The sequence below is a fragment of the Microvirga soli genome (assembly GCF_016734765.1).
GTDB lineage: Bacteria > Pseudomonadota > Alphaproteobacteria > Rhizobiales > Beijerinckiaceae > Microvirga > Microvirga soli.
Genome location: NZ_JAERQE010000026.1, coordinates 1 through 57,671 on the forward strand (window position 1 = coordinate 1; position 57,671 = coordinate 57,671).

At 61.1% G+C, this 57,671-nt stretch carries 46 protein-coding genes and 3 pseudogenes (1 of these 49 running past the window's edge); 20 read left to right on the forward strand and 29 right to left on the reverse strand.

Translation table 11 applies throughout. The features are described 5' to 3' along the window. Positions 1-233 precede the first annotated feature (233 nt). On the forward strand, positions 234-1,001 hold the full coding sequence (locus tag JKL45_RS19210) for an IS5 family transposase (RefSeq protein ID WP_201863199.1): 768 nt from the start codon (positions 234-236) through the stop codon (positions 999-1,001). A 147-nt stretch (positions 1,002-1,148) separates the two neighbouring features. Here the strand turns inward: JKL45_RS19210 and JKL45_RS19215 are convergent, their stop codons facing one another. Both JKL45_RS19215 and JKL45_RS19220 read right to left on the reverse strand, forming a co-directional pair. Continuing rightward, positions 1,149-3,938, reverse strand: a complete 2,790-nt coding sequence (locus JKL45_RS19215; RefSeq protein WP_190848664.1) for a trypsin-like peptidase domain-containing protein — start codon at positions 3,936-3,938, stop codon at positions 1,149-1,151. A 473-nt stretch (positions 3,939-4,411) separates the two neighbouring features. After that, positions 4,412-5,185 carry a hypothetical protein gene (locus JKL45_RS19220; protein ID WP_190848665.1) on the reverse strand — a complete coding sequence of 258 codons (774 nt, stop codon included), beginning with the start codon at positions 5,183-5,185 and terminating at the stop codon, positions 4,412-4,414. A gap of 810 nt (positions 5,186-5,995) precedes the next feature. Between JKL45_RS19220 and JKL45_RS19225 the strand changes: the two genes are divergently transcribed. After that, a complete protein-coding gene (locus tag JKL45_RS19225; RefSeq protein ID WP_190847590.1) occupies positions 5,996-7,030 on the forward strand; it encodes an IS110 family RNA-guided transposase in 1,035 nt (344 codons plus the stop codon). A gap of 383 nt (positions 7,031-7,413) precedes the next feature. Here the strand turns inward: JKL45_RS19225 and JKL45_RS19230 are convergent, their stop codons facing one another. The 4 genes from JKL45_RS19230 to JKL45_RS19245 all read right to left on the reverse strand — a co-directional run bounded on the left by JKL45_RS19230 (position 7,414) and on the right by JKL45_RS19245 (position 13,193). After that, positions 7,414-7,698, reverse strand: coding sequence for a hypothetical protein (locus JKL45_RS19230; RefSeq protein ID WP_190847589.1), 285 nt, complete (start codon positions 7,696-7,698; stop codon positions 7,414-7,416). A 103-nt stretch (positions 7,699-7,801) separates the two neighbouring features. Further along, complete coding sequence (locus JKL45_RS19235) at positions 7,802-9,193, reverse strand: S8 family peptidase (protein WP_190847588.1); 1,392 nt, start codon at positions 9,191-9,193, stop codon at positions 7,802-7,804. Positions 9,194-9,217: 24 nt separating this feature from the next. Next, complete coding sequence (locus JKL45_RS19240) at positions 9,218-12,445, reverse strand: glucosaminidase domain-containing protein (RefSeq protein ID WP_201863200.1); 3,228 nt, start codon at positions 12,443-12,445, stop codon at positions 9,218-9,220. Between the two features lie 58 nt (positions 12,446-12,503). After that, the gene (locus JKL45_RS19245) at positions 12,504-13,193 is read right to left on the reverse strand and encodes a hypothetical protein (RefSeq protein ID WP_201863201.1); all 690 of its coding nucleotides are present in this window, start codon (positions 13,191-13,193) and stop codon (positions 12,504-12,506) included. A 343-nt stretch (positions 13,194-13,536) separates the two neighbouring features. On the opposite strand from JKL45_RS19245, the pseudogene JKL45_RS19250 reads away from it, so the two are divergent. From JKL45_RS19250 to JKL45_RS19260, 3 genes and pseudogenes are all read left to right on the forward strand, one after another. After that, positions 13,537-13,629 (forward strand): annotated as a pseudogene (locus tag JKL45_RS19250) (IS6 family transposase); the annotation flags it as partial. 90 nt (positions 13,630-13,719) lie between these two features. Beyond that, positions 13,720-14,418, forward strand: a complete 699-nt coding sequence (locus tag JKL45_RS19255; protein WP_201863202.1) for an IS6 family transposase — start codon at positions 13,720-13,722, stop codon at positions 14,416-14,418. A gap of 57 nt (positions 14,419-14,475) precedes the next feature. Further along, a pseudogene (locus tag JKL45_RS19260) lies at positions 14,476-14,904 on the forward strand (IS3 family transposase); the annotation flags it as partial. On the opposite strand, the gene JKL45_RS19265 reads toward JKL45_RS19260, so the two are convergent. Both JKL45_RS19265 and JKL45_RS19270 read right to left on the reverse strand, forming a co-directional pair. Further along, positions 14,870-15,664, reverse strand: a complete 795-nt coding sequence (locus tag JKL45_RS19265) for a tyrosine-type recombinase/integrase (RefSeq protein WP_246498690.1) — start codon at positions 15,662-15,664, stop codon at positions 14,870-14,872. The pseudogene JKL45_RS19260 and the gene JKL45_RS19265 overlap by 35 nt on opposite strands. A gap of 272 nt (positions 15,665-15,936) precedes the next feature. Beyond that, positions 15,937-16,866 carry a LysR family transcriptional regulator gene (locus JKL45_RS19270; RefSeq protein ID WP_201863203.1) on the reverse strand — a complete coding sequence of 310 codons (930 nt, stop codon included), beginning with the start codon at positions 16,864-16,866 and terminating at the stop codon, positions 15,937-15,939. 130 nt (positions 16,867-16,996) lie between these two features. Here JKL45_RS19270 and JKL45_RS19275 point away from each other — a divergent pair, with 130 nt between their 5' ends. Continuing rightward, positions 16,997-18,280: an NAD(P)/FAD-dependent oxidoreductase gene (locus JKL45_RS19275; protein ID WP_201863204.1), complete on the forward strand. Its 1,284-nt coding sequence runs from the start codon at positions 16,997-16,999 to the stop codon at positions 18,278-18,280. 6 nt (positions 18,281-18,286) lie between these two features. On the opposite strand, the gene JKL45_RS19280 is transcribed toward JKL45_RS19275, so the two are convergent. Both JKL45_RS19280 and JKL45_RS19285 read right to left on the reverse strand, forming a co-directional pair. After that, entirely contained in the window at positions 18,287-19,009 is a 723-nt protein-coding gene (locus JKL45_RS19280) for a GntR family transcriptional regulator (protein WP_201863205.1), read from the reverse strand. 146 nt (positions 19,010-19,155) lie between these two features. Further along, positions 19,156-20,157: an SIS domain-containing protein gene (locus JKL45_RS19285; RefSeq protein ID WP_201863206.1), complete on the reverse strand. Its 1,002-nt coding sequence runs from the start codon at positions 20,155-20,157 to the stop codon at positions 19,156-19,158. A gap of 221 nt (positions 20,158-20,378) precedes the next feature. Here JKL45_RS19285 and JKL45_RS19290 point away from each other — a divergent pair, with 221 nt between their 5' ends. After that, positions 20,379-21,221, forward strand: coding sequence for a PfkB family carbohydrate kinase (locus JKL45_RS19290; protein WP_201863207.1), 843 nt, complete (start codon positions 20,379-20,381; stop codon positions 21,219-21,221). Between the two features lie 62 nt (positions 21,222-21,283). On the opposite strand, the gene JKL45_RS19295 is transcribed toward JKL45_RS19290, so the two are convergent. Next, positions 21,284-22,432, reverse strand: coding sequence for a LacI family DNA-binding transcriptional regulator (locus JKL45_RS19295; protein ID WP_201863208.1), 1,149 nt, complete (start codon positions 22,430-22,432; stop codon positions 21,284-21,286). A 273-nt stretch (positions 22,433-22,705) separates the two neighbouring features. Here JKL45_RS19295 and JKL45_RS19300 point away from each other — a divergent pair, with 273 nt between their 5' ends. The 4 genes from JKL45_RS19300 to JKL45_RS19315 all read left to right on the forward strand — a co-directional run bounded on the left by JKL45_RS19300 (position 22,706) and on the right by JKL45_RS19315 (position 26,639). Next, positions 22,706-23,701, forward strand: a complete 996-nt coding sequence (locus JKL45_RS19300) for a C4-dicarboxylate TRAP transporter substrate-binding protein (RefSeq protein ID WP_201863209.1) — start codon at positions 22,706-22,708, stop codon at positions 23,699-23,701. An 81-nt stretch (positions 23,702-23,782) separates the two neighbouring features. Continuing rightward, positions 23,783-24,262 carry a TRAP transporter small permease gene (locus JKL45_RS19305; protein WP_201863210.1) on the forward strand — a complete coding sequence of 160 codons (480 nt, stop codon included), beginning with the start codon at positions 23,783-23,785 and terminating at the stop codon, positions 24,260-24,262. Continuing rightward, positions 24,259-25,536 carry a TRAP transporter large permease gene (locus JKL45_RS19310; protein ID WP_201863211.1) on the forward strand — a complete coding sequence of 426 codons (1,278 nt, stop codon included), beginning with the start codon at positions 24,259-24,261 and terminating at the stop codon, positions 25,534-25,536. The genes JKL45_RS19305 and JKL45_RS19310 overlap by 4 nt, the downstream gene beginning before the upstream one ends. A 155-nt stretch (positions 25,537-25,691) precedes the next feature. Beyond that, complete coding sequence (locus tag JKL45_RS19315) at positions 25,692-26,639, forward strand: ornithine cyclodeaminase (RefSeq protein WP_201863212.1); 948 nt, start codon at positions 25,692-25,694, stop codon at positions 26,637-26,639. A 76-nt stretch (positions 26,640-26,715) separates the two neighbouring features. Here the strand turns inward: JKL45_RS19315 and JKL45_RS19320 are convergent, their stop codons facing one another. The 15 genes from JKL45_RS19320 to JKL45_RS19390 form a co-directional block, all read right to left on the reverse strand. Continuing rightward, a complete protein-coding gene (locus JKL45_RS19320) occupies positions 26,716-27,081 on the reverse strand; it encodes a hypothetical protein (RefSeq protein WP_201863213.1) in 366 nt (121 codons plus the stop codon). A 477-nt stretch (positions 27,082-27,558) separates the two neighbouring features. Beyond that, complete coding sequence (hutG, locus tag JKL45_RS19325; protein WP_201863214.1) at positions 27,559-28,527, reverse strand: formimidoylglutamase; 969 nt, start codon at positions 28,525-28,527, stop codon at positions 27,559-27,561. 6 nt (positions 28,528-28,533) lie between these two features. After that, positions 28,534-29,301 (reverse strand): amino acid ABC transporter ATP-binding protein, encoded by a 768-nt coding sequence (locus JKL45_RS19330; RefSeq protein ID WP_210345840.1) that lies wholly within the window; start codon positions 29,299-29,301, stop codon positions 28,534-28,536. Beyond that, positions 29,298-29,966 carry an amino acid ABC transporter permease gene (locus JKL45_RS19335; RefSeq protein ID WP_114948035.1) on the reverse strand — a complete coding sequence of 223 codons (669 nt, stop codon included), beginning with the start codon at positions 29,964-29,966 and terminating at the stop codon, positions 29,298-29,300. The genes JKL45_RS19330 and JKL45_RS19335 overlap by 4 nt, the downstream gene beginning before the upstream one ends. Positions 29,967-29,995: 29 nt before the next feature. Next, entirely contained in the window at positions 29,996-30,739 is a 744-nt protein-coding gene (locus JKL45_RS19340) for a glutamine ABC transporter substrate-binding protein (protein WP_201863215.1), read from the reverse strand. Between the two features lie 24 nt (positions 30,740-30,763). Next, complete coding sequence (locus tag JKL45_RS19345) at positions 30,764-31,492, reverse strand: IclR family transcriptional regulator (RefSeq protein ID WP_201863216.1); 729 nt, start codon at positions 31,490-31,492, stop codon at positions 30,764-30,766. A 425-nt stretch (positions 31,493-31,917) separates the two neighbouring features. Further along, positions 31,918-32,907, reverse strand: a complete 990-nt coding sequence (locus JKL45_RS19350; RefSeq protein WP_201863217.1) for an ABC transporter ATP-binding protein — start codon at positions 32,905-32,907, stop codon at positions 31,918-31,920. A gap of 54 nt (positions 32,908-32,961) precedes the next feature. Beyond that, a complete protein-coding gene (locus JKL45_RS19355; RefSeq protein WP_201863218.1) occupies positions 32,962-33,969 on the reverse strand; it encodes an ABC transporter ATP-binding protein in 1,008 nt (335 codons plus the stop codon). A 9-nt stretch (positions 33,970-33,978) separates the two neighbouring features. Further along, on the reverse strand, positions 33,979-34,854 hold the full coding sequence (locus JKL45_RS19360) for an ABC transporter permease (protein WP_201863219.1): 876 nt from the start codon (positions 34,852-34,854) through the stop codon (positions 33,979-33,981). A gap of 3 nt (positions 34,855-34,857) precedes the next feature. Continuing rightward, complete coding sequence (locus tag JKL45_RS19365; RefSeq protein ID WP_201863220.1) at positions 34,858-35,796, reverse strand: ABC transporter permease; 939 nt, start codon at positions 35,794-35,796, stop codon at positions 34,858-34,860. Between the two features lie 25 nt (positions 35,797-35,821). Then, complete coding sequence (locus tag JKL45_RS19370) at positions 35,822-37,417, reverse strand: ABC transporter substrate-binding protein (RefSeq protein WP_201863221.1); 1,596 nt, start codon at positions 37,415-37,417, stop codon at positions 35,822-35,824. 99 nt (positions 37,418-37,516) lie between these two features. After that, a complete protein-coding gene (locus JKL45_RS19375) occupies positions 37,517-38,992 on the reverse strand; it encodes a M81 family metallopeptidase (RefSeq protein WP_201863222.1) in 1,476 nt (491 codons plus the stop codon). Then, complete coding sequence (locus JKL45_RS19380; protein ID WP_312896991.1) at positions 38,989-40,140, reverse strand: NAD(P)/FAD-dependent oxidoreductase; 1,152 nt, start codon at positions 40,138-40,140, stop codon at positions 38,989-38,991. Before JKL45_RS19380 ends, JKL45_RS19375 begins: the two co-directional genes overlap by 4 nt. Positions 40,141-40,234: 94 nt before the next feature. Next, a complete protein-coding gene (locus tag JKL45_RS19385) occupies positions 40,235-41,758 on the reverse strand; it encodes a gamma-glutamyltransferase family protein (protein WP_201863224.1) in 1,524 nt (507 codons plus the stop codon). An 88-nt stretch (positions 41,759-41,846) separates the two neighbouring features. Beyond that, positions 41,847-42,596: a helix-turn-helix domain-containing protein gene (locus tag JKL45_RS19390; protein ID WP_201863225.1), complete on the reverse strand. Its 750-nt coding sequence runs from the start codon at positions 42,594-42,596 to the stop codon at positions 41,847-41,849. 202 nt (positions 42,597-42,798) lie between these two features. Here JKL45_RS19390 and JKL45_RS19395 point away from each other — a divergent pair, with 202 nt between their 5' ends. The 8 genes from JKL45_RS19395 to JKL45_RS19430 all read left to right on the forward strand — a co-directional run bounded on the left by JKL45_RS19395 (position 42,799) and on the right by JKL45_RS19430 (position 52,481). Further along, positions 42,799-44,463 carry a serine hydrolase domain-containing protein gene (locus JKL45_RS19395; RefSeq protein ID WP_201863226.1) on the forward strand — a complete coding sequence of 555 codons (1,665 nt, stop codon included), beginning with the start codon at positions 42,799-42,801 and terminating at the stop codon, positions 44,461-44,463. A gap of 45 nt (positions 44,464-44,508) precedes the next feature. Next, a complete protein-coding gene (locus JKL45_RS19400; protein WP_201863227.1) occupies positions 44,509-46,107 on the forward strand; it encodes an ABC transporter substrate-binding protein in 1,599 nt (532 codons plus the stop codon). Between the two features lie 114 nt (positions 46,108-46,221). Then, positions 46,222-47,211 carry an ABC transporter permease gene (locus JKL45_RS19405; protein ID WP_201863228.1) on the forward strand — a complete coding sequence of 330 codons (990 nt, stop codon included), beginning with the start codon at positions 46,222-46,224 and terminating at the stop codon, positions 47,209-47,211. Then, positions 47,204-48,175: an ABC transporter permease gene (locus JKL45_RS19410; RefSeq protein WP_201863229.1), complete on the forward strand. Its 972-nt coding sequence runs from the start codon at positions 47,204-47,206 to the stop codon at positions 48,173-48,175. The genes JKL45_RS19405 and JKL45_RS19410 overlap by 8 nt, the downstream gene beginning before the upstream one ends. Before the next feature lie 8 nt (positions 48,176-48,183). Further along, positions 48,184-49,182, forward strand: a complete 999-nt coding sequence (locus tag JKL45_RS19415; protein WP_201863230.1) for an ABC transporter ATP-binding protein — start codon at positions 48,184-48,186, stop codon at positions 49,180-49,182. Then, a complete protein-coding gene (locus JKL45_RS19420; protein ID WP_201863231.1) occupies positions 49,179-49,985 on the forward strand; it encodes an ATP-binding cassette domain-containing protein in 807 nt (268 codons plus the stop codon). Before JKL45_RS19415 ends, JKL45_RS19420 begins: the two co-directional genes overlap by 4 nt. Before the next feature lie 76 nt (positions 49,986-50,061). Beyond that, positions 50,062-51,573 (forward strand): amidohydrolase family protein, encoded by a 1,512-nt coding sequence (locus tag JKL45_RS19425; protein WP_201863232.1) that lies wholly within the window; start codon positions 50,062-50,064, stop codon positions 51,571-51,573. Beyond that, entirely contained in the window at positions 51,570-52,481 is a 912-nt protein-coding gene (locus JKL45_RS19430) for a CobW family GTP-binding protein (RefSeq protein ID WP_201863233.1), read from the forward strand. Before JKL45_RS19425 ends, JKL45_RS19430 begins: the two co-directional genes overlap by 4 nt. 85 nt (positions 52,482-52,566) lie before the next feature. On the opposite strand, the gene JKL45_RS19435 is transcribed toward JKL45_RS19430, so the two are convergent. Then, a complete protein-coding gene (locus tag JKL45_RS19435; protein WP_201863234.1) occupies positions 52,567-53,535 on the reverse strand; it encodes an IS5 family transposase in 969 nt (322 codons plus the stop codon). Positions 53,536-53,620: 85 nt separating this feature from the next. On the opposite strand from JKL45_RS19435, the pseudogene JKL45_RS19440 reads away from it, so the two are divergent. Next, positions 53,621-54,175 (forward strand): annotated as a pseudogene (locus JKL45_RS19440) (IS630 family transposase); the annotation flags it as partial. Between the two features lie 12 nt (positions 54,176-54,187). Here the strand turns inward: JKL45_RS19440 and JKL45_RS19445 are convergent. Both JKL45_RS19445 and JKL45_RS19450 read right to left on the reverse strand, forming a co-directional pair. Next, complete coding sequence (locus JKL45_RS19445; protein ID WP_201863235.1) at positions 54,188-54,730, reverse strand: hypothetical protein; 543 nt, start codon at positions 54,728-54,730, stop codon at positions 54,188-54,190. A 54-nt stretch (positions 54,731-54,784) separates the two neighbouring features. Further along, positions 54,785-57,671 carry the 3' portion of an error-prone DNA polymerase gene (locus JKL45_RS19450; RefSeq protein WP_201863236.1) on the reverse strand. Its footprint extends 374 nt past the window's final position, so the window shows 2,887 of its 3,261 coding nt (coding positions 375-3,261); its start codon lies off the right edge, out of view; its stop codon occupies positions 54,785-54,787.

Here is a 57,671-nt window from a genome sequence, read left to right on the forward strand (position 1 = left end):
GCCGGTCCTCCCAATGACCACCTCATCCCAACACCCGGCGCGTCAGCAAATTTCCACCACCAGCGCGGACTCTACCCAGATCTCTCCTGCGGGGGATAGGTAACTGGGGTTCATCGTCGGGTTCGCGCACAGCATTCGATGCAGTAAATTCGTTTGTGTCCATACTACGGCCTGTTATGACTTGAACCCTTTGCACCTGGAGGCGTTTTGCTCGTCCTGTTTGAGGAGGAGCCATGCTGACGGACACGCAATGGGCCATGCTGGAGCCTTTGGTGGAACAGTGCCGTCCTAAGGGTAAGACCCCGCCGCAGGATCTGCGTCGGACACTGGATGCCATTCTCTGGCGCCATGAGAATGGTGCCAAGTGGCGCGCTGTGCCGGCTGAACTGGGTCCCTGGTGGCGGGCAGCTCAAACCTTCATCCGCTGTGCACGCCTGGGTGTCTGGGGGCGTCTGCTCCATCTGGTGCAGGAGCGCGGCATCCAGCTCGGAATGACCTTTCTAGACGGCATCAGCGTGCGCGCATCAGAAGGCCGCCGGGGCTCGCCGAAAGGGGGCTCTCAAGCTCAACGAGACACTCGTGAAGCACTTGGTCGCTCTCGTGGCGGCTATGGGACCAAGGCTTGCGTGATCGCCGACGCTCTCGGACGCGCCATCACGTTCCGGATCGCGCCCGGCCAAGCGCACGAGCTGCCTGACGCCATTCCGCTGCTCGACAGCCTGCTAGGTGTGCCCGCCTGGGTGGTGGCTGATCGCGGTTATTCCAGTCGCAGCTTCCGCGAGCACATCTGGAGCATCGGTGCGAGGCCGGCGATCCCGGCCAAGGCCAATGAGGCACCGGTCGCCTGTCCAGACTGGATCTACAACAACCGCAATGTCGTCGAGCGGCTCTGGGCTAGACTCAAAGAGTGGCGAGCGGTTGCAACGCGCTACGAGAAGACCGCCTCATCCTTCATGGGCGTGCTCTGCCTCGCCGCAGCAATCGACTGGCTCAAGTACTAACAGGCCGTAGAAAGAGCATCAGCCGCATACTGACTCTCGGAAAATCTGACTAGGAAGCTCATCACAATGATCCCTGATGCTCCTCGATGGCAATATTTGCCTTGAGTTCCGGATCTATTCGCACGACATGCAACTTCCCCCTTGATGCTAATGAATCCGCTCTGAATATAGACACCTCAACGCTCCATTCAGGTCTTCGAAGTACTCGGCTTGTACAGCTTCGGACTCAAGTGTCAGAAGAGCGAACCCGTGCGTATAGAAATCTCCCGATACAGACAGCATCGTTTCTGGAAAAATTTCTGGTAGGCTAGTAGTTGCGCCAAGTGGTTTGTAAGGCTCATCGTTAGCAAACACTGGTATCGCACTATGGCCGACGCAACGACCAAACGGCAGACCAAGATACGGCCGGTAGATGCATAGATTATGCTCATGGCCCCAGAACCACGCCGGGATAGACCTACCGGTTGTCAATAAGCGCTCATACATCGCTTTAAGACGAGGATTGTAGGCACATAGCGTGCCGTCAGACTGACGTCCGCCAATTTGGGAAAACGCGGAAAACAGCTGATGATGTGACAGCAGTATCGTTTTGCCTGGGAACTCTTGGATCCGGTTGCGATGCCACTCTTCTTCAACTTCTTCAACGAAAGTGACAGCGTCTGTGACGGAGAACGGGCTATAGTCATTGCGCCCGGTATCTAGCCCGAGTAGTTGCCAACTCTCATCCGATGCTCGTAGGCAGAAGAAACTCGCTTCTTGTCGTTTCGCGCCTTTGTTCAAGCTCTTAAGCAGGCCATAGTACCCGCCACCGCCGCAGTACATGTCGTGGTTGCCACATAGCGTATAGATTGGCAGGTGGCTGTTTGCGCGATCGAACACCTCATTGACTACATCCTGAAAATTCGCCTGACACTCCTTCTCCGTGCCTGAGTAGTAGATGTCGCCTAAATGCACCACGATGTCAGGATGCTGATCTCTTGCTTGTTCAAGGACGCACCTCGCTGGTTGTGCGCCCGTCCCCCAATCGCCAATGAGAGCAATCCGCGACCCCGCCTCTATCTCTATGACATTGCGCTTCACTTTATCTGGTTTTACGTAGAGCGGCTCACGTCTCGATCCGTTCGGTCCGAAATACTTCACATACTCAGTGATGGTTTGAGCCCACCTTGGATCGCAGGTGCCTCCGGTGATCTGTGCCTCTAGCTGTGCAGCGCCGGCTGTATCTCCAAGAACCTTCGCTTGCATCAGCTGCCAGGCCAATGATGCACATGCTTGCGCCTGGTTCAGGAGGGGCATCTCCTCGTAGGACATCGGCTCTAGACCTAGACCGGCGTTAGGTGCATTGCTGGTTCTGATCTGAGCAATCTTTTCGGCCGCCAAAATCAGGTCCGCTGCGTCAGCTGGATTGTACGGGAGCGGCAAGCTCTCAAGCCCACTAGCCTCCATCGATGACGACGGCTCAGGCGTTCTGCTCGCGAGATCGGCGACAGCGGACTGAAACAATGATGCGAAGTGATCGCGGAACGTCATGGGACCAGCACGCAGGGCCTGCGCATTTCGAACAGGCCTGGTTCGACCCTGTGGTTCATGGGAAGATTGTTCTGCCGCTGTGTCCGTTTGGGTCGAGGGTGCACTCTGAGGCGTCTCACCACTCGAAAGACCTCGTGCTTCGCCAACTCGAATGGAAATCTCAATCGGAAGGGTCCAGGTTGAGCTATCGCCAAGTCCTAGTGTTATTTTCGCAGGCTCCGCAGCCTGAACAGATACTATGGGTCCAGCCAATGGATTTGCGGTTGGCGGGCTCTTCGCTTCCGACTTCTTCGTTGCCTCCCCCTCGACATCAGCTTCGCTCCACCACTTGACCCAAGCCCCAGGGTCGGACCTTGGCTTTGACTGGAAATTGACTCCTGCATCGACGACTCGGCTATCGCGCGCGAGCTCGAAGGTGGGAACAGCAAAGTTCGCATCTAGGTAAACCCCAGCAAAATGAAGGCCTAGAATCTCGCCCGTCACCGAGTCAACGACAGCTGAGCCAGAATTCCCTCCGAGGGTCGAGCTGTCATGGGTTACCGCAGAGACCATATTTCGGAAGCTCTCGACTGAGCGCCTTTCTCTTATTTTGCCTGGCTGCAACCGTTTGATGTAGTATATGCCGTTGAACACGGTGTTCTGGATAGCAGCATCGTTTCGCGGATCAAAGGCAGGATACCCAATCACGGCGACGTCGCGATCGTAAAGCTCTACAGGGTCTTTGAGTGACAGTGTCAGAGGTGAAGGAATCTTAGAGGAACTTAAGCTCTCTACCTGAAGAAGCGCCATGTCCCAGTAAGGGTGAACCATCGCGACTTCTTTCACTGCGAGAAAGTGCGCTACGGTGCTGTCCCTCTCGCGAACGAAATCAATTCCAGCTTCATAGCCGGAGAGAAATACTAGATCTCGTATTCCAATCCCTGAGGCAAAGATTTGCGCCACATGCCGGTTGGTCATCAATAGCCCGTCACCGACCACAAAACCCGTTCCGCCGTAGGGTAGGGTTGGATGGTGTGGGAGCTCGATACGTCCAATCGATGGAATGGCGCGCCGAAGTTTTTCTTTGATAGGAGCTTTGTTGAAATGAAGCCACAGATGATGGGTAACGTGATAGTCGCCTCTGATAATATCGATGGCGGGGCGCTTATCAGGAATGATGATCGCTTCCAGGGCAAATCGTTCGTCTGGAGCCATCTCCTCAGAGCGTGAGAGTTTTGTCGCTGCGCGCTCTGCGAGATCAATCTGCTCCTGCGGAAGTGACCGGGCTGGAACAAGCTCTTCCAGTGCGAGGTCTTCTAGGGCTGGTGCGTCTTGTGTGAGTGACTCCAGACCTCCAGATTCACGCCCGTCAGGCGTCAAGATTTTACCAAGGAAACCTTTTGCTTCTTCCGTGTGAAAGTCCGGCATAGTGTAAGTTTCCTCGTGGACCAATGAATGTAGTTCTTGGTTCTACACACTTCCATTATACGCGAGCACATCATTTCCAACTGGCTGCCCAAATGAGGGTAGTGAATTCTATTATGAGGGCGATCGTCTCACGGTACAGTTGGGCTAACGGCCCTATCCCTATGGTGACGCCCGACGCACCCTATGCCTAATTTGGTTTCCAGTATTTTTGAGTATACGTCTGTTTACTCTTCACCTCGAGGAGCACGATAGGATAGAACGCCCTTTGGGGAATCGGTGTCGCTGATGGATGAATCGAAAGCTGCGGGCCTTGAAGGTTCGGATGCTGAGAAAATTATTCGCTGAACCATATCAATCCCTCGCGCTCGCCTCGCGTCTGCTCCAGCACATTCTGATCGGCCGAGATGTACTTATTAGGCTGCGCTACGTCGCTCATGGTACCGCTCCTCTGCCAACTGTATAGACTCCCGGTGCTATTCTAGATCGGGGAGGCTCCGCACATAGTGCGACGCAAAACTCGTGAGCTTCTCCTCAACTGGCTGTCGTACAGCTGTTAGCACGGGTGAGTTGATCGTGAGTTTCCCTGAGGAGTGTTGAATTCGGACCTCGTTGGATCTGAACTTGAAGAACAAAATTTGGGTCAAATTCGCATCGGCCTTGAGAGCGAACGCCATTAAACTGACAAGGAACTGTCCCTGCTCGTCCTGCTCGGCGAGTGTTACCTGGAAACGTGCGGAGCGGGCATGTTGGCTTTCTCGATTGAAGATGGTGATCCAGGGGCTGTTTCGCTCCATCGAGGACAAAGCATTGAGCGTGGTCACTACCACTTCGAGAGCCGCAGTGCCTGGGCCGAGAAGGGTTGTCGCTACAGCCAGAATTGCCTCATGAGCATTGAAGTTTTCACTTGTCTCAACATGCTCAACAAACTGCTTTGTCTGTGCAGCCCAACCAATATTGCTCAGGGTGTCGAAATAGGCCTCATACCATGCAAGGACATTATCTTTGTCGGGCACGTTCCTGTTTGCAACGAGTTGAGCCAACAATGCCGAGTTGACGATGTCGCGACGTCGTTCTTCTGTCACCCCTTGGACAAATGAAACAATATCAGATCCGACGATGGCAGCTTGCGCTTTTGCGGCGTCGAAGTTGAATTCCGCGCGTGCTTCAAGACTTTCGAGCGCGGGAGTGCTTGGCAGCTCGACACGGCTGACAAAGCTGAGAGCGTCTGCAACGGCAATGCTAGTCATTTTAGGAACCCTGTTACACGGCCATTCAAGCGGACGAGTGCGGGCTAGCGAGAGCGAGGAGCGTCAAAAACAAACTTCTGAGCAGAGGTTAGCGTAACGCGGAATGCATCTTCTTATTATCGCAGAAATACGTCACGTTACCTATTGAGAGTCAATTGGATATCCGAATTACTACCTAAGACCCTTACTGTCCGGCTTTGTTGTAGTAGTGCCTGGCGAGATCAAAGGAATGGTGGTGTTCTCTTGGTCTTGTCACGTTAATCAGCCTCGGGCGCATTAAGGCAAATTTGGCCGCATGACGGTTTCACGAGGCAATAGTCGCCGCGACGTTCCACTCGGATATGGCGTTGGGGCGGTGAAGGTAGGTCGCACTGACAGAGCGGCAGGAGCGGGGTGGAACGAAAAGGTTGCGCACAGCAGACAACACGTCGACCAACCTCTGCAAGCCTCTTGACGATCAAAAGCCCTGCATGACCCATTCTCGCTGGCGAGACGGCCGAGGTGCATTCTCCGTCCGATTAGTGAGCCCTTTGTGCGAGCTGTGGTCGACTTCTGGCATGATCTGACGCTGGGCGGCAGCCAGGAGCCGATCTTGTTGGTGATCATTCGCCGGGTCGGACAGTCCTGCTTCCGCAAGTGCCGTTTCAGCAAGCGTTTGGCGGCCTTGTTGTCGCGTCGGCTCTGGACGATTTCATTGAGCACATTGGGATCGGAACCAGAACTGCTTCCAAACACGATGGGGTGGATGGCTCCCGCTCCCGACGGTGCCAAGATGAGCCCGTTTAAGGTGGACGAGAGGGAGCGGAGACCATGGGAGAGATCACAACAGTTGGCCTGGACCTCGCCAAATCGGTGTTTCAGGTCCATGCCGTTGACGCCGAGGGGCGGGTTGTTGTTCGCCGGCAGGTCCGGCGCCCCCAACTTGTGAAGTTCTTTGCAGGCCTGTCGCCCTGCCTGATCGGCATGGAAGCCTGCGCGACCGCCCACTACTGGGCCCGCGAGCTCACTGCCCTCGGCCATGAGGTCCGGCTCATGCCACCGGCCTATGTGAAACCCTATGTAAAGCGCCAGAAGAACGATGCCGCCGATGCGGAAGCCATCTGCGAGGCGGTCACCCGGCCAACCGTACGCTTCGTGCCGGTAAAATCACCCGAGCAGCAGTCTGCGGCTATGCTGCACCGCTCCCGGGCTCTCCTGGTAAAACAACGCACCATGCTCCTGCACGCGAGCCGAGCCCACTTGGCCGAACTCGGGATTGCGACCGGGGCTGGGGTCTCTCAGGTGACAAAAATGGTTGGAGCTCTGGTTCGGAGCGAACCTCTCGAGCTGCCTGATCTTGCCCGCGTGGTGCTGGAGACCTTGGCCCGGCTCGTGTTTGACCTTCAGGAGCGGCTGCGGACGATTGATAAGCAGTTGGCACACTGGCACTACACCAATGATCTCTCCAACCAGCTTGAGACAATTCCGGGCATCGGGCTCGTCACTGCTTCTGCCCTGGCTTCAAGCATCCGAGACCCAAATACCTTCCGGTCAGGACGCCACTTTGCGGCCTGGCTCGGGCTGGTGCCGAAACAGAACTTGTCCGGGGGCAAGTCTCGGTTGGGGCGGATCAGCAAGCAGGGCAACAAGTACCTGCGCCAGTTGCTGATCCTGGGCGCCACGTCAGTGCTGCGCTATCTGAGGCGGGAGGGCAGCAGTCCATCGCCCTGGATTGCAGGCCTGCTCCGGCGCCGGCCGCCGAAAGTGGTGGCGGTGGTCCTAGCCAATAAGATGACGCGGATTGCCTGGTCGGTGATGACGCGTGGTGGCGAGTACGAGGACAAGCTGGTACCCCGGGCAATCTGATGCCTGTTCGGTGACTGGCGCACGAGGTTGAGGCGCGGGAGGTGCGTGAAGGTAGCAGACGGTCGATCGCCAAGGACCAGCCGAACCCGGTTAGCGTGTCGGGCGCGACAGCCCGCTTAAACGATAGGGGGCTTGGTCCGGCGAAACCCTTCAAGGCCAGCAGTCACAAGACGATTGCATGAACAGGCCGGACACACGTGTGCACTCGACAGCTGCTGCAGGAGCGATACCGACCAGACCTAACGCGGGAGCCATCCACACACACGCTAAGTTAGAACGAACATAGAACTTCCATCTTCGCCCAGTCGGATCATGCAGCTTGAGCCAAGGGCTGAGGCAGACGCAAGGGGGCCGCAGCAGCTCTTCGTAGGTGATCTTGTCTGTCATCCGGAGCCCTCCTCCGAGTGGGGTTCGCCGGACGTCACCGGCGGGAGGACGGCGCTGACCACGCCGTTGAGTGCAAGCGCGTCACGGATCCGGTTTACCGGACCCTGCACCAGAACGAGGGGCAGGTAACGGCCGCTCTGTGGCGACAGACCCAACCGCACCAGCTCCGCTACAAGAGCCTGCGTGTGCTCTCGCATCTCGCCGATGGCTCTCTCGCGGCTGGCACGGCGGAGAACCGTCGTGGCCGGCGTGCCACCGAGTGAGCCGGCTGCTGGCTCCACGGGGATAGCGTGAGCTCCATGACGGCGCTTATCTCGTCGTCCGGCGCAGCGCCTACAAGCACGTCGCGCAGTCTCGCATCCGCCTTGTCCAACGGATCGTCGCTCATGCTGGCCTCGGGGGGGGCGAAACGCCGGCGACGACATCCTCCCGCGGCAGGCCGATGAGGAGCGACGGGGGCAGCCGTAAAACCCCCGCACCCTGCCGCCCAACGTCGAGATCGAGGCTGACGCAGGCGGACAGGATCTCCTCGTGAAGCTGACGCACGGTAATGTCCGGGTGCTTCTCAATCAGGAGCGCGGCAATGCCAGTCACAATCGGGGTTGCCATGGAGGTTCCGCTCTCGGCTCGGTAACTGCCGTCGGGAAGCGAGGATACGACGTCGACGCCAGGCGCGACCAGGGTCGGCGTCGAATGTTGCATGCCGTCCCAGGTGATCGCGCCGCCGCTGCTGCTGGTCCAGACCCTGCCGCGGGAATCGGACGCGCCAACGGAGATCACCTCTGGGTAGTTGCCTGGGCTACAATTCGTGTTCACCCCGCTGTTGCCGATCGCCATGACGCAAAGAACGTCGAGGCGCTGCGCGATCCTGGCCATGTTCCGCATTTGCGGGTGCTGTCCGGACTTCCCCGCCGAGATGTTGAGGATCTGGACTTCCGGCCGCGCTTGCGCGTGCTCCAGTGCAAAGACGTAGTGGCTGAACGAGCCGACGCGGTTCGGAATCATGGTTAAGCTGACGATCTTGGAGCCCGGTGCAACACCGACCGAGCGCCCTGCGATTAGGCCGGCGACATGGGTTCCGTGCCAGTCCGTGTCAGCGACCAAATCCGCCATTTTGTAGTCGAGGTTCGTTGGGTCGAAGACACGATTTTCAAGAATCCTGCCGGAGAGTTCTGGAACATCGGCGACGCCGGTGTCGAGAACGCCGATGACGATGCCGTCGCCGGTGAGGCCGAACCCGCGGCGACGCGCGGCGAGGAGGCCGATGTCCCGCAGGTGCCACAGCTCCGCCTCCGTGACGGAGCTCGCGCCACCGCCTCCGTTCTCTGCCAGCGCGTCGTTGAGCGGCGGGGCGATCAGCTCGAGCGCGAAATCCTCGACCACGTCGTGGTCGGGGAAGGCCTCACCGAGCGCGTCCTTCGCCTCTGGCTCGGCCTCCAGCACGGTGATGCCCGTTACTGGGGTTCCGTGCGCGGGAGTGGCGAGAACGGAGATGCCGGGCGGGACGACCGCCTCCTCGTCGTCGCGGTTGATGTTGCCGCCCATCGCGTCATCGGCGGGAGCAGTGCGCGGTCGGACGCGCGGAGCAAACGGCGCCTCAGACGCTCGCTGCTGGAGAACGAACTCGTCGAGGCGTCTATCCCCGATGGCGACCGCCTGGCGCGCCCGCACCAAGGCCTCGACCCGGCGCGCTCGAGCGGCCGGCTGCATGGAGGTCGTATCCGACGCGAGCGAGTCGCCGAGATCGTCCACCTTGGGGACGAGGAGGTAGCGCATCGGGCAACTCCTTGTTACTTCGGGTCAACGGGGGTTCACCGCGTTCCAGAGCAGCGCGGTGACTCGCTCGTAGTCGTCTAAGCGGGCAGGATCGTCCGCGACGAGGGCTGCGCCGGCAGTAGCGCAGTCGATCCCGTCGTCGCCGGGTGATGCAAGCTCACTGTCGGCGAGATCAGTCTTCTCATCCGCCGAGCCGACAATAGCGAGCGGATCGGCACCGTTCGCGAGGAGCACCTCAACCGCCTCCGGCGCGCCGAAGAACGCGGCGGCGAGAAGCGGCGTCACCCCGGAACGGTCGCGGAAGTCGACCGATGCGCTCTCGCCAAGCAGCGCTTTGATCGCCCGTACATCGTTGCCGGATGCAGCAGTGACTAGCGCGCTGTGGGCGCCGACCGCATCGTCGAGAGGCACCCCGGCATCGCGCAAGCGTAAGGCCACTGCCGAAAGCCGATCGACCACTCCCGGCACGCTGGCCGCGGAGATCGCGAGCGCCCAAGGTGTCCATAGCGTCTCGCCAGTCGAGCCGCGTACCTCGGCAAGGGAGATGCCCTGTCCGACGATGCGGTCAATTGCACCGTCCTCCGCCTGACCGAGCAGCGCCGCCGCGAGCATCTTTGCGGCTAGCGCCTCGTGAACGGCGACGAGATCCGGCGCGGCGAGTGCGTCTCCGGACGTTTCGGCGAGCGCCGCGTCGGCGACGGCGAGTTGCTGCTGCGCGAACGTCTCGGCGGACAGCGTTCCGCTGTCGAGCGCGTCGATGCCGGCTGGTCCCGGTTCGCCGATCACCTCGAGCGTGGCGTTGCGGATTGTCTCATTGTTGCCGTTCGGGAAGTGATTAGCGAGTGCGCCGCGCAGCGCCTCTACGATATCAATCACACGTTCCCGGCTGTCCGCGTAGCTCATGTTTCCGGTCGCATCAGTGAGCTGTTGAGTCGGGTTAAGGCAGCCAATGCTCCAGAGATAGCCGTCGCCGGGATGAAGGAGGATGCCAGTTCGGCTCTTCGTGTTGCCCACGCGGATCGCGGGCATCGGCGGTGCGCCGGCCTCCGCGCTGGTCGTGAAGCCGATTGTCTTGAACTTGGTCACGCCCGCGAGATGGCGGCTACCCGCATGTGTCAGGAGAGGGTAGGTGCCTTCCTTGATCCGGGTGTGCAGCTGGACGCCAATAGGCGAGTTGTCACCCGGACCGCGCGGTTCGAGGACCATACCGGCGACACCGTCAACCGGGCGGCCATCAACGAAGAGCTGGTACATGCTCGCGGTTCGCTCGCCCTTTCCGCGGCGCTTCTCCGCCCGAAGGCGTCTGATCTGGAGGACAACACCAACGACCGCAGTGCCGTCGGTGCCATCGCTGGGCTGCTGGCCGGTGAAGCCGCCCGCGTTGGTATTGCCGGAAGAGCCATCATTCGGCAAGATCCGGGCCACGATGTCCATGAGCTTGCGCTCGTATTGAGGGTCGCTCGGGCGCCAGGTCTTGCTGAGAAACGTCGCGAAGGACGCTGCGCTGCCGACCATTCGCCATCCGGCGAAAGCGGGATCGTTGTCGAGCCGGTGCCGGTACGCGCGCAGGAACGTCGCGGCGGAGAGGAAGCGACAGAACGTACCTCGAGCCGGCTCGACAGGATGCGGCACCGCCACCGCCACCTCGTTGAAGAGGTCGGACCAGGGAATGCCAGCGAAGTTGGCATGGATGTTGGCAAGGTCGGAGCGGCCCCAGTCGGATTCCAACGCACACTGTGCGACAATCACCGGCAGAAGCGGGACAAGCACCGTCTCAGCCGCGACCGAGTTGACGAGGGTGAGGAAGTCCGCCGTCGCGCCTTGCTCTTTCACCTTCGTGGAGCTGACGCCGGCGGCGCCATGCACGGCCGTGCTATCCCCGATGCCGGCGACCGAGCCATCGCCGAGGGTTCCGTCGGACTGCACGATCCCCGCATTGAGCAGCTGGCGCTCAATTCCGATTACCCGGCTCGCGTAGCCCTCGCGCTGCGCCCACGTGCGACCGATGAAGCGGATGAAGTCGTGCGGCGAGCGCTTCGCCATCTCATGCCAGCCACGGTATGGCGAGCGCTCAAGGAACATGAAGTAGCCCTGAATGAAATCGCGAATGCTGCCGAACTCGAGATATGTGTCGAGTCCGTCGTGGGCGAGGTACCGAACCTTCTTCGCAGGTACATCGCGGATGATGGCGTCGACCTCGCTCTTCGCCTTCATGCCGGCAAAGTTGAAGTGCTTGGCAGCGAGCTCAGAACGGGCCCAGCCGGTCTCTTCAATCCATTGCGCAAGAGTGATGCTCTTCAGCCGCTCCACCACAGTCGGGGCGAGCGATGGAACCGTCGGCGTGAACACGCGGTAGGTAGCGATGAGCTCGCGCAGTAGAGGCACGTCCGGGATCGACGAGTCAGCCTGCGGAACGATGGGCCGCGGCCTCGCCGTCGAGCCTGTACCGGTTCCCGACGTCGGTCCGGACGTGGTGACACCCGTGAAGCTTGCATACGCGGCGAGGATCGCGTCTGCTAAGCCGTCCTTCTTCCCAATACCGAGGGTCGCATCGGGACGGTTGTCACCGAAGAACGGCTCGATCAGCGCAGACGGTTGAAGCTGGGTGACGCTCGCGATGCCGCGCTTGTACGGGCTGTCTGGACTAGGTATGAAGATACCTCTGTCCTCGTTCCGTCCCTGCCGGTCGTAGAGCCTCACAAATTCCTTCTGCAGCGCTTGCGCCCAGCTCTTCGATTCGTTGCTGCCGTAGAGCACAAGCGAGCCGCGGGAGTTGCCGCTGGCGGCGTTGAAATGCAGTTCGACAGTCGCCTTCGGGGACCACCGGCTCACGGCGGCGTAGGCGCCCTCAATCCCGACCCCGTCGCGAAAGAAGATTTCGCAGCGGATTCCTGCGCGGTCCGCACGCTCCTTGATCATAAGGGCAAGACCGCGGTTCCAAGCGTACTCGTTGCGCTCCGAGAGCGGTGTCGTCCGGCTGTCGGCGGGAAAGGGTGGGCTCAGAGCCTGCGCCCCCTGACTGCGGGCGGTGTGGCCCACAACGATGGCGAGGCCCTCTGGGGCGAGGGCGTCACTCGGCGGCGGCGGCGGGATCGCCTCGGTCGGGTTGAGGCGGTCGAGAAGATCCTCAAATTCGTCCTTCACAGCGTCGCGGTGCGCGATCTTCGCCTCGTCGTCTAGGCCGGCCTCCAGCGCCGCGAGCTCCCGCGCGACATCGCGCAGCCGCGCGATCAGGATCTCTCTCTCCTCCATCTCATCCTCCTCAGCCTTGACTTTGGGGCGGAGCGCAAACTGCGCGCTCGCCAGCCGCTCAGATCGGCAGATCGACGATGAAAGCTTTCTGATGCGCGAGGATCCGGCTCTGGATCAGCGGATGCACGGCTTGCAGCACTTCGGCGTTGATGCTCACCTTACCCGATTGGTGCCTGATCTCGACCTCGCTGCTGCGCACCTTCACGAAGAGCACGTGGGTGAGCGTTGAGCTTGCCTTCATCCCGAATGCCATGAGCGTGATCAGGTGGCCGGTAGCGTCGCTTTCGGCCACCGAGACTTGAAAGCGAGCGCTTTCGGCGTGCCGGGTCTCGCGGTTGAAGATTACGAAGAACGGCTCTTTCTCCTGCGCGCGGACTAGGCTCTCGAGCGCAGTCCTGACCAGCGTCAGCGCCGTGCTGCCGGGACCTAGAAGGCCGGCGGCAATGTCGAGAACCACCTGATGCGCTTCGATGTCGTTCGCCGTCTCAGTAAACTCAGCGAACCCGTGCTCTTGTACCAGCCAACCGACGTTCTTCAGCGTGTCGAAATATGCGTCGTACCAGTCGTAGATCTTGGTCTCGTCGGCGACCTTGCGCGTTGCGGCAAGCTGCGCAAGCAACGCAGAATCAATGATTGCCTGACGCATCGCAGGCTTTACCTCTGCAGTGAAGGAGATCACGTCCGAGCCGACGACAGTTGCGTTCGTCTTACCAGCTTGCAGCGCCTCCTCGGCGCTCAGCGCGTCCAACGATCGTGCGACTGGAAGCTCAACGGCCCGTACGAATTCAGAAGCCGAAGCAAGGTCAAGCATCATAGGCGCCTCCAAGGACCTATAACGAGTCGCCCCCAAGGATCTATAACAACATGACTTTAGCCTCAACAGGAGGGATAATTAAGGGTACACCCTCCGGTCCCGTTCATCGTGCCGACGCCGCCTGATTCAGCGGCGCCCACTTCCGGCGCGAGAACTTGGCTTAGCGTTAGTTCGCAATCCAGCAGTTGTCGCCCATGCGCCACATCGGTGGTGGGCGTGAGGTTGATAGCGCTTGCAACTCCCAACAAGGCCCCGTCATCGACATCCATACTTCAATGAGATGGTTCACATGATGCGAAAAGGACAGGCGAAATACGCCTGCACTCAGCAACCGTCGCTCGTTGAGCAGTTCGAGCGGCTCGCCGCATAAGCGGATACGAACCGCGCTCAGAGGATCTGTCGCAACAATTTGTTTCAGAGTTTCAGCTACTGCTCCCCGGGTTCAGGGACGGAGGGCGGCGTGTTCAAGGGCAGGCATTTTGATCGATCGGTGATTTTGCTCTGCGTGCGCTGGTATCTCGCTTACAATCTCAGCCTCCGGAATCTGGAAGAGATGATGGCGGAACGCGGCATCTCTGTTGATCACGCGACCGTGCATCGCTGGGTTGTTCGTTACACGCCCGAATTGCTGGAGCGCTTCAACCAGCGGAAGAGGGCTGTCACTGGCAAATGGCACCTCGACGAGACGTACGTCAAAGTTCGCGGGAAATGGACGTACTTGTATCGCGCCATTGACAGCAACAGCGACACGGTCGAGTTCTGGTTCAGCGAGCGGAGAAACCTCACTGCTGCCAAACGCTTTCTGGCTCGAGCACTGAAGCGGCATGGCCGTCCGGAGCGGATCGTCATCGATGGTAGCCAGACCAATCGCGAGGCAATCCTGTCCTGTGATACTACAGACCGGCTTCAGGATAGGTCACGCCGAAAACTCAAGCCGATCCGCATCCGGCAAAGTGCTTACCTCAATAACCGGATCGAACAGGATCATCGTGCCATCAAGCGGCGGGTTCGACCGATGCTCGGGTTCAAGGCGATGAACAGTGCTCGCGTGATCCTGGTCGGGATCGAGATGATCCACATGATGCGCAAAGGACAGGCAAAGTACGCCCGGAATCCTCAGCCTTCACTCGCGGAACAGTTCGATCTGCTCGCTGTCTGAATCCACGGCGAGGCCAGGCTATCTTCTCGTCCCCACTCCAGATTTGCGACAAAACCGCTCTATCTGGCCGTGATCCTCGATCTCTTCGCCCGAAGGGTGATCGGCTGGGCGGTTAGTGATCGTCTGCACCAGGAGCTTGCGTTGGAGGCGCTGCGCAAGGCTCTGGCAATCCGAAGACCCGGGAAAGGCCTGATCCATCATGCGGACCGCGGCAGCGAATATTGCTCAACGGCCTACCAGACAGAACTGAAGAAGCATGGCATCCGGATCTCGATGTCCGGGAAAGGGAACTGTTTCGACAATGCCGTTGTCGAGACCTTCTTCAAGACCTTGAAATCCGAGCTGGTCTGGCGCACCGTCTTCCAGACGAGAACCGAGGCCAAGCAGGCGATCGGCCGTTACATCGACGGCCTTTACAACCCCGTCCGGCGTCACTCGACGCTCGACTACATCAGTCCGGTTCAGTTCGAAAGGATAGCCGGCTAGCTACCAAACCGCTCTCCACTAAACCGAAGCAAATCCACCCGGCGGCTTGGGCCGCGGTGTGGACGGCGCGGGTCATCTGACGGGTCGATAATGGCGTGACCGGATTGCGGCCCGGGAACAGCCAGCCCTGCGGCAGCATCAGGCCTTGGCGGCTTCCCTCGCGCCACCAGGCCCGCAGGAGCCCGAGCAACTGCGATGACAGCACGGCGTGGCGGTCCCTGCGCCCCTTTCCCTGCTCGACCCGGATCAGCATGCGCGTGCTGTCGACGTCGCTCACCTTGAGCGCAACGATCTTGGAGACCCGCAGTCCGGCACCATAGGCTGTGCCGAGCGCGGCCTTGTACTTCGGACCCGGCGCCGCTTCGAGCAGCCGCGTCACCTCCTCGACATTCAGCACCAGCGGCAGCGTGCGCGGCTGGCGGACGAGCGCGAGGCGGCGGGCGAGATCGGGGCGGTCCAGCGTCACGGTGAAGAAGAAGCGCCGTGCCGCGACGGCGCTGTTGATGCCTGGAGCCTGTAGGCCCGCCTGGGTCTGGTGCACCTGGAACCGGCGCAGGTCCTCGGCTGAGGCCCTGTCGGGGGAGCAGCCGAGGAAGGCGGCGAAGGTCCTCACGCACCGGATGTAGTCGTGCTGCGTCTTCTCGGTGAAGCCACGCACGGTCATGTCCTCGATCATGCGCTGGCGCAAGGCGCTGCCGGCCGGATGCGACGGGTGGACGATCATGAGGCGCTCCTCTCGAGCGGAAGGTTGACCCTTCAAGCTTGCAGGCGGAGCAACCTCCGTCACCTACGATTGACCACAGCCTCACTGACGCCAGAGGCTAAGCGTCAGCCTCGAAGCGCGCGCCCTCCCGCGCGAGCGGGTTCGTTCTTTGGCACCGGACTGACCATACCCAAACTTCCGTTATGGCGGCGTGAGGGGACGTTCATTCAGAGCGCTGTAGGCTACGTTTTGACCCTGAGCCGACTTTTGTGATCTCGGTGATGGCTTTGCTTCTTTACCTGTCAGCCGATCGACGCATTGCCGTAACCTCACGGCAGTTGTTCCACCGGGCTACCAACGCTCGCCTTGTTCCCTCGTGTCTCTTGAACAATCCACTGCCGGAACGCGACCAATGGCGGGTACGCAGAGCGATTTGCAGGCCAAGCAAGGTAATACTGCTCTGTGCTTTGCATCGGCAGATCCAGCGCCCTGACAAGATCGCCTCGTGCGAGCTCATCTTGAATGAGGAATTCGGGAAGCAGTGCTAAACCCAACCCTGAGATGGCAGCCTGAGCGGCCGTGGCAAACTGGTCGAACAGCATGCCATGCAACGGCTCGGCGAGCGCGCCATGCATCATAAACCAACACTCCCACGCATCCGGCCGTGACACAAGGTGCAGGAGCGGGGCTCTGAAAAGGTCGCTCGGCTTCTCAAACCTATACTGCTCCAAGAGCGAGCGGTTGCAGGTGGGTACCACCGTCTCGCTCATCAAGAACGCGAGCTCGGCGCCTAGCCAGTCCGGGCTGCCAAAGTGGATGGCAGCATCCGCCTGTTCCAGGCTGAAGTCGAACGGAGCGAGGCGCGTCGTCAGGTTGACTGTGATCCCGGGATTGTCCCGCAGGAAACCAGGAAGCCGAGGGGCCAGCCATCGGGTGCCGAAGGTCGGCAGGATCGCGAGATTGAGCGTTCCGCCCATGGGGTTCGCACGAAAGGCTAGCGTCGCGCTGTAGATCCGTCTGAGAGCCTCTCGGATTTCTCGGGCATAGGTTTCGCCAGCCAGGGTGAGACGGATGGTCTGGCGCTCCCGAAGAAAGAGATCCGAACCAAGCAGCTCTTCCAAGGCCCGAATCTGTCGGCTGACAGCTCCCTGGGTCAGGTTCAACTCCTCGGCCGCTGCCGTGATGCTCTGATGACGCGAGGCGGCTTCGAAGGCGCGAAGCAGGGACATGGACGGCAGAAAGCGGCGGGCGATGGCCATCTCATTACCTCTTCTCATGACCTGTTGAGGAAAAACGGCTTGCTCTCAAGGTTGCTTCTGAGGATCTAATTACAAGAGGGAATGGTGCCTGAACAGGGCCGATCCTTCGCTCCAGACACAGGAACCTAGGATGAAGAACGATCCGCGCAGCCATGGTCTATGGGAACGCTCGGCGCCTCAGGCCCCTCCAACGACGAGGTTGTCCGGCGATCTGACCGCTGATGTTGTGGTGATCGGCGCAGGCTTTACCGGCCTTTCTGCGGCTCTCCATCTTGCCGAGGCGGGAGCCTCGGTGGTGGTACTTGAGGGCATACAGATCGGCTTTGGCGGCTCGGGCCGCAATGTCGGTCTCGTCAACGCAGGCATGTGGGTTATGCCCGATGATCTGCCGGGAGAACTGGGCGAGGTCTACGGCAACCGCCTGCTCCACCTGCTCGGCGACGCGCCGAGCCTTGTGTTCGAGCTGGTCGAGAAGCATGCCATCGCGTGCGAGATCGAGCGCAGCGGCACGCTTCATTGTGCTGTCGGTGCAAAGGGACTCGCCGAGCTTCAGGAGCGGGCACGTCAGTGGCAGGCTCGCGGTGCTCCTGTGCATCTGCTTAATACCGAGGAGACTGCTCACAAGGTCGGAACGAGCAGCTACTCCGGCTCCCTTCTCGATCTCCGTGCCGGAACCATTCAGCCGCTGGGCTATTCTCGCGGACTAGCAGGCGCTGCCATCAAGGCAGGGGCCCGGATCTTCACCTCAAGCCCTGTTGTGGATGCCGAGGAAGCGGATGGCGGGTGGCGAGTGCGCACGCATAGTGGATCGGTGTGGGCCAAATGGGTCATCGTCGCGACCAATGCCTACACGACCCATGTCTGGCCACAGATCCGCGCCGAGCTCGTACATCTTCCTTACTTCAATCTTGCGACGAAGCCTCTCAGCGACAACCTGCGCAACACAATTCTGCCCGAGCGCCAGGGTGTCTGGGACACGAATGAAATTCTCAGCTCGTATCGCTTCGATCAGCAAGGGCGTCTCGTGTTCGGAAGCGTCGGCGCACTCCGTGGGCTGGGGCAGAGCATCCACCCGAACTGGGGCCGGCGCGCTCTGCGAAAGCTTTTTCCGCAACTGGCCGACATCGCATTCGAATACGAGTGGTACGGCAGCATCGGCATGACCAGCAACAATCTGCCGCGATTCCACAGGCTGGCGCGGAACGTGGTGTCGTTCAGCGGCTATAACGGCCGCGGCATTGCACCCGGGACCACCTTCGGACGCATCCTCGCGCGGCTTGTCCTCGGAGACATCCAGGAGGCCGATCTGCCGCTTCCCATGACCGAACCTGAGCCCGTTCGCTACCGGGCCGTGAAGGAAGCCTATTACGAAGTCGGTGCTCAGATCGCCCACGCGGCGACCGCGCGGTTCTGAGATCGGTTACGCGGAGATGGAATACGTGACGCGATTTGACGGCGTTACGAGAATGGAAAGCGAGATCGGACTTTTCCTGCGTCCGATCACCAGCTTCTCGATGCGATAAACGGGCTGCGACGGAGGGCAGGCGAGAAGCTCGCACTCGTTCGGAGAGGGAGCGTCCACATTGATGGTTCGCTCCGCCGCGGTCGGCTGCTCCCCATAGAAGGTCTTCAGGGCCTCATTGAAGGACCCGCCCTTCATCACGGGATCGATCGCCTTTTCATAGCGGCTGCGCAGGAAATAGAGCTCCTCGATGGTCAGCGGTCGCCCGTCCACCAGCAGCAGGCGGCGAATCCCGACGACGTCATCGTCGGCCGTGGCCTGGAGGCGCTCCATCACGCCTTCCGGCGGAGCATGGCTGCCTTTCTCCAGCACCCTGTAGCTGACACTGTGACCGAGGCTTGCCAGAGACTCCGTGAAACCGGTCAGCGATACGAGGGTCTGCTTGAGCTTGGGCTCGGTGACGAGCGTGCCCTTGCCGTGAACCCGCCGCAGATAACCCTCCGCGCAGAGTTCGGTTACCGCCCGTCGCAAGGTAATCCGGCTGACTCCGTAATGCTCACACAGCTCCGTCTCCGACGGGAGATAGGTTCCGCTGCGACGATGCCCGGTCTTCAGGTCGCCGAGGATCAGACGCTTCACCTGATCGTAGAGGGGGGTCAGGTTGTCGTATTTGACCGTCATCTCATTCGCTCATGAAAAGCGGGCAGGGGTATCATGGCCCTCGAACGCCGATGGCTATGATGGCATTCATAACGCATCCCCTGACGAAGGAAAGAAGCGGTCTGGGAGCCTCTCCCACCGGTATGGGGCGGGAGAGGAGGAAGCTATCAGTAGCTGATCTTCTTCATATAGCGGCGGCCTTCGAGCATCGTGTGCTGACGAAGGTCGGCCAGCTTGTAGGCGAACCTCCAGAGAGTATCGAAGAAGATGAGGGGCACGAGGTTGCCCTTGAACTCGTCGTCGATCCCCGTGAGATCCAGCTCCTGGGCATCAAGAACCATGATCTTTTCCGGGGAGCCGAACCTGTCGAGGAAGCCCTTGGCGCGCTCTTCCAGCGGACGGGTCTCGTCCAGGCCCATCATCATGATGAAGGCCCTGTCCCTGTCCAGAACTTCGAACGGGCCATGGAAGAACTCGTTGGCATGGATCGCCTGCGAATTGATCCACTGCATTTCCATCAGGACGCAGATCGCGAAGGAATAGGCCGCACCGTAAGAGGCGCCGCTTGCCACCGTGTAGACGACGGATTCGTCCTTGAACCGCGGAGCGTACGTCTCGAACAGATCCGCGAAATGGACATGCGCCTTGTCGATGGCCGTTTGGAGGTTGCCGAGGCTCGCCAGAAGGGGGCTGAGCTCGTCCACGCCGTCATAGATCTTCACCAAGCCCATGACGATCTGGTACAGGCGGGAGTAGTTGCTGTCGACGGCGTCGATGGGCACACCCGTCGTATAAGGCGCCTCGAAGCGAACAGGGAATTCGACCGCCTGGGAGAGAGGCGAAGACGGATCGACGCTGAGGCCGATGGTCGTCGCCCCCTTGGAGCGCGCATGCTCCGCCGCCCGAAGTGTCTCTTTGGTCGTGCCTGTCATGGAGCACAGGATGACGAGGGAATCGGCGTTCAGGGTTTTCGGATCGCGCTGAACGAACTCATCCGCATTGTAGCAGTCGGACGGCAGGGCTGCGGAATGACGGTCGAGGAGATACTTAGCCGGATACATCACCGACAGGGAGCCGCCGCAAGCGACAAAGAAAACATGCTTGATCGTCTTGCCGGACAAGGCGTCCAGGGCTTTTTTTACATCGGCGTTCAATTCGGTTTGGCTCATCGTCGATCCCCAAGTGGTAGCCCATCTGCCGCTCGCAGAGGAGGCTGACATGTTCCTATGACGTCATATGACATCATATTCCGTTCTGGCAAGCTTTTTTCCGAGGAGTAGGCCGGTTGGACTTGGGAAGGGCTGGAACTCTGGGGGCAGCCCAGGAACGCAAATTGACAGTCTGACATGAACGTGGGAACGTTCTCACAGCCGCCTTTGGGAAATGGATAATGACGAAAATAGTCGCAGTCGGGGACAACGATGTTGATTGCTATCACGCGCGTAACGAGATGTTTCCAGGAGGAAACTGTTTTAACGTAGCGGTATTTGCGCGCCGCTTCGGAGCGACTGCGAGCTATGTTGGCGCTGTTGGGCTCGATGCTGCAGGCGACGCCATGCAACGGGCGCTCGTCGCCGAGGAAGTCATTACGGACAGGCTGAAGGTTTTGCCGGGGTCAACAGCTTATTGCGTTATAGGGCACCGCAACGGAGACCGTGTCTTCCTGAAGTATGATCTCGGCGTCTCGATGTTCGAGCCGGACGACCAGGACTTCACTTACGTCGAGTCTTTCGATGCCGTTCACATCGGACAATCAAGCGGTCTCGATGCGCATCTTGTGCGGTTCGCAAAGACAGCCAAACTCTCCTATGACTTTTCCACGCGCCGGGACGCTCATCACCGTGCCTCCATCGCGCCGCTTTGCTATCTCGCCTCGATTTCGGGCGGCGATCTTGCCTTGTCGGATGCCGAGGCGCTACTGCGAAACACCTTGGATGCCGGTGCGCAATGGTGCCTTGTGACTCGAGGAGACCAAGGGGCGATTCTCGGTCGCGGGGATCAGATTTTCAGAGTTCCAGCCGTGTCGATTGAAGCCGTCGATACGCTCGGGGCGGGAGATACGTTCATCGCACGCACCCTGGTCGGCCTCTTGCGTAAGGAGGAGCCTCCGGAACTTCTGCGGGCTGCAGCTCATGAAGCCGCCGAAACCTGCATGCGCATCGGTGCCGTCGGCCATGCTGCTCCGATGGCTGTGAATGCAGGCGATATCCCCGCTCTTGAGGATGTGCGCTGAGAGCAATGCGCGGTACGGCGGAGAGGGGACAATTCGCCGCCCCGCCAAACGGGAGAGGCCTGTCAGGCCTTCGCGGATTTGCGTCGCTCCGGCCGATTAGAGCCTTGGTGGCCTTCGGCTTTTAGTGGTGCAACCGAGCCCCGCACGCGCATGCTTGGTGCGAGGATTTGATGCTGAAACGGTGACGTGTCGCCATTGATACGCGCCAGAATCAGACGCGCCGCGGTGCGTCCCATTTCGTTGAGCGGCTGGGCGATCGCACTGATGCCCGGTCGAAGGAAGCGCATCCATTCAAGATCGTCGAAGCAGATGATGGACAGATCCTGCGGCAGGTCCAGCGCAAGCTCGCTGATCGCATCCATGGTCCCCGCCGACATCAGGCCGTCGGTCGTAAAGAGTGCGGTTGGGCGTCCATTGCCCTGGAGCAGATCCAGCGTTTCCTCCTTGGCGGCTTCCGCGGAGTAGGCCCCGACTCGCCGGACAAGATCGAGCTCGACGGGGATACCCGCCTCCCGATGCGCCTGCAGGTAGCCTACAAGACGTTGCCAACTCGGATAGAGCGTTGCCGCATCGACCCGCCCATGGGCCTCGAGATCGATGAAGGACTTCAAGTCGCCCGCTGCGAACTGCTCCAGCTCCGAGATCAGTCCGATTCGACGATGGCCCGCGGCAATGACATGTTCGATGCACGCCTTGGCGCCTTGGACGTTATCCACGGTCACTGCGTCCGCCTCGAGGCCGTGGACGAGGCGGTCGATCTGGACGATAGGGCAGCCGGCAGCCACGATCTCTCGCAGATGTTGGGCGGTCTGAAGATCCGACGGCGCGACGATCATCCCGTCGACCTGCTTCTCGGTCAGAAGCTGCACGGCTTCCCGTTCCCGTTGTAGGATCTCATCGCTGTTGGTGACAACGATACCGAAGCCGCGACTACGGGCGACATCGGCGATTCCGCGCAGGACGCTGGCGTAGAATGGGCTTTCCATGTCGCCGGCGACGACCCCGATGGTCTGGGTTTTGCCGGTGATCAGTCCGCGGGCGAGCAGATTTGGGCGATAACCCAGCTTCTCTGCCGCTTCCCGCACCTTGTCGCGGATGGACTCGCTGGAATAACCATAGCCTCCCAGAACGCGTCCAGCCGTTGCCGTGCTCACGCCTGCAAGCCGGGCAACTTCGATGATGGTCACGTTCTTCGCGCGCTTTTCAGTCATGTGTTCCTACGCCGGCCTTTCCGGCCGAGCTTAGCTAGTCAACAGTTCGTTGGGTGCCCTCCAAAGGATGAGGTTCAAGGAAAGATTTCGCCTTGACGCTCCGAACGTTCGATGATGATACTATGAGAACGTTCGCACAAACAACTCCGAACTTGGGTTTTCGCGATCTAGGCGCCCAAGGCGCGGCGGGAGAGAGGTAGCATCCTGGGCCAGAGGAAGCGGCAGGGATGCAGGAAGAAGACTTGTTATAATCAAGACAAAAGGGAACTGAGCATGAAGTCACGTCGGAATTTTCTGGCCGGGGTCGCGATCCTTGCAACCCTGCCAATGTTCTCCGCTGCCGCCCTGGCACAGAAAGTTGAGTTGCGCCTAGCCCACGTCAACCAGCCGACCATCGAGGCGCATAAGGTCGCCGTCGAAGTGGCCGAGCGCATCGCGAAGCGGAGCGATGGACGCATCACGATCAAGCTCTTCCCCGGTGGCATGCTGGGAACGACGACCGATATGCTGGAGCAGGCAAGCCAAGGCGAGCCGATTATCACGTTCACCGACGCTGCTTATCTTGCAAGCTTCGGCGTTCCAGAAATGGGCGTTGTCGGCGGTCCGTTCATCGTCGAGAACAATGAAGAAGCTGAGCGTCTGGCGTTCTCCCCTCTGATGAAAGGATGGTACGATAAGCTTGCGGAGAAGGCGAAGATCCGCGTTCTCGCTCTCAACTGGTTTGACGGCGCCCGTCACATGATCGGGAGCAAGCCCTATCCGACTCCTGCCGATCTCAAGGGCGTGAAGGTTCGCGTCCCACCGGTGCCGACCTGGCAGAAGACCTTCGAGCCACTCGGCGCGATCCCAACCACGGTCGAGGCAGCCGAGACCTACTCCGCCTTGTCGCAAGGTGTCGTGAATGCCGGTGAGTCTCCCCTGACTGGATTGCGAGCGAACCGGTGGTATGAGGTGGTCAAGGACATCACGCTGACGGGCCATTTCAATCTCTTCACCGGCTGGGTGATGAGCGACGCGGCCTACACTGCGCTGAGCGAGGCAGATCGCGTTATGCTGCTGGAGGAATTTCGCACAGGTGGTCAGGAGCTCGCCAAACGCTCGACCAACATGAACGACGCGATCCGCAAGGAATTCGAAGCGAAGGGTGTCAAATTCCACAACGCGGACGTTCCCGCCTATCGCAAAGCAACGGCGTCGTTCTACACCAGCTTCCCGCAATGGCCTGCGGGTCTGTTCGATCAGGTTCGCGCAGCCGCATCGGGCAAGTAGAATCCGGCCATTTATGGCATAGCGCGGCGTCTCGGGAGCTTGCCGCGGCGCCGCGGAATCCATCTAATCCGGAGCATGAACTTGCGTTTTATTAATTGGATCGGCGAGTTGGTCGGGAGTTTCATTCCCGTCATTCTTCTGGCACTCGTCATCATCAGTGTCGGCGCGGACGTCGTTGGCCGCAACGTCTTCTCTGCGCCAATATTCGGCGCGAGTGAGGTGTCCGTGCTAGCCTTCGTATGGCTGGTGTGGCTCGGCGTAATCGGCGCCGCCAAGCGGGACGACCTGATGGGAGTTCGCTACTTCGTCGATCTCCTTCCTCCACGCGGCAGGCGCCTGGTTCATGCCACGATGAACGTCCTCGTCGCCTTGATTGCCGCCGGCGTGATCTATGCGGCGATCATGCAGATCAGAACCGCCCGATTTACGACGTTCATGTCCATCGGCGTTCCGAAGTGGGTCATGTCGGTCGGTCTCGCAATTTCCATGGCCGCAATCTTCGTGATGTATCTCGCAAGAGCTTGGAGCGAGTTTAGGCAGGTTAGGAGCGTCGGTCGGTGATTGCGTTAACGTTGATTGTATTCCTGGCGCTGCTCTTCGCAGGAATGCCGATCTCTTTCGTCCTGCTCGGATCGGCGATGTCCTATTTCCTGTTCAACCCGATCGCGCCGAGCATCATTGCGCAGCGAATGAGCGGAAGTCTGGAGCTATTTCCCCTTCTCGCCGTGCCCTTCTTCGTCTTTGCAGGCGCGGCCATGGCGCGTGGCGGGATAGCGGACCGCCTCTACGGGTTTGCGGAGGCGCTGGTCGGCCATTGGCGCGGTGGACTCGCCCAGGTTGCAGTCATCAACTCGCTCTTCATGGGCGCCATGTCGGGCTCATCGAACGCCGACGCCGCCATCGATGCGCGCACGGTCGTCCCGATCATGCGCAAGCAGGGCTACTCCAACGGATTTGCCTCAGCAATCAGTGCTTGCTCCGGTGTGATCGCCCCTGTGCTGCCTCCAAGTATCGGACTTATCATCTACGGCCTTCTGACGAACACCTCAATCGGCCAACTCTTCATCGGCGGTATCATTCCCGCTTTCCTGATCGCAGCCGCCTTAATGATCACTGTCCATCAGGTGGCCAAGCGTCGTGGCTACGGCGCCTTGAGACCGCACCGGATGCCAGTGCGCGAGATCGCAGTAAAGGCCCGCCATGCGCTCTGGGCACTGGCCATGCCGTTCCTGCTGCTGTTCGGATTGCGGATCGGCTGGTTCACCCCGACCGAGCTTGGAGCGATTGCTGCAGCCTATGCACTCTTCGTTGGCCTGTTCATCTATCGAGGCTTTACCTTTGGCGAGACTTACGAGCTGGCGCGGGAATCCGCCCACACGACCGCGAATGTGATGCTGATCATAGCGACTTCGGCCATCTTCTCGGTAGTTCTTACCCTCGAGGAGGTCCCGCAGACAGTCGTGGGATATCTTGTCGACATGACCGACAACAAGTACGTTGCGCTCGCTCTGATCAACGTACTTCTCCTTCTGCTCGGAACCGTCATGGAGGGGCTCTCTCTAATGGTGATCCTAGCTCCTCTGTTCCTTCAGGTCATGCAGAGGTTCGGAATCGATCCGATTCATTTCGGAGTGGTCCTGATCGTCAATCTCACCATCGGCTCCGTGACGCCGCCTATTGGTTCCGTTCTGTTCACCGTCTGCTCGATCACTAAATGCTCAATCGAGGAGTTCACGCGAGAATCGATCCCTCTACTCATGGCTCTGATCGTCGTTCTCTTCCTGATCACCTTCCTGCCAGCGACGGTCGTGTTCCTGCCGAGGCTGCTGTTCTGACTTAATGCAGAGGGTTCATGGAACCTTCGTTCGCAACACCCCGGCTCTTGAACGAGGATCATCCCTGACCAAGAGCCATCATCCATCGATGAAACGAGCGTTTGATCGATACGCCGCCCAACCGTCAAAAGCTTTGTGAAGTTGGAGAAATTGTCATGAAGTTCGTCGATGCTGACATGGTTCACCATCTGCTCGATTATCCAGGCCTCGTCGAGGCTCTCCGGATTGCGCACAAAGGTGCTTCTCCCAAAAGCGACGCCTCGGTCATGGACGAGCCAGTAGGTGGTGACAACAAGTTCGTGTCGCTGGTGGCTTGGGCCGCGCAGGAGGTAATCGCGGTCAAGCTCGTGGGCGTCTTTCCGTCGAACCTTGCGCTTGAGCCACCTCAACCCTCCGTGCAGGGCCTTGTAGCGGTTTTCGACGGCAAGACGGGCGCTCCCGTCCTCGCAGCGGACGGCGCGGCCCTGACCTTTCGCAAGACGGCTGCCGATTCCGCTCTGGGCGCGAGTTTCCTCGCGCGGGAAGATGTGGAGGTTCTTCTCGTTATCGGCGCCGGGGGGCTCGCACCGCATGTTATCCTCGCCCATACGAGTGTGCGGCCGTCGATCAAGCGCGTCCTGATCTGGAATAGGACCCCAGCCCGAGCGGAGGCCCTAGCTCGCGAGATGCAAATCGCCGGAGTCTCGATCTCTGCCGCCCACGACCTCGAGGCTGCCCTTCCCGAAGCGGACGTGATCTCCTGCGTGACGATGTCGACCGCGCCATTGGTAAAGGGTGCTCTTCTCAAGAAGGGCGCACATGTGGACCTGATCGGCGCCTATCTGCCGACCATGCGCGAGGCCGATGACGAAACCATTCAGCGAGGTCGCGTTTTCGTCGATACGCGGGCCGGCATGGAGGGAGCAGGGGATCTGTTCCAGCCGGTCGAGCGCGGACTCTTCGCTTGGACCGACATCCAGGCCGATCACTTCGAACTCTGCACCGGTACCAAGACCGGCCGCAAGGATCGGAGTGAGATCACCGTGTTCAAAAACGTCGGAGGCGGGCACCTCGATCTCTTCACTGCCAGACATCTCAGAGATGGGCTGCAACAAGTCGCCTGAGAAGTTAACACAGTTGATGAGTGACTATGGAAGAGCCCACCGTTTCAACCAGGCAGTGGGCTCTTGCCGTTTCGGTTCAATGTGCGGCGTGATGCTCAGCCTGAACGTGCTCGGTACCTATGCTGAAGAGGCGCACCTTCTCTGCCACCAGCACGCATATCAGCGTCGCGGTGCCGATAGCGAGAAAGCTTACGGCGAGGAGTAGTAGGGTGGTCCCATCATACAGCGAACCGAGATATCCTCCGGTCAGACCGCCTCCTACGGTATAGATGAAGCCGGGGACCGATAGGGCGGTGCCGGCAGCGGCGCTCAGAGTCAGTTGAGCGAGGTTCTTATGCCGGATTGGATGGACAGCGAGCTGCACGCTCCGGCTTTGGCTCTCACTCGAGCGGCGCAAGCCGGCGATCAGCCGGCGGCTGCGCGCATCAACAAATCCTTCCAACCGCTCTGGAATCTGTTCAGAAAATCCGGCAGATTCCGTGTGATGTATGTGATGGCCGACGCTCTCGGGTTTGCTGAGATCGAGCCCGAGCCACCGCGTCCTATCCTGTCATTGCCGCGGGAGATTTACGGTCGAGTGGAAGAGGCTTTGCAGATCTTGATGAGCGAGATCGCTTTACCCCTGAAATGGTTTCTCCGAAGCCCCAGGTGCGGATCCAGAAGTCGCCTTCTGGCACATCTCGGAAGAAGCGCTTTGGTCTGCTCATGACGCGGTGAGCGGACCTTCATTTCATTCGCTGTTCGTTACCCTTTGACCCTGACCGGACGTTGAACGGCTCCTCCCTTGCCCGCGAAACAAAAAGGCCGACTCTGGGAGGCGACCTTCTCATATTCCGAGTGTATCCAGCGTCACGGCACGATCCTGCCTACAAAGGCCAATGGTCTCCTTGCGGATCCTTAAAGCCATCGCGCTCTCCGCCTAGCGAACGATGCCTCGCCGTCCGTGACCCAGAAGAAGCCGATAGGCTAGCCGGGCTGCGACGCGCGCCGTCTGGTCGTCCCGATCGAGGACCGGGTTCAATTCGGCAATGTCGGCGAGCGCGAGCTTGCCGGAGGATATGACGTCATCGATTAGGTCTTCGATGATCTCAAGCGCCACGCCTCTCGCCGCTGGCGCCGATACTCCAGGGGCGACTGCCGCGGGCAGCACATCGAGATCGATCGACAGGTAGACTTTGTCCGCCACGATCAATTTCTGCGCCAGCCCTGCGCGAAGGTCTGGGCTTTCGCTTTGCCGCATCTCTTCGTCGAGCCGGTACTCGACACCAAGCTGGCCGGCCCGATCAAATAGCGCCGTGGTGTTGGAAAGCTCGCTGATGCCGAAACAGAGATAATTGAACGCGGTGCCATGCGCCGAGCAGAACTCGGCGATCTGGCGGAACGGTGTGCCCGAGTTAGGAACGGGCGCGAGACGCAGGTCGAAATGCGCATCGAGATTGATCACGAGGATCCTTGTCGTGGCAAGCCGGTCGCTCAGATATTTCGCCAGGCCAAGAAAGCTGCCATAGGCGACCTCGTGCCCACCGCCGAGAACAACGGGGCGCATATCGCGGTCGAGCAGCGTGGCAACAGCGTCCGCGAGACGCTCCTGTGCGCCTGAGAGGTCTCCATCCGTGCAGGCGACATCTCCCGCCTCGAAGATTTCGACGGGGTGATGTACCGGCAGCCGTTCCAGCATGCGACGGATGGCGGTAGGCCCTTGGGCCGCTCCGACACGGCCGAAGTTGCGGCGCACGCCTTCGTCGCTGGCAAAGCCGATGAGAGCGGATCCACCCCGGACGTCGGAAGTGAGCGGGCGTATGACATCCTTGACGCGGAAGACCGGCCCGACCTCGCCCTGGTCACTTGGCAGACCCACTGGGGCCGCCTCAGATTCTATGAATGTCATGAGATATCAGTTCCGCGTGATGACAGCCTGCAAGAACGAACGCGTGCGCGGGTTCTGCGGGGAGCTGAATACCTGCTCGGGCGGACCGGCCTCGATGATTTGCCCTGCATCCATGACCATGACCACGTCGGCGACCTCGCGGGCGAAGCCCATCTCGTGTGTCACCACGATCATAGTCATGCCCTCCCGCGCGAGCGCCTTCATCACCTGCAGAACCTCGCCCACGAGTTCGGGATCCAGAGCCGAGGTCGGCTCGTCGAACAGCATGACGCGCGGCTGCATGGCGAGTGCACGGGCGATCGCCACTCGTTGCTTCTGGCCGCCTGAGAGCGTCGCTGGATAGGCGGTCGCCTTTTGGGCCAAACCGACCTTAGCGAGAAGTTCATGCGCCTGCGCGTCGGCCTGGGCCTTCGACATTTTGCGCAGCTGACGAGGTCCGACAGTGACATTCTCCAGAACCGTCAGGTGCGGGAACAGATTGAAGGACTGGAACACCATTCCGACCTGCATGCGCAGGGCATTGAGCTCGCGATCGGGGATGAGCTGGCCGTTCTTGACCAGATCCGTTCCGCAGATCGTAATCGACCCTTCCTGGGGCACCTCGAGCGCATTGCAGCAGCGTAGGAGTGTACTCTTGCCCGAGCCGGATGGACCGATGACGACGACAACCTGCGATGGCTGAACCGACAGGGCGACATCATTCAGGACTCGGTGTGAGCCGAAGCTCTTTCCGATGCCGCGCACCGCCACGATTGGATTTGCGATAGTGCTCATTGCACGACTCCCCCGGCGCGAAGGCGCGTTTCCATATGGCGCAGCAGAAGACCGGTCAGGCTGGTGAGGATCAGGTAGACGAAAGCGATGGCCAAATAGACCTCAAGGGAGCGGTATGAGACCGAAATGATCTTCTGCCCCTCGTGCATGAGGTCAGCGATGGTCAAAAGCGAGACGAGCGCGGAGTTTTTGATGAGCGCGATGAACTCGTTGCCGAGCGGCGGGATCATGCGAACCACCGCCTGCGGCAGGATAATGATGCGCATCGCTTCCCGGTAGGACATGCCGAGAGACCGCGCGGCCTCCATCTGGCCGCGGTCGATCGACTGGATGGCGCCGCGGACGATCTCCGACACATAGGCGCCCGAATAGATGCCGAGGCCGAGCACGCCGCAGACGAAGGCGGGCAGCAGGATGTTGAACTGCGGCAGGCCGAAGAACAGCAGGAACAGCTGTACCAGAAGTGGCGTGCCCCGGATGAAGGTGACGTAGCCCGTCGCAAGGCCATAGACCAGCCTCTTGCTCGGATCGAGCCGCGCGATGCCGATGAGAAGGCCGAGTACACAGCCGAGCAGGAGCGAGGCAGCCGTTATCTCAATGGTGACGACGGCGCCGTGAACCAGCTGGGGCCAGCCCTGCCAGACGGGGGTGAAATCTAAAGTCATCCGGGACACGCTCGCTAGTGATTAGGGGATCAGTTGCCGGCCTCGAACCATTTCTGGACGAGCTTGTCGTAACTCCCGTCGGCCTTGACCTTAGCGAGGGCGCCGTTCAGCTCCTTCGTCAGTTCGGGCAGGTCCTTGCGGACGGCCATGCCGTACTCCTCGACCGTGAGCTGCTTGTCGATCACCTTGACGCCCGGACGGCTCTGCGCGAACAGCTTCGCGGCGGGCTTGCCGGTCACGGCGGCATCGACGCGGCCGATCTCGACGAGGCTGAACATCTCCTGGTTCTTCTCGACTTCGACGCGCTCCACCTTCGGGAACTTCTCCTGCAGGTAGGCGACTGACTTGGTGCCGACCTGGACCGACACTTTCTTGCCCTCGAGATCCTCAGGCCCCTTGATCGTGGTGTTGTCCTTCTTCACGAGCATCACGAGACCGCCCGGATAGTAAGAGTCTGTGAAGTCGACGACTTTTTTCCGTTCATCGGTGATGTAAATGGCCGAGACAGCCATGTCGAAGCGCTTGGCGAGCATGCCGGGAATAAGGCCTTTGAAGTCGATAGAGGTCCATTCGACCTTCTTGCCCATCTTCTCGGCCAGGGCCTCAACGAGTTCGATGTCGAAGCCCGTCAGCTTGCCGTCCTTTTGGAACTCGAACGGCATAAAGGTCGCATCGGTCGCAACGCGCAGCGTGTCAGGTGTCTGAGCCTGCGCGACGCTCACACAGGCCAGTGCTCCGACTAGGCCGAGAGCTAGCTTACGAAGTAACGTCATGTGGTACCCCTCTGTTGTTGACGTTTAGACTTGGTGGAGACGCAGCGAGATGGCTTTCGCCGCCTCGATGGTTTGTTGCACGAGTTCATCGCGCCGATTGCCGACGCGCGTGCTCGGGATCATGAGGCTGATGCTGCCTTCGAGGCGTTCGCCCGGCGAAAAAATCGGCGCGCTTGCGCCCCAGACGCCGAGATCGACCTCGCCTTCACTCTCCGCATAGCCGTTCGCGCGGATCGCCTTCAACTCGCGGAGGAGGGCCGAGCGTTCGTCAGGGTTCCCGCCGAGAAGCCGGTCGCAGACTTCGTCCTGCACCGATTGAGGCAAGAACGCCAGCAAAGCCTTCGCCGAAGCGCCGCGGCTTAGGGGCTGCGAACGTCCCTTGCTGTACGAACAGCGCAGGGACAGCGGACTCTCGATCATCTCGACGCAATAGACGTCTGTGCCCAGCGCCTTCATCAGGCCGACGCTCTCCTGCGTGCGCAGGGACAGGCGCTGCATCTCGGGCAATGCCAAGGCCAGAACATGCGACGTCCGATCAAAATTCTGCGCGATCCGCATGCAGACCGGGCCCGGGCCGTATCCAATATCGCGCCCGAGGTCGACGATGAAGCCGCTCTCTTTCAGAGAGGTGAGATGCCGGTAGGCACTCGACAGCGGAATGCCGGCAAGTTCACTAACCCGCTTTGCGGACAGAGGCTCCTTCGCGGTCGCAACCGTTGCTAGCACATCCAAAACCCGTTCCGCACCCGACATCCGGCTCCTCAAATTCTCACGTAATGGGAGTACTATTATCAAAATTTGGGAAAAACAAGCCTGTCAGTTCGTAGTATGGCGGCAACTCCAGCGGTTACTGGATCGGCTACAGGCCCAAATAGGGGACGTCGCAGTGCCAGCGATATCCCCCTTCAACGAAGACCGTGAGGCATCGCGGTAGGCCGCTGTTGTGATCGCTCATGATCGAGGAGTAGGAACACATCGAAATGTCGCTTGTTGGCACGAGGCGGACCTTATCCGGATTTCCGCTTTAGCAGTATGAGCGGACGTTCATTTAGCTCGCTGAAGTTGACCTTCTGACCCAGTGCAGGAACGAATGGAAAGAAACCAGCAAAGCTTCATCGCGACTCCGGCCCGCATTATCACTGCAGCGTGCAAATCGACGAGTGATAAAAAGTCCTAGTTCAGGTCGTAAGTTGCGTACCAGATGCAGACGCTAAATGGCAGGCAGCGCTGCGCCCAGGACGCACCTCGGCGAGGCGAGGCTCCTCCACACGGCAGCGATCGAAGGCGTAGGGGCAGCGTGTGTGAAAGCGGCAGCCGGCGGGTGGATTGGCAGGGCTGGGGACGTCACCCTTGAGAACGATTCTTCGCCGCTGAAGTTTAGGATTCGGTACAGGCACGGCCGATAGCAGTGCCTGTGTGTAGGGGTGGAGCGGCTCGGCTAGGATCTGTCTGCGCTCTCCGATCTCGACGATCTTGCCGAGATACATCACGGCTATGCGATGGCTGACGTGCTCGACCACCGCCATATCGTGGGCGATGAAAAGATATGATAATCCCAGTTCGGCCTGCAGGTCTTTCAGCAGATTGACGACTTGCGCCTGCACGCTGACGTCGAGTGCCGAAACCGGCTCATCGCACACGATGAGCTTCGGGTTCAGGGCAAGTGCCCGGGCGATGCCGATGCGCTGGCGCTGGCCACCGGAGAACTGATGTGGGTAGCGGTCGATCGCATCAGGGCGGAGGCCCACCTTGGCGATCAGATCGCGGACCCGCTCGCGGATCTCATCCCTTGATGCGAGCCCGAAATTGCGCAACGGTTCCGCGATGATGGCACCGATCTTGAGCCGCGGGCTTAAGGACGAGTAGGGATCCTGGAAGATCACTTGCAACTCGCGGCGCATGGACCGCAGGCCGGCCGGAGGCAGATTGTCGATCCGGCTGCCGTTCAACATGACCTCGCCGGCCGTCGGCGGCAGAAGCCGCAGGATCGATCGACCGACCGTCGACTTGCCGCAGCCGCTCTCGCCCACGAGGCCCAAAGTCTCGCCGGGCGCGATCGTAAAGCTCACACCGTCCACGGCCTTCACTTGGCCGACAGTCCGACGCAGCAGGCCCTTTCGGATCGGAAAATAGGTTTTGAGGTCTCGCACCTCAAGCAGCTGAGTCATGCCCCAATCCCCTTTGCTGGGTGAACGCCGATCGTGCGATGAACACCCTGAGCATCATGCTGCAACGAGCTCGCTGAAGTGGCAGGCGGCCGAATGGCCCGGTACCTTGGGTTCGAGCGGTGGAGCGACACGGCGGCAGAGATCCTGCGCAAGCGGACAGCGCGGCGCGAAGGCGCAGCCGACGAGGGATCCGTCGAGGGCCGGCACGAGGCCTGGAATTTCCTGCAAGCGCCCGCTCTCGCCCTCCAACGAGGCGCCGAGTCGCGGCACGGAGTTGAGCAGGCCTTTGGTGTAAGGGTGCCGCGGACGCTCGAAGAGAGCGTCGACGCTGGCCTCCTCGACCTTGTGGCCGGCATACATCACCACCACGCGCTCCGCCATTTCCGCCACAACGCCAAGGTCGTGGGTGATGAGCAGGATCGCGGCGCCGACCCGCGATTTGAGGTCGCGCATGAGCTCAAGGATTTGCGCCTGGATCGTCACGTCCAGAGCTGTCGTCGGTTCGTCCGCGATGAGAAGCTTGGGTGAGCAGGCGAGCGCCATAGCGATCATCACCCGCTGGCGCATGCCGCCGGAGAGCTGATGCGGATATTCGCGCACACGGCGGGCGGGATCGGGAATCTGTACGAGGCGCAGCAGGTCCTCGGCCCGTCCCATCGCCTCGCGCTCACTCATGCCCTCGTGCTCGACCATGACCTCCGCAATCTGACGCCCGACGCTGCGCACTGGGTTGAGCGACGTCATCGGTTCCTGAAAGATCATGGCGATCTCGGACCCGCGGATGGCCCGCATTTCGGCTTCCGGCAAGGCGAGCAGGTCGCGGCCCTGAAAGCGGATCGACCCACCGACGATGCGGCCGGGCGGGTCGGCCACGAGGCGCAAGATCGACAGCGACGTCACCGACTTGCCGCAGCCGCTCTCGCCGACGACCGCCAGTGTCTCGCCGGGAGCGATCGAGAACGAAACGCCATCGACCGCGCGGGTCACACCCTCCCGGGTATAGAACCAGGTTTTGAGATCTTGGACCTCGAGGAGTGGCGTTACTGCTGCAGGAGCGTCCATTGCCTGTTCCTAGTGCCTGCTCGCGAGCCGCGGATCGAGGAGGTCGCGTAACCCGTCACCCAGGAGGTTTACGCCGAGCACCGTCAGCGACAGGAAGAGCGCCGGAAAGAAGATGATGTGCGGCGCCACCTGGAAGTAGCTGCGCCCTTCCGCGATTATATTGCCCCAGGTTGGCACCGTCGGCGGCGTGCCGGCTCCGATGAAGCTGAGGATTGACTCGGCGATGATCGCAGCCGCGCAGATATAGGTGCCCTGGACGATGAGCGGAGCGAGTGTATTGGGCAGGATGTGACGCACGAGGATCACGGGAAGGCGCGTTCCCGTGGCATAGGCGGCCTCGACAAAGGGCTGCTCGCGCAGGGTGAGCACGACCGACCGGACGAGCCGGGTAACCCGCGGGATCTCCGCGATCGTAATCGCGATGATCACGTTCTGCACGCTCGCTTGGGTGAGCGACACCAGCGCAATAGCCAGAAGAATCGCGGGGATCGCCATGAGGCCGTCCATGACCCGCATCAGGATGCCGTCGACCACGCGGATAAAGCCTGTCACGAGTCCGAGAAACAACCCGGCCGCCAGGGCTAGAGTCGCCACTGTGAACCCGACGAAGAGCGAAATGCGCCCGCCGTAGAGCGTTCGGCTGTAGACATCACGACCGAGGAGATCCGTCCCGAACCAGTAGGTCTCCGATGGCGGGCGCAGCCTGCGAATGGGGGAGAGCTGGGTCGGATCAATCGTTCCCAGCCACGGCGCGAGCAAGGCTACCAAGATCATGACGGCAAGGATCGCGGCGCCGGCGAAAATGGTGGGATGTCGGCGCCAAAATCGCCGGCGCACCATCGGCGGCGCCACGAGGATCGGAGCTACAGCGGTCTCGATCGTCATGGTTCAGTACCTGATGCGCGGATCGAACACCGCGTAGGAGATGTCGATCATGAGGTTGATAAGCACGTAGACGGCTGCGAACAGCAGGATGACCCCCTGAATAATTGGGTAGTCGCGCCGCAGGATTGCATCGACGAGGAGACGTCCAAGACCTGGGATGGCGAACACCGTCTCGGTGACGACCACACCGCCGATGAGAAGCGCAATGCCGATGCCCACGATGGTGGCAATCGGTACTGCCGCATTGCCAAGGGCATGGCCCAGCACCTTGCGGTCGCCGAGGCCCTTCGCCTTGGCGGTGCGCACATAGTCCTGCGCCAGCACCTCCAGGAGGCTCGCCCTGGTAATGCGGGCAATCAGAGCGATGTAGACGGTGCTGAGTGAGAGCGTCGGAAGCACAAGGTTGGCGAGCCAGGGCCCGACTCCTTGCGAGAGAGGCGTGTAGCCCTGCACAGGCAGCCACTGGAGCTTGATGGCGAAAAGCCAGATCAGCCCGTAGCCGAGGACGAACACCGGAATCGAGAAGCCGAGCACGCTCACCACCATGACAAGGCGATCGATGAGCGCCTCTGCCTTCCAGGCCGACAGCGTTCCGAGCGGAATGGCCACGGCGATCGAGAACAAGATCGTAACAGTCGCGAGGGCCAACGTGGGCTCGATCCGCTGCGCGATGAGATGCGTGACCGGCAAGTTCGAGAAGATCGACGTGCCGAGATCCCCGGTGAGAAGTTGCCCTAAGAAAATCGCGAGGCGCACGTGGAACGGCTGATCGAGTCCCAGAACGGACCGGATGCGGGCGATCTCTTCGGGCGTTGCAAGGTCGCCCCCAATGATCGTTGCCGGATCGCCGGGAGCGAAATAGAGGAGCGAGAAGACCAGGATCGTAACGACCGCCAAAACCGGCACCGCGGCCACCAGACGGCGGAGGATGAACGTGATCATGGCAGCCTCGCCCCTTGCTCCAGGCCTACGCCTTGCGGATGTTCCAGACGAAAGGTGCGGATGCCGCGATGAGGCCTGTAATGTTGCGGCGCATCGCTGTGGGGAGCTGGTACTGGCCGATTGGCACATACGGAGCGGCCGTGAAGGCCTCCCGCTCCATCTGGGCCGCGATAGCGCGTTGCTCGTCGAGACTCCCGGACTTGAGCGAATCCTGCCGAAGCTTCTCAATCGTCGGATTCGTGGGCCAGCCCGGCCAAGCGGCGCGACCATGGCCGCGAAGCGCGAGGTGCGAGGTCGGGCTCATGAACTCGACGCCCACGGCCGTCGTGTGGAAGATGTTCCAGCCGCCCTTGTCGGGTGCCTCCTGCGAGGCGCGGCGGGCGAGCACCGTTCCCCAATCGGTCGCAACGAGTTCCACGTTCATCCCGAGCCGTTTGAGGAGGTCCTCGGTAACGAGGCCGAGAGTGTGGAGATAAGCGAGATCCGTCGGCGAGATGATGACAACCTTCTCGCCCTTGTACCCGCTGTCCCGCAGCATGGCCTTGGCCTTGTCGAGGTTAGCGATCATCGCCTCGCCCCCCGCACCCGTCGACATGGGCGTGCCGCACGGGAAGAACGACTTGCACTCCCGGAACAGCTTTGGATTGCCGACCATCGCGGTCATGTAATCGTTCTGACTGGCGGCAGCGAGCACCGCCTGCCGGACCTTGGGATTGTCGAAAGGAGGATGCAGGTGATTGAAACGCAGGAGCACGACCGTGCCAATCGGATCAAAGCTTGTGATCGTGATATCCCTGCTCTGCTCCAGGACCGGTAACAGATCCCCTTGGGGCTGCTCGTACCAGTCGACCTCGCCGCGCTGGAGGGCTGCGGTTGCAGTGGCTGGGTCGGGGATGATAACCCATTCCACCCGATCGAGATGCACCACCTTGCCGCCCGCATGGCCATCGATCGGCTCGTTGCGGGGCACATAGCCTTCGAAGCGCGCATAGGCGGCGCGGCTGCCGGGAACCCACTCATTGGCGAGGAACCGGAAGGGTCCGGAGCCGATCGCTTCCTTGATCGGTGTCGCCGGATCGGTCTGGGCAATCCGCTCCGGCATGATGAAGGGTACGGGGCTCGACGGCTTGCCCAGCGCTTCGATCAGGAGCGGGAACGGCTCCTTCAATCGGAACTGGAAGGTTCGATCGTCAATGACCGGCATCTCGTCCGTAAGAGCCATGACAGTCTGGCCGAAACCATCACGGGCCGCCCAGCGCTTGAGGCTCGCGACGACGTCGCGCGAGCGGACGGGCTCGCCGTCATGGAACTTCAGCCCCTCGCGTAGGCGGATGGTGTACGTCTTTCCGTCTGTTGAGACCTCGTGGCCTTCGGCCATCTGAGGCTTCGGCTTGAACTGAGAGTCGAACGAATAAAGCGTATCGTAGACCATGTAGCCGTGATTGCGCACGACGTATCCCGTGGTGCCGATGGGGTCGATCGACGACAGGTTGGCGTGGGGGATGAACTTCAAGGTCCGGTTCGCCGCCTGAGCGATTGCCGGAGCCCGTCCGTTTAGGGTGAAGCCGGTGGCGAGCGCTGCAGCGCTGCCTTTGAGAACCGTTCTCCTCGATAGAGTCATGCTTGTCCTCCACTCCGTTTTATCGGCCTACGTGCTGCTGGTTGTAATCTCCATCTTCGTAGGCTCCAAAGGGAGCCTGCGAACTCGCTCCGGTTCGTCTTAAGGAAGGTTCGTTCCCGCAAACGGGTCCGCAACCTTGGGCCAGTAGGGTGTCGTTCGCTTCGTGTACGGGATCTTGTCGTAGTCGGGCGCAATCGCACCAGGCGCCGCGACGTAGCGTATCGCGCTTGCGACAGGTGCGAACGCCGCATAGAAATGCTGCGTGGATTTCACCACGACGAGCCGCTTGTCGTCCAGGGTACAGCCGATCCCCGTGAACGCGTCGGGAGCGAACGTCTGCTGCCGAATCGACATTAGGATGATGTGAATGCCGTCGGCCTCCACGTAGGCGCTCGGACCCATCGTGGCCCGGCCGCCGCTCAGGCCACTCTGCGTGTGGTTCTCGGCGAGGCCACGCACGGTGACGCGCAGGTCGACTGGATCGCCGGATGCCACACCGCACTTGCCGCCGATGCGCAGATCGAAGGTCGAGCCGATCCCGGCTTCGAAGCAGATTTGCACGGCGACCGGATCCCAGTAGCACCCGGTGGCCACGTTGCGCACGCCGCGATCGACGAGGCGCCGCAGGATTGCGGTGTTGTCAGCGGGTGCACCGCCGCCGGCGTTGTCGGCTACGTCGGCCAGAACGATGGGGCGTCCGCCCGATACCTCCTCGCCCGCGGTGATGCCCTCGTCGATGCTGTCGTGCCGGGTGGTGGTCGCCTCGCGCATGGCCCAGACCTCCTGTCCGAGCTGGCATGCGAGGGCTTGCGCCTTCGCCTCGTCACCGTCGGCGATCACGAGCATCTTGGCGCCCACATCCGGCACATCGCCCCATGGAAAGCCGTGTCCGAAGGAGATCGACAGGATGCCGTCCTTGCCCTCGAGCGACTGCATCCGCTTGACGAACGTTCTCATGGGCTCGTCGGGCGTGCGCCACATGCTCACCATCCGGCAGTCGTAGTAGGCCATTACGGGGCGCACCCGACCCTCCTTCGCGGCGATGCAGAGCGTGTAGAGCTCATGGGCGCGCTCGCCGATATCGGTGTGAGGATACTCCTTGAAGGTGATGATCACGTCGGCCGAAGTGCGCATCAGTTCCGTGAGGTGGCAGTGGAGGTCAAGCTCGATGCCGATCTTGGCGTCGGGCCCCACAATCTCGCGCACCTTGGCGAGGGTGTCGCCCTCACAGTCGTCATAGCCGTCGGCCACCATCGCGCCGTGCATGAAGAGCAACACGACATCGATCGGCATGGCCTTCCGAAGATCGTCGAGGAGGGTGTCCCTGAGTTCCTCGTACACATGGCGCAGGGTCGAACCCGCCGGTTGTGCGAAAGTTGAAATGCTTTCGGCGACCGTGTGCCCCTCAGCCTCCGCCATGCGGCGCCACTCGATCAGTGGGATGTTTCCGAGGCGCGCCGCCTGCCGGCTGCCGTCGTTACGGAAGAACTCGCGTTCTACGAAGGCGACGCGGCCTGTCGGGAGGGGCGAAAAGGTGTTGGTTTCCGTAGCCAGAGCGGCAATGAAGACGTTCACGCGGTTCTCCTTGCTTTTGTGGGCCTAAAGCGATTGGGGCTGAGGGCAGCGGCCGTGACCCCACAATCCTGAATATCGGAGGGAAGGAACTGGCCCAGAGCGAGCGCAGCGGCCGTACGAGCGAGCGCTGGCGCCGTCTGGAAGCCGTAGCCGCCTTGGCCAGCCAGCCAGAAGAATCCTTCGGCAGACGGATCATAGCCGACCACCGGCGTCCGGTCCGATGCGAAGGTACGGAGGCCAGCCCAGCGGCGCGCGACGCGGCGGACCGGCAGGTCGGCCGCGGTCTGGATGCGCTCGATTGCGACGGCGACATCCATGTCGTCGGGCTGGGCATCGCCGGGAGGAGAGGGGCTTTCGTCCGCCGGTGAGACCAGCAGCATGCCCGCATCGGGCTTGAAGTAGAAGTCTTCCTCGGCGCCGATGACGAGCGGCCATTCGCGCGATTGAACGTCCGCTGGGGGTTCGATCATGAAGGCCGTGCGCCGCAGTGGACAAAGCCCGATGGGGGCAATGCCAGCCTTGATGGCAACAGTATCGCACCAGGCACCGGCGGCATTGACGAGCGTCGGCGCGCGCACGGCTCCCGCCTTGGTTTCGATCACCCAGCTATCGCCTGCCGTGCGCGCAATACCGGTGACCTCGGCATTCATCAGGCTACGGCCGCCGCGCTCCCTCATGAGGCGCAGGAAGCCTTGCAGGACGGCATTGGTATCGATGTCCCGCGCGTCCGGTTCGAACACGCCTTGCGTGACCCAGGACTGACGCAGCACCGGAACGAGGGCTCGGGCTTGGTCTGCCGACACAGCTCGGACGCTCGGCACCAGGGCTCGTGCAGCTTGGAGAAGACTATCAAGCGTCTTTTCGTGGCCGGTGCTGCCCACGTGCAGTGCACCCCGAGGCGATAAGAGGGGATAGTCGGTGAACCCTGAAGGAGGAGCCTCGAGAAAGGAGCGGCTCGCAACCGACAAGCCACGAATAACCGCGTTGCCGTAAGCCTCCGAAAACAGCGCAGCGGAGCGACCGGAGGTATGATAGCCCGGCTGGCTCTCCTGCTCGAGGAGCAGCACGGACCGCTCAGTCGCCAAATACGCAGCAACCGATGCGCCCGCGATTCCTGCTCCGACGACAGCAACGTCGACCTCGATCACGCCGGCCCTCACCGTTCTCTGCTGCGATTCCGGGCAGCATGGCGGCCTGCTTGCGTTTCGTCAAATAATTTTCTTATAGGAAACATGCTTTCAATCAGGCGCCAAGAACGAGCGCCTCGCGGCGAAAGTCCGCGGCGCCGCAGAAAACCCCGTTGGCGAGAACTTCAATGGCTTCTGCGGAGCCGAAGAACGGAGAGGTTGATGCTGCGAGGGTGGTGTCGATTCCGAGTGCGCCGAGCGCAGGCCGGTCGATCCCGTGCTCGACCAGAATGTTGCCGTCGAGATCCAGGGACCACCGGGGCTCACCGATCGCCTGGGTGATGGGCATCTCGTGAACGAGCCTGTTCGAGATTACCTGTGCCAGCGTGATCGTCTGCCCCGGACCGCCGGGCGTTCCGAGGAGGAACCGGATCCTCCCGTCCTTCAAGATCATTGCCGGACTTAAGGTGTGGGCGGGCCGCTTACCGCCCGCGAGAACATTCGGACTGTGTGGATCCGTCGAGAAGCCACGCATGCGATTGTTGAGCAGGATTCCGGTGGCGGGATCGTGCACGAAGCTGCCGAAGAGAGTGAACACGCTTTGAACCAGCGTAACCCCGTTGCCATGCCGGTCGATGACGGAGACCACGGCAGTCCCGCCTCGATCTGTCGCCGTCTTGGGTGCGGCATCCGGCACCAACGGCCGGTTCAAGAGTTCGCTCGTGGGCACAGCGGAAAAGCGGGGATCTGCGATACGGTGCTGGCTGGCCTGGAAGGCCGCCTTCGCAGCCCCGATCAGATGCTTCAGGCGCTCAGCCGATCCCAGCGGCGCCGCTTCGAATTCGGCGCCGAGTTCTTCGAGAACCTTAAGCTGCAGCAGAAGCAAGATGCCGTAAGAGTTGGGCGGAACCGCATGGACCGTGTGGCCCCGGAAGCGGGTTGCGATTGGCTCGACCCATTCAGGTTTAAACGTCGCAAGATCCTGTTCCGTCAGGAGCCCTCCTCGATGACGGATCACCGCCGCAAGTGCTTGAGCGATGCGTCCGGAGTAATAAGCGCCGGCGCCTTTCAGTGTGATCTCGTCGAGTGTCGCTGCAAGGGCCTCTTGCCGGATGATCGCACCTTCCGGCGCCGGCGCACCGCCGGGAAGGAAGAGTGCTGAGAGGGACGGCTCCGCTTCGAGCTGAGCACGATATTCCACGAGCGTCGACGCAAAAGCCCGGGAGGTCGGCACGCCACGGGCGGCCGCCCGCACGGACGGCTCCAAGAGGCGGCGCCAGGGGAGCCTGCCGAAGCGCTCGTGGAGGGTGCCCCAGCCGGCGACGAGTCCGGGCACTGTCGCGGAGCGCGGGCCAACAAGCAGATCCTGCCGCGACAGTGTTTCGAGACTCGACGCTTCCGGCGCGTACCCGGTGGCATTCAAGGCGTGCACGCGGCCCTGTGCGGCGTCGTAGACGAGGGCGACGCCATCGCCCCCGATGCTCACCGCCTGCGGCAGCGCGACCGTCAGCACCGCAGCGGCCGCCACCACGGCGTCCGCTGCCGATCCTCCTTCTGTCAGGACGCTCCATCCGGCGGCTGTTGCCAGCGGATGGCCTGACACGACCATGCCGTCGGTTCCATAAACGGCCGGCTGCATCGGAGAGCCTCCTCAAGATTGCAGTGCGAAACCAACGACGGGTCCTACGCCACCCGTCCCCTCGGCGGTTGAGAGAGCAGAATGGTTTTCAGCGTGCCGGATCGGTTCCGGGCACCGGATCGCTTCCGGCTGGTCGGCGCTTGGCGCCGCGGGGCAGCTTCACAGGCTCGGCTGCAGTTTCGCCCTTGCTGCGATTGTCGATTATTGCCTGAAGCCGCTTGTCAAAATTCGACTCGTCGCTGGAGCAAACCGCCAATACCAAAGCGTCCTCCTGGCCGGCTGCGAGGTAGGCGTGTCCCATAGTGCTGTCGAGGTAGATCGAGTCACCCCGGTGCAGCAGCACGGGCTCGTAGAACACCGTGTGGACGGTAATCGCCCCTTCGAGGACATAGATGAACTCCTCGCCGGCATGGCTGACGAGCGGGCCGAATTCCTGGATTGTGTGCGACTTGATGCGTGTGACGACGGGGACCATGCGCTTGTCGGCAAGCTCGGTGCAGAGATAGCGGTACTCGTAGTTAGCTGTTCTCTGCAGGACACCGTCGCCGTTCCTCGTAATGGACCGCCGAGCCGTCACCATGGTGGGATGCTCGGGCGGTGCGAAGAGCTCCGCGAACCCGATCTCGAGCCCATGGGCGAGCTGCACCAGCTTATCGTAGGTGAGTGACATCTGGTCATGCTCGACCTTGGAGAGCGTCGAGATGGCGAGGCCTGTACGTTCGGCCACGTCGCGCAGCGTCAATCCCCGACGCTGGCGAATCAGGCGCAGCTGCTCGCTCAGGCGGGCCCGTGAAGCGTCGCTGCCTTTGGCGAGGCGGTGACCTGCAGCTTTCTGCATCGTGAAACTCTCTTTCAAAACGGATGTGGCGCCCATCGGATAGGTCGCCACCGCTTCTTCGCCTTGGGCGCGAAAATCTCCATACCCGATGATGCGACGGCGACGCCGATGTAAGTCATCGCGGCACTATCACCATGTTTCTTATGCGCAAACAACTTGACTTGATCGTAAACCAAATCCACCGTTTGCGCTATGAGGCCGAATGGCCGTCGTACAGCCAGGCTTCTGGCGCCTTGATGGAGAACTTCCTTTGCGCAATGCCCTCAAAGAAGCACCCTCTGGCGGAGCGGCTAACCTTGCCAGCGAGATCGATGCGCTCTTTGCCCCGTTTACAAAGCCCGGCTCGCCCGGAGCCATAGTCGCGATCACGAAGGATGGCCAGGAAATCTTCTCGGGCAGCTATGGCCTCGCCAACATCAACCACGCAGTTCCGCTCGATCGGAAGTCGATCATTCGCATCGGATCACAGACGAAGCAGTTCACGGTGCTTCTCGCCCTCATGCTCGAGGCCGAGGGCAAGCTGTCGATGGACGATGAGGTCCAAGTTCACATGCCCTGGGTGCCTCGGATGGCTTACCCTGTCACGCTTCGCCACTTGGCCAGCAACACCAGCGGCTTTCGCGACTTCCTGGAGGCCATGATCTTCAGCGGCCTTCCGATCACCTCGCACTCGAACCGTCAGACCGGCCGAGACGTCATCGCCGCCCAGGACGACCTCAACTACGTGCCGGGTGAGCAGATGCTCTACTCGAACACAGGCTTCTTCCTTCTATCGGAGATCATCGAGAAGATTGAGGACGCGTCGTTCGACGAGGTGCTGCACGCCCGGATTACCAAGCCATTGGGCATGGTCGATACGCGCCTGATGGCCCGCGACGGCGAAGTCCAGTCGCGGCTCGCTACCCACTATACGCGGCAGCCGGACGGCAGCTGGCGGCAGCTCCCCTGGGGCATCGTTCTCGGTGGTGAGGGCGGTATGGTGTCAACCCTCGACGACATGCTGATCTGGCAGGCAAATCTCTGGAACCCGCAGGTCGGCACGCCTGCCATGTATGAACGTATGGCGAAGGCGACGGCCTACGCGAACGGCCTCATTAGCCCCTACGGGCTCGGCCTCGTGGTCGGCGAATACCGGGGCCGCCGGGTGGTCGGACACGGCGGCACGGTCGCAGGCGGCAAGTCCGAATCGATGCGCTTCATTGACGACGGTCTCGGTGTTGTGATCATCGCGAACAATGACGCGGCCGCAACCTATTCGCTCGCCCGCCGCATCGGCGATGCCTATTTTGGCGATACGACTGCGGCGCAGCGCATAGAGGATATGGCACCGCTCACAAGGGTCGCTGGCTTCTACCGAGAGGAGGGCGGCACGGACCTTTTCGAGATCATAGTCCAGAACGAGGAGCCGACCTTTGTGAGCGCGGGCGGTCCCGCTCCTTTTGAGCGCGTGGGAGCGAACCGGTTCAAGCCCGAGCGCGGCATTACGGACCTTGTGCTCTCGCTCAGCGGCGACGGCATCATCGACGCCGAGTGGTGCGGTGCTCCGCGGCGCTATCGCCGCATCGATCGGACGGCGTCCATCAAGCCGCAGGCAATCGCCGGCCGCTATCGTAACGCGAAGCTCGGCCTCGACGTGGAAATCGGCGCCGCGGAAGACGGCCGGAACTCCTTTGTCCTGCGCACGTCCATCGGCGCCCTGCGTGCGGTCCTCACACCGCTCGAGCCGGAACTCTACCTTATGACGGCGGCCGAGGAGGCTGGAGCCCGGCCGGGGCGCTCCTGGTTGGCAAGCATCAAGGTCGAGCCGCAGGGCTTTGTTCTCAATAGCGAGCGCACACGCAATCTGCGCTTCGAAACCGAACGCTGAGGTCCCGCAAAGGACTAAGGTCGACACAACAGAGTGGAGAACATCATGTCGCTCGAAGACCTGTCACCAGCCGAATTCGACCAGCTCTCGCGGGACTACCTGCGCCGGCACACCCTATCGCGTCGCCGTGTCCTTTTTGGGGGCGCGGCTGCCTCGGCTGCCGCGCTCCTTGGACTGCCGGCATTCGCCCAGGCGCCTAAGAAGGGCGGCACTTTCCGGGTGGGGCGGAGCGAGGAGCCCGATACCCTCGACCCGCACAAGACGACGCTGTCGATCTCGTCGATGACGATGCAGCTTGTCCACGAACCGCTCGCTCGCCGCGACGTGAACGGCGGTGTCGTGCCGGCACTCGCGGAGCGCTGGGAGTTCAGCAATGGCAACAAGACCGTCACCTTCTACCTGAAGCCCGGCGCGACCTTCCACGACGGCACGCCAGCGGATGCCGAGGCAGTCGCCTACACGGTTGCCCGTCACATGAGCCCGGCGACGGCGTCGCCGAGCGCCTTCTTCCTTGGGCCCATCGAGCGTGCCGAGGTCATTAACCCGACGACTGTCGCGTATCACTACAAGGAGCCCTTCGTGCCGATCTGGGTCGGCCTTACGCTGGGTTACACGGCGCCCCTCTCCCGCAAAGCTGTCGAGGCACTGGGCGATCGGTTCGGCCGGCAGCCCGTCGGCGCAGGTCCGTTCCGGTTCGTGTCCTGGTCACCGGATCGCGGCATCCGCTTCGAGCGCTACAAGGACTACAAAGTCGGGCCACTGCCCAATGTCGACGCGGTCGAGTTCCTCCATTACCCCGAGGATGCGACACGGCTCGCGGCTCTCGAGACCGGCGAGATTAATGCGATTTACAGCGGCCAGTCGGTGCCGCTCGATGCTGTGCGCCGCCTCAAGGGGCGCGACGACATCACGCTCATCCAGCGGCCGGCTCAGATGATGCGAGCTTTGGCGTTCAACCAGAAGCTAGCGCCGACCAACAATCCAGACGTGCGCAAGGCGCTCTGCCACGCCGTCGACCCGCAGCGGGTCGTGGCGTTCGCGCTCGACAACAACGCCAAGGTTGCGACCACACCGCTGCCGTCCACGATTAAAGGCTTCTCCGAGAAAGCCGCGAGCAAGGGCTATCCATTCGCTCCCGACAAGGCCCGGGCCATGCTCGCTGCGGCGGGGCACGGTAGCGGCCTGCAGCTCAAGATGATCGTCAACGACACGCCGCCGATCCGCCGCACAGCCGAAATCATTCAGGCGCAGCTCCGCGACGTGGGCGTCATGGTGACGGTCGAGAGCATGCCCATCGGCCAGTGGTCCGTGATCTCCAAGAAGGGCGAGCACCACCTCGCGATCAGCACCTATTCGTATCCTGACGCGGACATCGTGTTCCCGGTCTTCCATAGCACGGGCGCTCTGAACCGCACGTTCCAGGACAGCGGCGCGCTCGATCCGCTCATTGAGAAGCAGCGAGTCACGTTTGACGAGGCGGAGCGCATGAGAATTCTGGAGACGATCCAGGACAAAATCATCGCCGAGGCATACTGGAAGCCGATCTTCGAGCCTCTGAATTTCGCCTTGGTCGACCAAAAGGTGATGGGCGTCGAGATGAACCTCGAAGGCGACATCCTGTCGCCTTCGCTCTACCTGGCCTGATGAACGCAGGCCCTTGACCGGGGAGAGCCGCCAGTGACTCTCCCCATGTCGCTCTTTCGCCTTGAGACGAGGCGAGACAATGAGCTTCGAAACGAGCACAGGTCGTGAAGCCATATGCTGAGACTGGTTCTGACGCGTCTCGCCTACGCCGTCCTGGTGATGATCGGGGTGACGTTCGTTGTCGCCTCCCTGATCAAGCTGATCCCCGGCGACCCGGTTGACATCATGGCGGCCGGCAACCCCGGCATGACTGTCGAGGACATGGACAAGCTGCGTCACGAACTCGGTCTGACGCGGCCTATCCTCGAGCAGTTCTTCATCTATGCAAAGAACGCCGTCCTCGGCGATCTCGGCATCTCGATCCGGCAGCGGGTGCCTGCCGCCGGGCTCATCTGGGAGCGCTTGCCCGCCACCGCGGAGCTGGCCTTTTGGGCGATCCTCATCGCGCTGGCGGTGGCAATCCCGATCGGCATCGTGACGGCCCTGAAGCGCGACACCGCCATTGACTACGCGGGCACCGTCGTGGCGGTGCTTGGTGTGTCAGTGCCGGGCTTCCTGCTTGGGATCCTCCTTATCCTGGTCTTCTCGGTGAACCTGCGCTGGCTGCCGGCCTCGGGCTTCCGCGGCTCGGCGCTGGCGTCGATTCCGAGCGCCATCGCGTCGGGCGATCCGAGCATCTTCTGGAACGCCTTCCGCTACTTCATCCTGCCGTCGATCTCGCTTGCCTTCGTGCTCGTCGCCATCAACGCGCGTCTCGTGCGCTCCTCGATGATCGAGGTTCTGCAGCAAGATTATATCACCTTCGCGCGTGCCAAGGGCCTGCCGATCCGGATCATCTATCTGCGCCATGCTCTCCGCAACGCACTGCTGCCGGTGCTGACGGTAGTCGGTCTGCAGCTCGGCTCGCTTCTCTCCGGCACCATTGTCATTGAGACGGTCTTTGCTTGGCCCGGCATCGGGCGCCTCGCCGTGCAGGCGGTGCACTGGCGCGACTATCCGCTGATCCAAGCCGTTGTGCTGATCTCCGCCCTCTTGTTCGTGTTCCTCAACCTGGTGGTCGACCTTCTCTATCGGTGGATCGATCCGAGGGCCCATCATGGCTAATGCGCACAATCTCACCCCGATCGATCCGGCCGACAGCCTCAGCGTCACGCTTGCGGATCCAACCGCCCACCCGCGCCAAACTGCCGCTGCTGCATTCCCCGTCGAAACGGCCGGCACGCGCATCCGTCAGGCACTCCTGCGAAGCGCGAAGGGCATGACCGGCCTAGCCCTGATCCTTCTAGTGCTGCTCGTCGCTCTGCTGGCGCCGATGATCGTGCCGCACGATCCCGCCGCGCAAATTCTCGAATGGCGCTTCGCGCCTCCCGCCTGGGCTGCGGAAGGCTCGGTGACGAACCTTCTTGGTGGTGACAATCTCGGGCGCGACATTCTCACAAGAGTTCTGCTCGGCGCCCGAGTTTCGATCGCTGTGGCACTCATCGTGGTCAGCATCGCGAGTGTGGTCGGCTCCCTGCTCGGAGCCGTGGCCGGCTATTTCGGCGGCGTCGTCGATGCGGTTATCATGCGCCTCATCGACTTCCAGCTCGCTTTCCCGTTCCTGCTGCTGGCGCTGATCTTCATGGCGATCCTCGGCCCGGGCTTCTCGACGCTCGTGCTCGCCCTCTCATTCGCCCTCTGGATCAACTTCGCCCGGGTGGTGCGCAGCGAGACCTTGCGCATCCGCAGCCTCGAATTCATTGACGCGGCGCACTCCATCGGCGTTTCGCACTCTCGGATCATCATGAGTCACGTGCTCCCGAATGTGCTGCCGGCGATCATCGTCATCGCGACCCTGGACATTGCCCTCGTCATTATTGCGGAAGCGGCCCTAAGCTTCCTCGGCCTCGGCGTGCAGCCGCCGACACCCTCCTGGGGTCTCATGATCAGCGAGGGACGCGACTTCCTCCACGATGCGCCCTGGATGGTGCTCGGTCCCGGCATCGCGGTGCTGCTCACCTCCATCGGCATCAATCTCTTCGGCGACTTCCTGCGGGACATCTACGATCCCCGTCTCCAGCGTCTGTGAACCAGCTTATGGCGAACCCGCTCCTGACCGTCAGTAATCTTTCCGTAGAGTACCCGACACGCCACGGTTGGCTTCGGGCAGTGAACGACGTGTCGCTCGAGCTCGCCCCGGGAATGGCGCTTGGCGTTGTGGGTGAGAGTGGCAGTGGCAAGTCGACTCTCGGCCAGGCGCTCATGGGCCTCACCGGCGCCTCGCAGGCGCGGGTCGGGGGGCGCATAACCTTTGACGGCCAAGACATCACCGGCCTAACCAACAAGGCTTGGCGACGGATCCGCGGCGACCGGATTGCTATGGTGTTCCAGGACCCCACCTCGACCCTTAACCCGGTACTGCGCATCGGGGACCAAATCGCCGAAGTCTTTCAGTGGCATCGGCCGGACATGCCTCAGACCGAGGTGCGTCGGCGAACGCTCGGGATGCTAGAACGGGTGGGGATCCGCGAAGCCGAGCGGCGGCTCCGCAGCTATCCGCACGAACTGTCGGGCGGCATGCGGCAGCGTGTGGTCATCGCCTGCGCGCTGGCTCTTGAGCCGGCCCTGCTCATCGCCGACGAACCGACGACGGCTCTCGACGTCACTGTGCAAGCACAGATCCTCGATCTGATGCGCGATCTCATCATCGAGCGCGGCACGGCGATGATCCTCATCAGCCACGATCTCGACGTGATCGGCGACACCTGCGATGCAGTGGCTGTTATGTATGCGGGCCGAGTCGTGGAGTTCGGCGCCACTGACGACGTCTTGGCGGCGCCGCAGCACCCCTACACCAAAGGGCTCCTCGCATCGCGACCGCGTTTTGGTCACAACCAAGCCGTAGCGCCGATCGCCGGAACCGTGCCGGACCTGCGATCGATCGGGACTGCCTGCGCATTCCAGCCCCGATGTGCCCAAGCGGTCGATCTCTGCGGCAGGGAAGGGCCCCCCTTGCAAGGCTTCGTTGCAACGGACTCAGCGAAGGTTCCGCACCGGGTCGCCTGCCACGTGGTCCACCAGGAGCCGCGGTCATGAACGGCGCTCTGCTCGAGGTGGATAACCTCAAGAAGACCTTCGTCCTTCCGCACAGCCTTTTCGAGAAGCCGAGAACCGTGACAGCCGTTAACGGTGTAAGCTTCACGATCACGGCTGGCGAAACCTTCGGGCTCGTAGGCGAGAGTGGTAGCGGAAAGTCCACCATCGGCCGCCTGATTGCTCGATTGGCCGATCCGAGCGGCGGCCGGATCACATTCGGCGGTCAGGATTGGTTGAGCCTGAAGGGAAAGGGGCTGCGGCAGGCGCGCAGGCAAGTGCAGATGGTCTTCCAGAGTCCATATGCCTCCTTGGACCCTCGCTGGCGGGTCATCGACATTGTGGCGGAGCCGCTGCGCACGCATCTTGATCTCGGCAAAGACGAACTGCGGGAGCGCTGCGCCACGCTGCTCGACCGGGTGGGCCTCAGCTCCAACCTCATGGATCGCTACCCTCATCAGTTCTCAGGCGGCCAGAAGCAGCGCATTGCCATAGCGCGCGCCATCGCCTTAGAGCCCGCATTGTTAATTGCCGACGAGCCCGTCTCGGCCCTCGACGTTTCTATCCAAGCCCAAGTGCTAGAAGTGCTGCGCGAGGTGCGCCGGACGAGCAACCTCGCGATGATCTTCATCTCGCACGACCTATCAGTGGTGGATTACTTGTGCGAGCGGGTCGGCGTGCTCTGCCAAGGCAGCCTCGTCGAGATCGGGCCGACCCGAGAGATCTTCTCCACCCCCAAACAGGCCTATACTCAGTCTCTCATCGACGCCCTCCCAGGCAGGCGCCGATTCCAGCAGCAGATCTGAGGTAATTGCTCTTTCATGTTGTGCTTTCTCTATGATTCCTTTCTAAATTCTTAGCGGCCACAAGAAGGACTCGCTCATGTCGTTGTCGTCAGAACTATTCGATATCGTCATACGAGGTGGAAGGATCCTCGATCCTGAAACTGGACAAGACAGGGTAGCAGATGTCGGCATCTCACAGGATCGCATCACAATGATTGGTCAGAACCTCCCTGCGGGCGTACGCGAGATCGACGCTGCGGGCCTCGTCGTGGCGCCCGGATTTATCGATCTTCACGCACATGGCCAGTCCATCCCTGCAGACAGGATGCAGGCGTTCGATGGCGTCACGACAGCATTAGAGCTGGAACTTGGAGCTCTGCCCGTCGGAGCATGGTATGAGGAACAGAGTAAGTCCGGCCGCATACTGAACTATGGCACAGCCGCCGCATGGATGTTCGCCCGCAAGGCCGTGATGATTGGGCTTGAGCTGGACGGGAAGTCGACCCCGATGGAGCTTATGGGGGCGGGAGTGGATGACATGCGCTGGTCGTCGGATACCGCTGCCGACGAACAAGTCGATCAGATCGTGGCGCTCGTGCGCGAAGGGTTAGATCAAGGAGCTATTGGCATCGGGATTCCAAATGGCTATGCGCCGGGTGGGGGTGTTAAGGAAATGACCGCAATCTGCGAGCTAGCGGCGCAATACGGAACGCCCACCTTCACCCACATTCCTTACGCGTCGAACATCGACCCAATGAGCTCGATTGAGTCGTATGTACGACTCATCGGTCTTGCTGGTGCGACTTGCGCGCACATGCACATATGTCACCTCAACAGTACCAGCCTGCAAGAGGTCGAGCATGCCGCAGATTTAATCCGAAAGGCTCAGGAACAAGGTTTGCCGATCACCACGGAGGCCTATCCCTACGGAACTGGATCGACTGTCATCAGCGCGAGTTTCTTCATGGATCCGGACTTCCCAGAGCGCACGGGTACCGACTACCGTTCCATTCAGGTTGTTAGCACGGGCAAGCGATTCGATAGTCGAGAAGAACTTGCAGCCGCGCGAGCGAAGGATCCAAAAGCACTGATCCTCTGGCATTTCCTTGATACAGAACAGAATCCTCGCGACCGCGAGCTTCTAGACATTTCAGTTATGTATCCAGGCGGGGCAATCGCTTCAGATGCCGTGCCGTGGAGCAACCCGGACGGATCGATTTACGCCGGCGACGAGTGGCCCCTCGGTTCGGACAAGACATCGCATCCACGCTCCTCAGGCACCTACACACGCTTCCTTCGCGAGTGGGTGCGTGAGCGCAATGCAGTACCCCTGATGGAAGCGATCGCGAAGTGCAGCCTCATACCGGCACAAATCATGGAAGGGTGCGCCCCGCAATTTCGGCGCAAAGGTCGGCTTCAGGAAGGCTGTGATGCCGATATCGTGGTCTTCGACCTCGAGGCCGTAAGCGACCGCGCGAGCTTTGAGCAGATGTACCTGCCAGCAGAGGGTATGGTCCATGTGCTGGTCAATGGCCGATCCGTGATTAGTAATGGCCAGCTCGACACGTCCGTCGCACCAGGCCGACCGATCATGCGGGAAGAGAGATGACGACGCCTGTCCTGGTCGTCACCGGATTTTTGGGAGCTGGGAAGACCACCTTTATCAACTCCGTGCTGGAGATGGCGCAAGGCCGACGCATCGCAGCAATCGTCAACGACTTCGGTGCGATCAACATTGATGCCGAGCTCATTGTCGGAAGAACTGATACGGTTGTGGGCCTTAAAAATGGCTGCATTTGCTGCTCGCTGCAGGGCGATCTCCTGCGCACGTTGAGGTTGGTTTTGACGCGTGAGCCGGCGCCTGAGACAATCGTAATTGAGGCAAGCGGCGTTGCCGATCCGACAGGCATTACCCAAGCGCTGATGGATCCCATTCTGTGGAAAAGCGCCCGGCAGGATGCAGTCGTATGCGTCGTAGACGCTACCGATCTCCGTTCAAATCCGGCGCGTATGAACGATGATCTGTGGCGTGCACAGCTTGCGGCAGCAAGCATTATCGTCATATCGAAGACGGTAGGTGAGTCAGATGAGGCTCGTGCACTCGCGGCTAGACTCTCGCCTTCGGGCATCCCGCCGGTGTTCGATCTCGGACGGGAAACCGTTCCACCAGAGGTTCTCTTCGGCGGTGGCCATCCCTCCTCGCCCTTCGTCGCCACCGCACCTTCAGGGCCGATCGACACCGGCCGTTTCGTGACTGTCGAGTGGCAGGTGCCGGGGCCGGTTTCGCTACAGGGGCTGCACGCGGTCATCGAGGAGTTTGCGCCAGCACTTGTGCGTGCGAAGGGGATCTTGCGTTTCCGTGAGAAGCCGGGCCAGCATTTCCTGCTGCAGATGGTCGGTCGGCGCGTGATACTGGAGCCCGCCCCTGATCTTTCAGGTGATTGCCGCCTTGTGCTGATCGGCGAGACTGGACGACTGGATACGGTCGAGGTTCGCGATCGTCTCGATGGAATCTAAACGGTTTGTCACGAACTCGAACGGTTGTGTTGGACTTTGGTGCGTAATTCAGATGTGGGTCGCGTTGATGCCCTGCCATCAGGGCTCAGGTGATGCGCTGGGACACCGGCATGCCAAGGCGGGTCATGACGTTGAGGACCTTGCAGCCGGCCGCGGCCTCAGCCTTTTGCGTCGGCAGAGTCCGGGCGTGGAGGCGACGACCAATCACGGTCTTGTAGCGCATCATCGCCACCTCGCCCAACGACCGCCGGCCATAGTTGGCAGCCTTCTGCCAGCCGAGTCGCCCACGCTCCTGGATCATCCGGAGGTGCCGGTCCCTCTGGGTGGGTGCCGTCTCGGCCGTGTCGCTAGGCACTGCTGTTGATCGTGGTGGAATGATCACCGCAGCGGCAGGATCCCGCTCGGCGATGATACAGTAGACAGGAGCACCGTCGTATGCGCCGTCCGCCGTGACCGAGGCGATTGGGCCCGAGATTTGGTCGAGCAACGGTCCGACCTGCGAGGCATCGCCGTCTTCGACGGTGGTCAGCTCTGAAGCAAGGATCTCGCCGGTGTCAGGATCAACAGCCAGGTGGAGCTTGCGCCAAGTCCGGCGCCCTTGGCCGTCATGCTTCTCGCGCTGCCACTCGCCGGCCCCGAACACCTTCAGGCCAGTGGAGTCGATCACCACGTTCACGCGGCCAGTTGCTGGTCTCACCGCCTTGGCAACAGTCAGGTCGACGCTGCGGCGAGAGAAGGTGGTGTGATCGGGGACTGAGAGGTCCAGGCCGAGGAGACGCAGGATTGAGGCCAGCATCCCTTCGGTCTGGCGCCACGGCCGCCCAAAAGCCAACCGCAGCATCAGGCCCGTCTCAATAGCAATCGCGGAGTATAGCTGTGGTCGACCGCGCCGGCCGGTGGATGCCCGCGTCCATGCCTCGATGGCTTCGGCCGTCACCCAGATGGTCAAGTCGCCTCGGCGGCGCAACGCGGCATCGTAGTCCCGCCAGTTCTGCACGCGGTAGCGGGCCCTTGGAATCCTGTGGCGGCGCTTTTCATTGATCTTGTAGGGCATGCGGCTCTCAGCTTCAGAGGACCGCCTCTATACCTGACGGCCAGCCCTACACGACACCCTGGACCGATTTATGCACCAACGTCTCTGGCACACCCACCGTCAGCCGAGCATGCGCGAGCAGCCGCACCGCTTGATCTTTCTCGATGAGACCTACGTCAACACCAAGATGACGCGCCTGCGCGGGCGCTCGCGCTGGGGCCAGCGCCTGCGCATGAGCGCGCCCTTCGGCCATTGGAAAACCCACACATTCATCGCAGGGCTGCGGTGCAGTGAGCTGAGCGCGCCGTGGGTGATTGATGGTCCGATCACCCGGTTGGCGTTTGAGGCTTACATCGAGACCCAACTCGCGCCGACGCTGCACGAAGGTGACGTAGTCATTCTCGACAACCTTGCGGTCCACAAGAGCAACAAGGCCGTGCAGTGTCTGAAGCAAAGAGGCGCCTGGTTCCTGTTCCTGCCGGCTTATTCGCCCGACATGAACCCAATTGAGCAGGCCTTCGCTAAGATTAAATCCCACCTGCGTAAGGCCGAAGCCCGAACCTTTGACGCGCTCTGGCACGCCCTCGGCGACATCTGCAACCTCTTCGAGCCGCAAGAATGCTGGAACTTCCTCAAGGCCGCCGGATATGCGTCCGTTTAATCGTCCGATGCTCTAGACCCCCGCGATAACATCCTCAATATCTTGGTTCGTGAGGAGCGCGCCAGGTTTAAGGGCCTCCGCGAGCGCGAGGACTTTGGCTTGATGGGATCGCACTATCGTCCATGCCTGCTCGTGGCATTTGCGGAAAGTACGCCCCCAGAGAGCGTCCGCTTGTTTGGGCGCAAGCCCCGGCGATAGGGTGTGAAGCAGTGCGAAGAAGGTCGGGATGTCCTCGCCGCTGCGCGCTACAACGTAGGCTGCTCCATTGACGACTAAGCCTTCCGCCGCGATGCCTCCGAGTATTGCCGTCAGGTAATCGGATGCCGCATCCACGGCGAGCTCGAAAAGCTTGTCAGCCTGAATTGTGTCAGCTTCGAAAGCGCGCCGAGCCGAGCCAATCCTGGCCATCTGTGCTGCGGTTATACTGAATTGAGCGCCGCCAGCGCCGCTAACCGCCTGCACACTCGTAACCTCAAGACCCAGCTCACGCGCCACAATGACGTGGCCAGCCTCATGCAGATAGATCGCTTCGGGGTGGTCTGACGGTAATGACATTTAAACTCTCGTTCGTAGTTGGAATGGAAACCGGGCTATAACAACTCGGGATCTCTAATGGAAATTCCGGACAGGGATCCGGATTTGCGTCTCAGACGAATGCTCGTCTCCAAGCGTCACAGGTGACCGGTTTGGATCCGTCGATTGAGGACGGAGCAAGTCGCGCGTCCCAATCTTTGCCTCATCTCCACGGCCTGTCTCGACCTGAAGTGTCTGGTCGCGGTCACCAACGCTGCGCAGTAGGGGTGACAGGTCTATGAGGTGCTCGGCGATGATATGCGTTACGCCTCCCTCCCTCTGGAGCCGCCCACGACAGCCAATCATTCCGGACGAAAGGATCAGGCGGCGCTGCTTTTCAAACAGAGAGGGCCATATCACGAAGTTCGCAACGTCGGTCTCATCTTCGACCGTCATGAACATGACGCCCTTGGCTGACCCCGGTTTCTGTCGCACCAAAACCATCCCAGCCACCGTGAGCCGTCGGCCGTCGCGCATCATCCGGATAGCCGAGCAGCGATGAATGCGCTGCTGGCGTAATTCCTCTCGGAGGAATGCCATTGGGTGCTGGCGCAGGGTCAGTCCCTTCGATCGATAATCCTCAACGACCTCTCGGCCCTCGGTCATTGGCGTGAGCTCCACCAGGGGCTCCGAGCCTTCCGGCCGGATCTGATTATCCCGCTCGTCGGCCGCGGCGAACAGCGGGAGCGGCTCATCCGAGAGGCCTCTGATCTCCCAGAGAGCAGCTCTCCTGTTTATCCGAATTGATCCAAAAGCGTCCGCGTCAGCCAGGCGCTCGAGTGCCGTTACCGAGATCCCAGCCCGACGCCAAAGATCCTCAATCGAAGTGAATGGATGATCTGCCTGAGCCAGTGGGATCATGGCCGCCTCAGAGTTCTTCAATCCCGCGACGAGCCTTAGCCCGAGACGCACCGCATACCGCTTCAGGTCGCGCGTCGGCTCCAGAGTGCAGTCCCATCGGGAGTGATTAATATCTACCGGGCGGACCTCGACGCCATGGTTTCGAGCATCGCGGACGAGCTGCGCGGGCGCGTAGAACCCCATCGGCTGGGCGTTGAGGATCGCACAGCAGAACACGTCCGGGTGGTGGCATTTCATCCAGGATGAGGCATAGGCAATCTTGGCGAAAGAGGCGGCATGGCTCTCCGGGAAGCCATAGGATCCGAACCCTTCGAGCTGCTTGAAGGTACGCTCGGCAAACTCCGGGTCGTAGCCCCGAGCGGTCATCCCGCTCACGAGCTTATCCCGAAATTTGGTAACGCCCGCCGTCAGCTTGAACGTTGCCATCGCCCGTCTGAGTTGGTCCGCCTCGGATGGTGTGAACCCGGCACATTCGATCGCCACTCGCATAGCCTGCTCCTGAAAGAGCGGCACTCCGAGTGTCTTTTCCAGAACCCGCTGAAGCTCGGGCCGGGGATATTCCGGCTCCTCGTGACCCTCCCGGCGCCGGAGATAAGGATGCACCATATCACCCTGGATCGGACCCGGCCGAACGATCGCCACCTGAATGACGAGGTCATAGAAGATCTTCGGCTTGATGCGAGGAAGCATCGCCATCTGGGCCCGGCTTTCGATTTGGAATACGCCAACGGTGTCGGCCTTCTGGATCATCGAATAGGTCGGGCCGTCGTTCATCGGGATTGTGGCAATCTCCCGTTCCTCCCCTTTATACTCCCGCAAGAGATCGAAGGCTCGGCGCATGCAGCCGAGCATGCCAAGGCCCAGAACATCCACCTTCATGAATTTGAGGGTATCGATATCGTTCTTATCCCACTCGATCACCTGGCGGTTTTCCATCGCGGCCGGCTCGATCGGAACAAGGTCATCCAGACGCTCTTGAGTCAGGACGAAACCGCCGGGGTGCTGAGATAAATGGCGGGGCGCTCCGATCAGCTCGGATGCTAATTCAAGCGTCATCCTCAGCCGCGGATCCTTGAGATTGAGGTTGAGCTCTTTGGCCTCCTTCTCGGTGACGCCATCATTGCCCCAACCCCAAACGAGACCGGACAGGCCTGCGGTCACGTCCTCCGGCAGCCCCATAACCTTGCCGACTTCCCGCACGGCGCCCCGAGCGCGATAGGTAATCACCACTCCGGTCAGAGCCGACCGATGCCGGCCGTAGGTATCGTAGATCCACTGGATCACTTCCTCTCGGCGCTCGTGCTCGAAGTCCACATCAATGTCCGGCGGCTCGCGTCTCTCCTCGGATACAAAGCGCTCAAAGAGCAGGTCGTGCTCAGTCGGATTGATGGAAGTGATGCCGAGCACATAGCAGACAGCTGAGTTGGCAGCCGAGCCGCGACCCTGGCACAGAATGCCCCGGCCACGAGCGAATTGGACAATGGAGTTGACCGTGAGGAAGTACGGTGCGTATTCCAACTTCTTGATCAGATGAAGCTCATGCCGGATCGTTCCGGCCACAGTATCGGGAATACCGTTAGTGTAGCGCCGGTTCGCTCCCTCCCAGGTCAGGCGCTCCAATTTCTCTTGGGCGGTCTCACCTGGATCGGTCTCGTTGGGATACTGATAGCGCAGCTCGTCCAAGGAAAAGGTGCAGCGGTCGAGAACCTCTTGAACCCGGATGAACGCTCCAGGATGGCGCTCGAACAGACGGTTCATCTCGGCCGGATCTTTGAGATGACGATCCGAATTTCGCTCCAAACGATATCCGGCCGTGTCGATCGTGCACCCCTCCCTGATACATGTCACCACATCCTGCAGCCGGCGACGATCCGGATGGTGATATAGGATGTCACCGAGTGCGACCGTCGGCACCTTCGCGGCTTGGGCAGCCTGCTCGACATAGTGCAGCCTCACGTGTTCGCTCTGGCCGAAACGCCGGATCAGCGCCATATAAGCCCGGTTCCCGAAGGTGGATTTCAGGCGCGACAGGTTGTTCTTGAGGGTGTCGTTAGCTTCGTCG

Bases quoted from the DNA above. Each gene is read 5' to 3' on its own strand.
- JKL45_RS19210 (WP_201863199.1), top strand. From the start codon at position 234: ATGCTGACGGACACGCAATGGGCCATGCTGGAGCCTTTGGTGGAACAG.
- JKL45_RS19215 (WP_190848664.1), bottom strand. From the start codon at position 3,938: ATGCCGGACTTTCACACGGAAGAAGCAAAAGGTTTCCTTGGTAAAATC.
- JKL45_RS19220 (WP_190848665.1), bottom strand. From the start codon at position 5,185: ATGACTAGCATTGCCGTTGCAGACGCTCTCAGCTTTGTCAGCCGTGTC.
- JKL45_RS19225 (WP_190847590.1), top strand. From the start codon at position 5,996: ATGGGAGAGATCACAACAGTTGGCCTGGACCTCGCCAAATCGGTGTTT.
- JKL45_RS19235 (WP_190847588.1), bottom strand. From the start codon at position 9,193: ATGCGCTACCTCCTCGTCCCCAAGGTGGACGATCTCGGCGACTCGCTC.
- JKL45_RS19240 (WP_201863200.1), bottom strand. From the start codon at position 12,445: ATGGAGGAGAGAGAGATCCTGATCGCGCGGCTGCGCGATGTCGCGCGG.
- JKL45_RS19270 (WP_201863203.1), bottom strand. From the start codon at position 16,866: ATGGCCATCGCCCGCCGCTTTCTGCCGTCCATGTCCCTGCTTCGCGCC.
- JKL45_RS19275 (WP_201863204.1), top strand. From the start codon at position 16,997: ATGAAGAACGATCCGCGCAGCCATGGTCTATGGGAACGCTCGGCGCCT.
- JKL45_RS19280 (WP_201863205.1), bottom strand. From the start codon at position 19,009: ATGACGGTCAAATACGACAACCTGACCCCCCTCTACGATCAGGTGAAG.
- JKL45_RS19285 (WP_201863206.1), bottom strand. From the start codon at position 20,157: ATGAGCCAAACCGAATTGAACGCCGATGTAAAAAAAGCCCTGGACGCC.
- JKL45_RS19290 (WP_201863207.1), top strand. From the start codon at position 20,379: ATGACGAAAATAGTCGCAGTCGGGGACAACGATGTTGATTGCTATCAC.
- JKL45_RS19295 (WP_201863208.1), bottom strand. From the start codon at position 22,432: ATGACTGAAAAGCGCGCGAAGAACGTGACCATCATCGAAGTTGCCCGG.
- JKL45_RS19300 (WP_201863209.1), top strand. From the start codon at position 22,706: ATGAAGTCACGTCGGAATTTTCTGGCCGGGGTCGCGATCCTTGCAACC.
- JKL45_RS19315 (WP_201863212.1), top strand. From the start codon at position 25,692: ATGAAGTTCGTCGATGCTGACATGGTTCACCATCTGCTCGATTATCCA.
- hutG (WP_201863214.1), bottom strand. From the start codon at position 28,527: ATGACATTCATAGAATCTGAGGCGGCCCCAGTGGGTCTGCCAAGTGAC.
- JKL45_RS19330 (WP_210345840.1), bottom strand. From the start codon at position 29,301: ATGAGCACTATCGCAAATCCAATCGTGGCGGTGCGCGGCATCGGAAAG.
- JKL45_RS19335 (WP_114948035.1), bottom strand. From the start codon at position 29,966: ATGACTTTAGATTTCACCCCCGTCTGGCAGGGCTGGCCCCAGCTGGTT.
- JKL45_RS19340 (WP_201863215.1), bottom strand. From the start codon at position 30,739: ATGACGTTACTTCGTAAGCTAGCTCTCGGCCTAGTCGGAGCACTGGCC.
- JKL45_RS19345 (WP_201863216.1), bottom strand. From the start codon at position 31,492: ATGTCGGGTGCGGAACGGGTTTTGGATGTGCTAGCAACGGTTGCGACC.
- JKL45_RS19350 (WP_201863217.1), bottom strand. From the start codon at position 32,907: ATGACTCAGCTGCTTGAGGTGCGAGACCTCAAAACCTATTTTCCGATC.
- JKL45_RS19355 (WP_201863218.1), bottom strand. From the start codon at position 33,969: ATGGACGCTCCTGCAGCAGTAACGCCACTCCTCGAGGTCCAAGATCTC.
- JKL45_RS19360 (WP_201863219.1), bottom strand. From the start codon at position 34,854: ATGACGATCGAGACCGCTGTAGCTCCGATCCTCGTGGCGCCGCCGATG.
- JKL45_RS19365 (WP_201863220.1), bottom strand. From the start codon at position 35,796: ATGATCACGTTCATCCTCCGCCGTCTGGTGGCCGCGGTGCCGGTTTTG.
- JKL45_RS19370 (WP_201863221.1), bottom strand. From the start codon at position 37,417: ATGACTCTATCGAGGAGAACGGTTCTCAAAGGCAGCGCTGCAGCGCTC.
- JKL45_RS19385 (WP_201863224.1), bottom strand. From the start codon at position 41,758: ATGCAGCCGGCCGTTTATGGAACCGACGGCATGGTCGTGTCAGGCCAT.
- JKL45_RS19390 (WP_201863225.1), bottom strand. From the start codon at position 42,596: ATGCAGAAAGCTGCAGGTCACCGCCTCGCCAAAGGCAGCGACGCTTCA.
- JKL45_RS19395 (WP_201863226.1), top strand. From the start codon at position 42,799: ATGGCCGTCGTACAGCCAGGCTTCTGGCGCCTTGATGGAGAACTTCCT.
- JKL45_RS19400 (WP_201863227.1), top strand. From the start codon at position 44,509: ATGTCGCTCGAAGACCTGTCACCAGCCGAATTCGACCAGCTCTCGCGG.
- JKL45_RS19405 (WP_201863228.1), top strand. From the start codon at position 46,222: ATGCTGAGACTGGTTCTGACGCGTCTCGCCTACGCCGTCCTGGTGATG.
- JKL45_RS19410 (WP_201863229.1), top strand. From the start codon at position 47,204: ATGGCTAATGCGCACAATCTCACCCCGATCGATCCGGCCGACAGCCTC.
- JKL45_RS19415 (WP_201863230.1), top strand. From the start codon at position 48,184: ATGGCGAACCCGCTCCTGACCGTCAGTAATCTTTCCGTAGAGTACCCG.
- JKL45_RS19420 (WP_201863231.1), top strand. From the start codon at position 49,179: ATGAACGGCGCTCTGCTCGAGGTGGATAACCTCAAGAAGACCTTCGTC.
- JKL45_RS19425 (WP_201863232.1), top strand. From the start codon at position 50,062: ATGTCGTTGTCGTCAGAACTATTCGATATCGTCATACGAGGTGGAAGG.
- JKL45_RS19430 (WP_201863233.1), top strand. From the start codon at position 51,570: ATGACGACGCCTGTCCTGGTCGTCACCGGATTTTTGGGAGCTGGGAAG.
- JKL45_RS19435 (WP_201863234.1), bottom strand. From the start codon at position 53,535: ATGCCCTACAAGATCAATGAAAAGCGCCGCCACAGGATTCCAAGGGCC.
- JKL45_RS19445 (WP_201863235.1), bottom strand. From the start codon at position 54,730: ATGTCATTACCGTCAGACCACCCCGAAGCGATCTATCTGCATGAGGCT.